This window comes from Pseudooceanicola antarcticus (assembly GCF_900215355.1).
GTDB classification, from domain to species: Bacteria; Pseudomonadota; Alphaproteobacteria; order Rhodobacterales; family Rhodobacteraceae; genus Pseudooceanicola; species Pseudooceanicola antarcticus.
Genome location: NZ_OBEA01000003.1, coordinates 505188 through 562858, shown reverse-complemented (window position 1 = coordinate 562858; position 57671 = coordinate 505188). Strand labels below are relative to the sequence as shown.

General features: G+C 66.2%; 49 protein-coding genes, 1 pseudogene and 1 riboswitch (1 of these 51 only partly in view). Of the genes and pseudogenes, 15 read left to right on the top strand and 35 right to left on the bottom strand.

Annotation, left to right across the window (positions count from 1 at the left end; translation table 11 throughout):
* The 5 genes from CRO50_RS10565 to CRO50_RS10545 form a co-directional block, all read right to left on the bottom strand.
* Positions 1-1281, bottom strand: the 5' end (the start) of a protein-coding gene (locus tag CRO50_RS10565) for a putative PEP-binding protein (protein ID WP_416061076.1). Its footprint begins 1323 nt before the window's first position; the window shows 1281 of its 2604 coding nt (coding positions 1-1281); the start codon lies at positions 1279-1281; its stop codon lies beyond the left edge, outside the window.
* Positions 1282-1544: 263 nt separating this feature from the next.
* Complete coding sequence (glyS, locus tag CRO50_RS10560) at positions 1545-3611, bottom strand: glycine--tRNA ligase subunit beta (protein ID WP_416061079.1); 2067 nt, start codon at positions 3609-3611, stop codon at positions 1545-1547.
* A 169-nt stretch (positions 3612-3780) separates the two neighbouring features.
* A complete protein-coding gene (locus CRO50_RS10555; RefSeq protein WP_097145848.1) occupies positions 3781-4644 on the bottom strand; it encodes a DUF1206 domain-containing protein in 864 nt (287 codons plus the stop codon).
* Between the two features lie 186 nt (positions 4645-4830).
* Positions 4831-5352 (bottom strand): DUF6446 family protein, encoded by a 522-nt coding sequence (locus tag CRO50_RS10550; protein WP_097145847.1) that lies wholly within the window; start codon positions 5350-5352, stop codon positions 4831-4833.
* Positions 5352-6296, bottom strand: a complete 945-nt coding sequence (locus CRO50_RS10545; protein ID WP_097145846.1) for a glycine--tRNA ligase subunit alpha — start codon at positions 6294-6296, stop codon at positions 5352-5354. The genes CRO50_RS10550 and CRO50_RS10545 overlap by 1 nt, the downstream gene beginning before the upstream one ends.
* Before the next feature lie 258 nt (positions 6297-6554).
* Between CRO50_RS10545 and CRO50_RS10540 the strand changes: the two genes are divergently transcribed.
* The gene (locus CRO50_RS10540) at positions 6555-8327 is read left to right on the top strand and encodes a trypsin-like peptidase domain-containing protein (RefSeq protein WP_097145845.1); all 1773 of its coding nucleotides are present in this window, start codon (positions 6555-6557) and stop codon (positions 8325-8327) included.
* Positions 8328-8476: 149 nt separating this feature from the next.
* On the opposite strand, the gene cysG is transcribed toward CRO50_RS10540, so the two are convergent.
* From cysG to metZ, 14 genes and pseudogenes are all read right to left on the bottom strand, one after another.
* Positions 8477-9859 (bottom strand): siroheme synthase CysG, encoded by a 1383-nt coding sequence (gene cysG, locus CRO50_RS10535; protein ID WP_218844982.1) that lies wholly within the window; start codon positions 9857-9859, stop codon positions 8477-8479.
* A gap of 166 nt (positions 9860-10025) precedes the next feature.
* Complete coding sequence (locus tag CRO50_RS10530) at positions 10026-11474, bottom strand: TrkH family potassium uptake protein (protein ID WP_097145925.1); 1449 nt, start codon at positions 11472-11474, stop codon at positions 10026-10028.
* A gap of 38 nt (positions 11475-11512) precedes the next feature.
* On the bottom strand, positions 11513-12139 hold the full coding sequence (gene ureG, locus CRO50_RS10525) for an urease accessory protein UreG (RefSeq protein ID WP_097145843.1): 627 nt from the start codon (positions 12137-12139) through the stop codon (positions 11513-11515).
* Positions 12140-12170: 31 nt separating this feature from the next.
* Positions 12171-12812, bottom strand: coding sequence for an urease accessory protein UreF (locus tag CRO50_RS10520; RefSeq protein ID WP_097145842.1), 642 nt, complete (start codon positions 12810-12812; stop codon positions 12171-12173).
* Between the two features lie 221 nt (positions 12813-13033).
* Positions 13034-13558, bottom strand: a pseudogene (locus CRO50_RS10515) (urease accessory protein UreE); the annotation flags it as partial.
* Between the two features lie 87 nt (positions 13559-13645).
* Positions 13646-13867: a DUF1127 domain-containing protein gene (locus CRO50_RS10510; protein ID WP_097145840.1), complete on the bottom strand. Its 222-nt coding sequence runs from the start codon at positions 13865-13867 to the stop codon at positions 13646-13648.
* 287 nt (positions 13868-14154) lie between these two features.
* Positions 14155-14772, bottom strand: coding sequence for a hypothetical protein (locus CRO50_RS10505; RefSeq protein WP_097145839.1), 618 nt, complete (start codon positions 14770-14772; stop codon positions 14155-14157).
* Positions 14772-16520, bottom strand: coding sequence for an urease subunit alpha (gene ureC / locus CRO50_RS10500; protein WP_097145838.1), 1749 nt, complete (start codon positions 16518-16520; stop codon positions 14772-14774). The genes CRO50_RS10505 and ureC overlap by 1 nt, the downstream gene beginning before the upstream one ends.
* A gap of 36 nt (positions 16521-16556) precedes the next feature.
* Positions 16557-17297, bottom strand: coding sequence for a transcriptional regulator (locus tag CRO50_RS20110; protein ID WP_157791686.1), 741 nt, complete (start codon positions 17295-17297; stop codon positions 16557-16559).
* Between the two features lie 91 nt (positions 17298-17388).
* Positions 17389-17694, bottom strand: coding sequence for an urease subunit beta (locus CRO50_RS10490; RefSeq protein WP_097145837.1), 306 nt, complete (start codon positions 17692-17694; stop codon positions 17389-17391).
* 137 nt (positions 17695-17831) lie between these two features.
* Entirely contained in the window at positions 17832-18134 is a 303-nt protein-coding gene (locus CRO50_RS10485; RefSeq protein ID WP_097145836.1) for an urease subunit gamma, read from the bottom strand.
* A gap of 3 nt (positions 18135-18137) precedes the next feature.
* Complete coding sequence (locus tag CRO50_RS10480) at positions 18138-18935, bottom strand: urease accessory protein UreD (RefSeq protein ID WP_232617667.1); 798 nt, start codon at positions 18933-18935, stop codon at positions 18138-18140.
* Between the two features lie 174 nt (positions 18936-19109).
* A complete protein-coding gene (folE2, locus tag CRO50_RS10475) occupies positions 19110-20204 on the bottom strand; it encodes a GTP cyclohydrolase FolE2 (RefSeq protein WP_097145835.1) in 1095 nt (364 codons plus the stop codon).
* 169 nt (positions 20205-20373) lie between these two features.
* A complete protein-coding gene (gene metZ, locus CRO50_RS10470; RefSeq protein WP_097145834.1) occupies positions 20374-21555 on the bottom strand; it encodes an O-succinylhomoserine sulfhydrylase in 1182 nt (393 codons plus the stop codon).
* 67 nt (positions 21556-21622) lie between these two features.
* A riboswitch (SAM riboswitch) is annotated at positions 21623-21700 on the bottom strand.
* 286 nt (positions 21701-21986) lie between these two features.
* Here metZ and CRO50_RS10465 point away from each other — a divergent pair.
* The 3 genes from CRO50_RS10465 to CRO50_RS10455 all read left to right on the top strand — a co-directional run bounded on the left by CRO50_RS10465 (position 21987) and on the right by CRO50_RS10455 (position 24692).
* A complete protein-coding gene (locus CRO50_RS10465) occupies positions 21987-22778 on the top strand; it encodes a DUF726 domain-containing protein (protein WP_157791685.1) in 792 nt (263 codons plus the stop codon).
* A gap of 21 nt (positions 22779-22799) precedes the next feature.
* Complete coding sequence (locus CRO50_RS10460) at positions 22800-23501, top strand: glutathione S-transferase N-terminal domain-containing protein (protein ID WP_097145832.1); 702 nt, start codon at positions 22800-22802, stop codon at positions 23499-23501.
* A 171-nt stretch (positions 23502-23672) separates the two neighbouring features.
* Positions 23673-24692, top strand: a complete 1020-nt coding sequence (locus tag CRO50_RS10455; RefSeq protein WP_097145831.1) for an LLM class flavin-dependent oxidoreductase — start codon at positions 23673-23675, stop codon at positions 24690-24692.
* A gap of 51 nt (positions 24693-24743) precedes the next feature.
* On the opposite strand, the gene CRO50_RS10450 is transcribed toward CRO50_RS10455, so the two are convergent.
* Complete coding sequence (locus CRO50_RS10450) at positions 24744-25472, bottom strand: metallophosphoesterase family protein (protein ID WP_232617666.1); 729 nt, start codon at positions 25470-25472, stop codon at positions 24744-24746.
* 192 nt (positions 25473-25664) lie between these two features.
* Here CRO50_RS10450 and CRO50_RS20105 point away from each other — a divergent pair, with 192 nt between their 5' ends.
* A complete protein-coding gene (locus CRO50_RS20105; protein ID WP_157791684.1) occupies positions 25665-26435 on the top strand; it encodes a hypothetical protein in 771 nt (256 codons plus the stop codon).
* A gap of 95 nt (positions 26436-26530) precedes the next feature.
* On the opposite strand, the gene CRO50_RS10440 is transcribed toward CRO50_RS20105, so the two are convergent.
* The 3 genes from CRO50_RS10440 to ftsY all read right to left on the bottom strand — a co-directional run bounded on the left by CRO50_RS10440 (position 26531) and on the right by ftsY (position 29500).
* Positions 26531-27160: an inner membrane-spanning protein YciB gene (locus CRO50_RS10440; RefSeq protein ID WP_097145829.1), complete on the bottom strand. Its 630-nt coding sequence runs from the start codon at positions 27158-27160 to the stop codon at positions 26531-26533.
* Positions 27157-28071: an EamA family transporter gene (locus tag CRO50_RS10435; protein WP_097145828.1), complete on the bottom strand. Its 915-nt coding sequence runs from the start codon at positions 28069-28071 to the stop codon at positions 27157-27159. The genes CRO50_RS10440 and CRO50_RS10435 overlap by 4 nt, the downstream gene beginning before the upstream one ends.
* Positions 28072-28348: 277 nt before the next feature.
* Complete coding sequence (ftsY, locus tag CRO50_RS10430; RefSeq protein ID WP_097145827.1) at positions 28349-29500, bottom strand: signal recognition particle-docking protein FtsY; 1152 nt, start codon at positions 29498-29500, stop codon at positions 28349-28351.
* A gap of 185 nt (positions 29501-29685) precedes the next feature.
* On the opposite strand from ftsY, the gene CRO50_RS10425 reads away from it, so the two are divergent.
* Positions 29686-30732, top strand: a complete 1047-nt coding sequence (locus tag CRO50_RS10425) for an alkane 1-monooxygenase (RefSeq protein WP_097145826.1) — start codon at positions 29686-29688, stop codon at positions 30730-30732.
* 88 nt (positions 30733-30820) lie between these two features.
* A complete protein-coding gene (locus tag CRO50_RS10420) occupies positions 30821-31249 on the top strand; it encodes a hypothetical protein (protein ID WP_416061075.1) in 429 nt (142 codons plus the stop codon).
* A gap of 19 nt (positions 31250-31268) precedes the next feature.
* On the opposite strand, the gene xseA is transcribed toward CRO50_RS10420, so the two are convergent.
* Entirely contained in the window at positions 31269-32870 is a 1602-nt protein-coding gene (gene xseA, locus CRO50_RS10415; RefSeq protein ID WP_097145825.1) for an exodeoxyribonuclease VII large subunit, read from the bottom strand.
* 298 nt (positions 32871-33168) lie between these two features.
* Between xseA and purD the strand changes: the two genes are divergently transcribed.
* Both purD and CRO50_RS10405 read left to right on the top strand, forming a co-directional pair.
* Positions 33169-34434, top strand: coding sequence for a phosphoribosylamine--glycine ligase (purD, locus tag CRO50_RS10410; RefSeq protein ID WP_097145824.1), 1266 nt, complete (start codon positions 33169-33171; stop codon positions 34432-34434).
* Between the two features lie 333 nt (positions 34435-34767).
* A complete protein-coding gene (locus CRO50_RS10405; RefSeq protein WP_097145823.1) occupies positions 34768-35325 on the top strand; it encodes a hypothetical protein in 558 nt (185 codons plus the stop codon).
* Here CRO50_RS10405 and CRO50_RS10400 read toward each other — a convergent pair.
* Both CRO50_RS10400 and CRO50_RS10395 read right to left on the bottom strand, forming a co-directional pair.
* Positions 35322-36050 (bottom strand): FG-GAP repeat domain-containing protein, encoded by a 729-nt coding sequence (locus tag CRO50_RS10400; protein WP_143516895.1) that lies wholly within the window; start codon positions 36048-36050, stop codon positions 35322-35324. The two genes, CRO50_RS10405 and CRO50_RS10400, sit on opposite strands and share 4 nt — an antisense overlap.
* Positions 36050-36373 (bottom strand): 2Fe-2S iron-sulfur cluster-binding protein, encoded by a 324-nt coding sequence (locus tag CRO50_RS10395; protein ID WP_097145822.1) that lies wholly within the window; start codon positions 36371-36373, stop codon positions 36050-36052. The genes CRO50_RS10400 and CRO50_RS10395 overlap by 1 nt, the downstream gene beginning before the upstream one ends.
* Positions 36374-36567: 194 nt before the next feature.
* Between CRO50_RS10395 and CRO50_RS10390 the strand changes: the two genes are divergently transcribed.
* A complete protein-coding gene (locus tag CRO50_RS10390) occupies positions 36568-37179 on the top strand; it encodes a peptidoglycan-binding domain-containing protein (RefSeq protein WP_332835671.1) in 612 nt (203 codons plus the stop codon).
* 92 nt (positions 37180-37271) lie between these two features.
* Here the strand turns inward: CRO50_RS10390 and CRO50_RS10385 are convergent, their stop codons facing one another.
* From CRO50_RS10385 to rpiA, 6 genes are all read right to left on the bottom strand, one after another.
* Complete coding sequence (locus tag CRO50_RS10385; RefSeq protein WP_198431761.1) at positions 37272-37910, bottom strand: HD domain-containing protein; 639 nt, start codon at positions 37908-37910, stop codon at positions 37272-37274.
* Between the two features lie 233 nt (positions 37911-38143).
* Entirely contained in the window at positions 38144-39589 is a 1446-nt protein-coding gene (locus CRO50_RS10380) for a Do family serine endopeptidase (RefSeq protein ID WP_232617665.1), read from the bottom strand.
* Positions 39590-40083: 494 nt separating this feature from the next.
* The gene (hflC, locus tag CRO50_RS10375) at positions 40084-41085 is read right to left on the bottom strand and encodes a protease modulator HflC (RefSeq protein ID WP_097145819.1); all 1002 of its coding nucleotides are present in this window, start codon (positions 41083-41085) and stop codon (positions 40084-40086) included.
* Positions 41086-41097: 12 nt separating this feature from the next.
* Positions 41098-42261: an FtsH protease activity modulator HflK gene (hflK, locus tag CRO50_RS10370; protein WP_097145818.1), complete on the bottom strand. Its 1164-nt coding sequence runs from the start codon at positions 42259-42261 to the stop codon at positions 41098-41100.
* 113 nt (positions 42262-42374) lie between these two features.
* Positions 42375-43760, bottom strand: coding sequence for a glutathione-disulfide reductase (gene gor / locus CRO50_RS10365; RefSeq protein ID WP_097145817.1), 1386 nt, complete (start codon positions 43758-43760; stop codon positions 42375-42377).
* A 42-nt stretch (positions 43761-43802) separates the two neighbouring features.
* A complete protein-coding gene (rpiA, locus tag CRO50_RS10360; RefSeq protein WP_097145816.1) occupies positions 43803-44591 on the bottom strand; it encodes a ribose-5-phosphate isomerase RpiA in 789 nt (262 codons plus the stop codon).
* Between the two features lie 261 nt (positions 44592-44852).
* Here rpiA and CRO50_RS10355 point away from each other — a divergent pair, with 261 nt between their 5' ends.
* The 3 genes from CRO50_RS10355 (at position 44853) to CRO50_RS10345 (ending at position 51746) form a co-directional block, all read left to right on the top strand.
* A complete protein-coding gene (locus CRO50_RS10355) occupies positions 44853-46223 on the top strand; it encodes an L-serine ammonia-lyase (protein ID WP_097145815.1) in 1371 nt (456 codons plus the stop codon).
* Positions 46224-46538: 315 nt separating this feature from the next.
* Positions 46539-50384 carry a hypothetical protein gene (locus tag CRO50_RS19930; RefSeq protein ID WP_143516894.1) on the top strand — a complete coding sequence of 1282 codons (3846 nt, stop codon included), beginning with the start codon at positions 46539-46541 and terminating at the stop codon, positions 50382-50384.
* 537 nt (positions 50385-50921) lie between these two features.
* Positions 50922-51746: a hypothetical protein gene (locus CRO50_RS10345; protein WP_143516893.1), complete on the top strand. Its 825-nt coding sequence runs from the start codon at positions 50922-50924 to the stop codon at positions 51744-51746.
* A 336-nt stretch (positions 51747-52082) separates the two neighbouring features.
* On the opposite strand, the gene CRO50_RS19925 is transcribed toward CRO50_RS10345, so the two are convergent.
* Complete coding sequence (locus CRO50_RS19925) at positions 52083-52439, bottom strand: hypothetical protein (protein ID WP_143516892.1); 357 nt, start codon at positions 52437-52439, stop codon at positions 52083-52085.
* A 383-nt stretch (positions 52440-52822) separates the two neighbouring features.
* Between CRO50_RS19925 and CRO50_RS10335 the strand changes: the two genes are divergently transcribed.
* Positions 52823-53770, top strand: a complete 948-nt coding sequence (locus tag CRO50_RS10335; protein ID WP_097145811.1) for a DMT family transporter — start codon at positions 52823-52825, stop codon at positions 53768-53770.
* Here the strand turns inward: CRO50_RS10335 and CRO50_RS10330 are convergent.
* On the bottom strand, positions 53688-54380 hold the full coding sequence (locus tag CRO50_RS10330) for a thiamine diphosphokinase (RefSeq protein WP_097145810.1): 693 nt from the start codon (positions 54378-54380) through the stop codon (positions 53688-53690). The genes CRO50_RS10335 and CRO50_RS10330 overlap by 83 nt on opposite strands.
* A gap of 158 nt (positions 54381-54538) precedes the next feature.
* On the opposite strand from CRO50_RS10330, the gene CRO50_RS10325 reads away from it, so the two are divergent.
* Positions 54539-56746: a hypothetical protein gene (locus CRO50_RS10325; protein WP_097145809.1), complete on the top strand. Its 2208-nt coding sequence runs from the start codon at positions 54539-54541 to the stop codon at positions 56744-56746.
* 98 nt (positions 56747-56844) lie between these two features.
* Here the strand turns inward: CRO50_RS10325 and CRO50_RS10320 are convergent, their stop codons facing one another.
* Positions 56845-57657, bottom strand: coding sequence for a crotonase/enoyl-CoA hydratase family protein (locus tag CRO50_RS10320; protein ID WP_097145808.1), 813 nt, complete (start codon positions 57655-57657; stop codon positions 56845-56847).
* Between the last annotated feature and the right edge of the window lie 14 nt (positions 57658-57671).

Genomic DNA, 57671 nt, shown 5'->3' with positions numbered 1-57671 from the left:
GGCGGCGGCATGCATGCCGCGGATATCCTCGGGGCCGGTTTCGCGGCGCACCAGGATCGAGGCCTCGCCCCGCGCCTTGGCCGCCTGGGCCGCGGCAGCCGAGAAGACCAGCCGCCCGGTGGCAGCCCCCGGAGAGGCCGCGATGCCCGAGCCCAGCAGGTCGCGCTCGGCGGAGGGGTCGACCTGGCGGTGCAGCATCTCGTTGAGCGCGCGCGGATCGACCCGGCAAAGCGCCTCGTCGCGCGGGATCACGCCGTCCTCGGCAAGCGCCACGGCGATACGCACCGCCGCGCGCGAGCTGCGGCTGACCCGCAGCGCGTCCAGCACGTGGACATTGCCGTTCTCAATGGTGAACTCGGTCTGCATCTCTTCGCGCAGGCGGAAGCGCATCAGCTCGCAATATTCGACCAGCCGTGCGTAGGCCTCGGGCTCGAGCTCTTCCAGCGAGGGCCCGCGCTCATCGCGCGCAAGGTAGAGAGAGCGGCTGTCCTCGCGCAGCGCCTCGCGGTGCTGCGACTGGCTGAGGTAGCGCCCGGTGATCCGGGGCAGGCCGGTCGAGGACGAGACCAGCTGCATCACGCCGGAGCCGCATTCGCCCTCGTTACCCAGCCCGAGCGCCATCTCCTGCACCACGAGACCCAGCCCCGCATCCGCAGGCGCGCCCTTGGCCTGGCGCAGGAGCCGCGCGGTGGTGCCACGCCAGGCCCGCGCCATGCTCTTCAGCACGGCGGAAAGCTGGACGCCGGCGTCTTGGGGGAATTCCTCTTCGGTTTCTTCGCGGTAGGCGCGCAGGGCCTCGGACAGCGCCTCGGGACCGGAGGCCGGCAGGTCCTCGAACATGTCCGGGTCGAGGCGTTCGACATGGACCGAGTAGGTCCTGATGAAGCTCTTGTAGAGCGCCAGCGCCGCGGTTTCGCCGATCTGGGCCGAGAGGCGGGCGTGGGTGGCGTCGTTCATGCCGATGTTGAGCACCGCCGAAGGGCCGCCCCAATCGGGGTCCTCCGAGGAGGGCCGGACGCAGAGAAGAGGGTTTTCACCGAAGGGTTCCAGCAGCTCGGCCATGGGCGGCAGGCGGCCCTCGGCGATATCATTCACCGCCTTGAACGACAGCGCCACGGTCTGCGGCACTGGCAGCGACAGGCGCACCAGACGCTGCAGGCACTTGGCCCTTCCGCCATGGGTGCTGGTCGCCACGGGGGCGGTTTCGCTGATGAGCGTGATATACGGGTCCTGATGCTGCAATTGCCCCCCAATCCGGGCCCTTGTTGCGGCCCGTGACATGGTTGGAGCAGCATAGCGGCGGCGGGATTCGGAGCAAGCGGTTTCCCCCGCGCGCAGCACCTCGGTGGCCAGCCATTGCACCCGGCCCACAGGGCGGAGGGGGGCGCTGCCCCCACCTCCTGCGGAGGTTCCCCCGGAGTATTTTCAGCCTGGTGATGCACGGGGCGTGGCGCGAAGATGGAAAGGGCGCGCCGCATGGCACGCCCTTCATCATCGTCAGGCCCTAAATCCAGCCAGCGAAGGTCGCCGCCGGTGTCGGGCGATCAGGCCTCGATCCGGGTCAGGTCGGCGACCTGCAGCACGGTCGAGCGGATGGTCGACAGCAGGTTCAGGCGGTTGCGGCGCACGACCTCGTTGTCGGTATTGACCTGCACGGCCTCGAAGAAGGCGTCGATGGGCGCGCGCAGGGTGGCCAGCGTCGCCATGGCAGCGGCGAAATCCTCGGCCTTGTTGGCGGCGTCGAGCTTCGGCTTGGCGGCCTCCAGCGCGTTGAACAGGGCCACCTCTTCCTGGGCTTCGGCGAATTTCGGATCGGCGCCGAACTCGTAGGAGACGCCGTCCTTCTCTTCTTCCTTGGTCAGGATGTTGTTGGCCCGCTTGAAGCCCTGCACCAGGTTGGCGCCGTCCTCGGTGCCCAGCACCTCGGAAAGCGCACGGGCGCGGGCTACCATCGAGACCAGGTCGTCATTGCCCGGCATCGCCAGACAGGCGTCGATCACGTCATGGCGGACGCCTTCATCGCGCAGGTGGACCTTGAGGCGGTCGTGGAAGAAGGAGAGGAGGTCGGCGGCGGCGCTCGCTTGCACTTGTTCAAAGGACAGCGGCTCAGTCGAAGTTACCGAAACGGTGCGCCCAACGAAAGCACTTGTGAACACCCGCAGAAGAGGCAGATCAACGGCATGCTCCAGCAGGATACGGATCACGCCCAGAGCCGCACGGCGCAGCGCAAACGGATCTTTTGAGCCCGTCGGCTTCTCGTCAATCGCCCAGAAGCCGGTCAGCATGTCCAGTTTGTCGGCCAGCGCCACGGTGGCCGAGACCTTGGCCGCGGGCACGTCGTCGGTCGGGCCGAGGGGCGAGTAATGCTCTTCGCAGGCGGCGGCCACTTCGGGGGCGAAGCCGGCGGCCTCGGCGTAGTAGCGGCCCATCAGGCCCTGCAGCTCGGGGAATTCGTAGACCATTTCCGAGGAAAGGTCGGCCTTGGCGATGCGGGCGGCCTCGGCGGCCAGTTCGGCGTCGGCGCCAAGGGCCGGGGCGATCTCGGCGGCCAAGGCCGCGATCCGTTCGATCCGCTCGGCCTGGCTGCCCAGCCAGGCATGGAAGGTGACATTGGCCAGCTGGTCGCGCCAGGGCTGCATCTTCTCTTGCTTGGCGATGCGCAGGTCGTTTTCCCAGAAGAACTTGGCGTCCGACAGGCGCGCCGAAAGCACCTTCTGGTTGCCGGCGAGGATCGTGGCGCCGTTGTCCTTGGTCTCGCGGTTGGCGACGGTGACGAAGCGCTCGATGCGGCCGGTCTTCGGGTTCTTCACAGAGAAGAACTTCTGGTGTTCTTTCATCGAGGTCTGAAGAACCTCGGGCGGCAGCTCGAGGAACTCGGCGCCGATCTCGCCCATCAGGACCACGGGCCATTCGACGAGGCCCGCGACCTCGGCCAGCAGGCCCTTGTCCTCGACCAGTTCAAGGCCAGAGGCGAAGGCCTGGTTGGAGGCATCCTGCCAGATCGCATCGGCGCGCTCGGTGGCGCCCAGCACCACGAAGCGGCGCTTCAGCTCGGTCTGGTACTGGTCGAAGTCGCGCACCTGGAAGCGGCCCGGCGCCATGAAGCGGTGGCCCTCGGTGCTGTCGCCGGCCTTGATGCCGTCGATATCCAGCGGGACGATAGCCGCGCCCTCTTCATCGGAGAGGATGCAGAGGATCGAATGCAGCGGACGCACCCAGCGCAGGCTGCCCGCGCCCCAGCGCATAGACTTGGGCCAGGGGAAGTTGCGGATGATCTTTTCCAGCTCTTCGGCGACGATCTCGGCAGCCGGTCGGCCCGGCTTCTCGATCACGGCGAAGAAGACGCGGCCCTTCTTCTCGTCGCGCTCTTCCAGCTGGTCGCGGGTCAGGCCGGCCCCACGCAGGAAGCCCTCGATGGCCTTCTCGGGCGCATCGACACGGGGGCCCTTGCGCTCTTCCCGCACCATGGGGCTTTCGGCCAGCAGGCCATGCACGGTCAGGCACAGCCGGCGGGGCGTGTGGAAGGCAGAGGCACCGGCATAGGTCAGACCGGCCTCGACCAGCGCGTCGGTCATGCGTTTCTTCAGGTCTTCCGCGGCCCGCGCCTGCATGCGCGCGGGAATTTCCTCGGAAAAGAGTTCGATCAGCAGATCGGGCATGTCGGTTCCATCCAGGCAGCGTGGGGCGCCGCGAAGGGCGCGTTGCCGCAGGGAATAGCGAAGGGGGCCGGGAGCGTCCAGAGAGGGCGGGGAAATTCCCCGTTCCGCAGCCTGCCTGCCCCTAGCCCAGACGGGCCGCCGCGCGCCGACCTTCGCGCTTGGCCCGCTGGGCCAGGGTGGTGCCGTCATCACCCGCCCGCGCCGGCACGATGCGATAGCGCGCCTCGACGAAGCAGTAGACGGCGAAGCCCAGCAGGCCGATCGCCAGCACCCCAAGCAGGACCTGCCCGAAGGGCTGGGCGCGGACCGCCTCGAAGGCCTGGGTCATGCCCTGCGCCTCCGAGGCGTCAGAGGTCCAGCCGGCATAGGCCAGGAAGCCACCGATCAGCGCGATCACCACGCCATGGGCGATCAGACCGGCCTTCACCACCGGGTCCAGCTTCTCGCTGGTGGCGGTGGCGCGCATGTGATCCTTGTACTTCTCCTTCAGCGCCTTCACGGCGTAGTAGCCACCGGCACCGATGGTCACGACGCCCACGACGATAACCAGCCACTTGCCCATCGGCTGTTGCAGCAGCCAGGAGGCCAGCGTCGTGGTCCCCTCTCCGCCGCTGCCGCTGGCGGAGCCAAGGGCGAGGCGCGCCGCAGTGATCGCAAGACCGGCGGCGACGGCGCCCGAAATGGTCTGGCCGAGCCGGGCCACGATCCCTTCGGCATCCGTGCCGCGCCGTTCCAGGTCCATCCCCGCGCAGATCAGGCGCCACAGCGCATAGGCCAGCAAGCCCAAGGCCATTGCGCCCAGCATCAGGTCACCGAAGGGCTGCCCCTTCAGCTGGGCCAGGGCGGTGGAGGTGCTGCCGGCCTGCCCGCCGGTCAGGGCGGCAGAAAGGACGAGGCCTCCGAGCAGGATGTAGGTGACACCGCGAGCACCGTAGCCAAAGCGCATCAGGGGGACGACCCAGGCGGGCGCACGGGATTGGGACATGGGTCGGCTCCTCACGGTGTTGTGTTACAGAGCCAATGCAAAGCGAGCTGCCCAGGTTCCTTCCGCGCCCCGGATAAGGGCACCGGATGCCGCCAGAGGCGCGAGGGGCCGGAACGCAAAAGGCCGCGCGGGGCGCGGCCTGTCGTCATGTGTTCGGAGCCGTCAAGCCGCGTGACGGGCGCGGCCTTATTGCCGGGCGACGCCCTCGGGCACCGGGGGGCAGCCCTCGGGGGCCGGGTGGCCGTCGAAGACCTCTTCGCCGCAGCGATTGATCTGGTGCCAGACCCAGCCGCGCCCGTCGCTGTCGATGGCGAGGACACGGTCGATGCCATAGGTCACATCTCGCTGCGAGAGATAGGCCGTGGCCCGGCCCTCCTCCAGCGCGGCGCCGATCTCGCCCGCGTCGTAGCAGTCGAACCAGCGCGGCCCCTGCAGGGGCTCGGCCTCGGGATAGGGCTCGAAGGCCGCGAGCGCGTCCGTGTCGAGGTCAGTCGTGAAACAGGCCCGGTAGCGGATCGGCGAGGAATTGGCGTCGATGGCCGCGATGCCCTCGGCGGGCAGCTCCTGCAGCGCGCCCTCCAGGTCCGTCACGATGATCCGCTCTTCCGAGAGGGTCTCGTAATAGGCGTATTCCTGCAGGTAGTAGATCGAGCCCCCCGCCACGACGGCTGTGAGCAGCAGGGCGACGATCAGGATGCGACCCAGCATCAGGCCGCGCTCTCGGGCGTCCAGCCCCCGGCCTCGGTCTGCACGAAGGCATCGGCGCATTGCTTGGCCAGGGCCCGCACGCGGCCGATATAGGCCTGACGCTCGGTGACCGAGATCACCCCGCGCGCATCCAGCAGGTTGAACAGATGGCTGGCCTTGATGCATTGATCATAGGCCGGGTGCGCCATGACGATGCGCTTGCCGGTCTTCGGGTCGACATGCTCCTGCGCCAGGATCGCCTGGCATTCGGCCTCGGCCTCCTCGAAATGCTTGAGCAGCACCTCGGTGTTGGCCACGTCGAAGTTCCAGCGGGAATATTCCTGCTCGGTCTGGCGGAAGACGTCACCGTACTTCAGCGCGATCGGAGCCTGGGGATCGTTGTAGGGCATGTCCATCACGTGGTCGATGCCAAGGACATACATGGCCAGGCGCTCCAGCCCGTAGGTCAGCTCGCCCGAGACCGGGTGGCAATCATGGCCGCCGACCTGCTGGAAGTAGGTGAACTGGCTGACTTCCATGCCGTCGCACCAAACTTCCCAGCCAAGGCCCCAGGCGCCCAGGGTCGGGCTTTCCCAGTCGTCCTCGACGAAGCGGATGTCGTGCAGCTCCATGTCGATCCCGATGGCTTCGAGCGAGCCCAGGTAAAGCGCCTGCAGATCCGGCGGGCTGGGTTTGATCAGCACCTGGTACTGGTAGTAGTGCTGCAGCCGGTTCGGGTTCTCGCCGTAGCGGCCATCGGTGGGGCGGCGCGAGGGTTGCACGTAGGCTGCGGCCCAGGGCTTGGAGCCCAGAGAGCGCAGCGTGGTGGCCGGGTGGAAGGTGCCAGCACCGACCTCCATGTCATAGGGTTGCATCACCGCGCAGCCCTTGGCGGCCCAATAGGCCTGCAGCCGCAGGATGATCTCCTGGAAGGAGCGGGGTTTCTCGATGCGGGTCTCGGACATGGATATCCCTTTCGCAGCCGGCGGGGCAGAGCGCCTGCCCCACGTCAGGGGCCTGATTACGGGCGGCGGCGGGAAGGGTCAATGGGCTAGCCCGGAGCTCTCCGCCGCGCCGCGATTTCCGTCCCCGCTCCCCCCTGCCCTGTTGCAAGGGAAGCCCGCCCCGCGGCGGCTCTGGTGTCCCGGTGTTCAAAGCTCTTGCCCGCCCCCCTGCGAAACCGGCTAGAACGGGGTGTGAAAGAGTTGACGGAAAGGCATTTCATGACCCGGTACCTACTTGCGCCATTGCTGGCGCTCAGCCTGATCCTGGGGCTCACCCTGACCACGCTGCCGCAGCGCGCCGCCGCCCAGCAGGCAGGCGAGGTCTATGTCCAGATCCAGGCACTGCCCAACCTGGCCGATGCCCGGCAGGCGATCTCCTACTACGAAGGCTACCTCTCGGATGTGAAGGGCTTCTCGCTTGGCAACGGCTTCTACGCCATCGCGCTTGGCCCCTACACCCGTGGCGACGCCGGCCAGGTGCTGCGCGTGCTGCGCGCCGAGGGCCGCATTCCCCCGGACAGCTACATTGCCTATCCCTCGTGGTTCGCAGAACAGATCTATCCGCCGGGCGCCGCGCCTGCGGCACCGCCCGCGCCCGCCGGCACTGCCGAGGCCACGCCCAAGGCCGCGCCGGAGGTGGCAGAGCTGCCCGCCCTGCCCGATGAAAGCCCCGCCGAAGCCCGGCGCAGCGAAGCCCAGCTCAGCCGCGCCGAGCGCGACCAGCTGCAGATCGCCCTCGACTGGGCCGGTGTCTACAATGGCGCCATCGACGGCGCCTTCGGACGCGGCACCCGCTCCGCCATGGCCGCCTGGCAGCGCAACAACGGCCATGAGCCCAGTGGCGTGCTGACGACCGCCCAACGGGCCGAGCTCCTGGGGCAGTACAATGCCATCCTCGACGGGCTGGGCCTGGCCTCGCGCAGCGACGCCCGCGCCGGCATCCGCATGGACATGCCCCTCGGCGTGGTGGACTTCGACCGCTACCAGGCCCCCTTCGCCTTCTACACCCCCAGCGGAGAGCTTGACGCCCAGCTGATCCTGATCAGCCAGGAAGGCGACCAGGAGACGCTCTTCGGCCTCTACGACATCCTGCAGACCCTGCAGATCGTACCCGAGGACGGCCCCCGCCAGCGCAACTCCGACAGCTTCCGCATCGAGGGGCGCTCGTCGCGCGTGGTGACCCATGCCGAGGCCAGCCTGGAAGGCGGAGAGATCAAGGGCTTCGTCCTGGTCTGGCCTGCGGGCGACAGCCAGCGCCGTACGCGCCTGCTTGAGCAGATGCAGGCCAGCTTCACCCGCACGCCGGGCGTGCTGCCCCACGACGCGGGCGCCGGTGCCGAGCAGAGCGTCGACCTGGTCTCGGGCCTGGAGATCCGCAAGCCGCTGAAGGGCCGCTCCGGGGTCTATGTGGCAGAGGATGGTGCCGTGCTGACGCTGGCCTCTGCCGTGTCGGGCTGCGGCCGGGTCACCGTGGGCTCGGGCCTCGACGATGGCGCGCCGATGAAGATCGCCGCCACCGACCCCGCCACCGGCCTGGCCCTGCTGCGCCCGGTCGAAGCCTCGGCCCCCATGGCCGTGGCCCGGATCGCCACGATGAGCCCGCGCATCTCGAGCGAGATCGTGCTGGCGGGCTATTCCTATGAAGGCCTTCTGGGCGCGCCCAGCGTCAGCTGGGGCACCCTGGCCGATGTGCGCGGCCTTTCGGGCGAAGAGGGGATCTCGCGGCTCGACATCGCCACCCTGCCCGGCGATGCGGGCGGTCCGGTCTTCGACAGCACCGGCGCGCTGGTCGGGCTGCTGACGGCCCCCGAGGACAGCAACCGGCAACTGCCCGAAGGCGTGGCCTTCGCCGTGGCCCCGCTGAGCCTTGCCGAGATGCTGACCGGCTCCGGTGTCTCCCCGGTCGCGGCCTCCGGCAGCGCCCCGCTGACCCCGAACGCCCTGACCCGCCACGCCCAGGAAGTCACGGTGCTGGTGCAGTGCTGGGAGTGAAATCCGGTTCGGCCACTTAGGGGCCGACAAACGCTCCGGGGGAGCGTTTGAGGATTTCACGGGCGGAGCCCCACTCGTGGGAGATCACAGTCGGAGCCCCTCCCCCACGATAGAACAAAGCGCCCCCTCGGGGGCGCTTTTCCTTTGGGTCAGGCGACAGTGGTCAGGGTCGTGGCCCTGGCGGCTTCGGGCTTGCCGTGCCGCACCAGTAGCACCGCCGGGTTGCCAATGCCCTCGCGCTCCAGGGCCTCTGGCAGCTCCTTCAACGAGGTGACAAGCCGGCGCTCGGCGGTGCTGGAGGCCTCGGCGACCACCTCGACGCAGGTATCCTCGGGCACGCCCGCCGCCATCAGCTCTGCCGCGATGACCGGGGCCCGTGCCACCCCCATGTAGATGCAGAGCGTCGTGCCTGCGCGCGCCAGCGGTGCCCAATCGGGCACCGGGTCGCCCGGACGGCAGGTGCCGGTGACCAGCACGCAGGCATCGCTCTGGCCGCGCTCGGTCAGCGGATGGCCCAGCGAGGCCGCCGCCGCCGAAGCCGCGGTGATGCCCGGCACGATCTCGACCGGCACGCCCGCCGCGCGGGCTGCCGTCAGTTCCTCGGTGGCGCGTCCGAAGATCGAGGGGTCGCCGGACTTCAGCCGCACCACCCGCAGCCCCTTGCTGGCCTCGGCGACGATCAGGGCGTCGATCTTTTCCTGCGGCCAGGACGACGCGCCGACCTCCTTGCCGACGAAGACCCTGTCCGCATCGCGGCGCGCCAGTTCCAGCACCTCGGGATCGACCAGCCGGTCGTAGAAGATCACATCGGCCTCCTGAAGGTGGCGCACCGCGCGCAGGGTCAGCAGATCGCGCGCACCGGGGCCGGCACCGACCAGGGCGATGCGGCCGCGTCCCTCGGGGGCCGCACCGGCCGCGATGGCCTCTTTCAGCATCTCGGCCGCCGCGCGCTCGCGCCCGGCGCGATGCGCATCAAAGGCCGGGCCGTTGAAGGCCCATTCCCAGAACTTGCGCCGCATCCCGTCCGGGAAGGCCTCGGCCACCGCGCCGCGCAGCCGCCCGGCCAGGGCGGCAAAGGCCCCGAGGCGCGGGTCGAGCATGGTTTCGACCTCGGTCTTGATGGCGCGGCCCAGCACCGGGGCCGCGCCCTCGGTGCCGATGGCCACCACCACCGGGTCACGGTCGACGATGGAGGGGGTGAAGGCGTCGCATTTCTCGGGCCGGTCGACGATGTTGACCACCGCCCCCGCCGCGCGCGCCTGTGCCGCCAGGGCCTCTTCCTCGGCCTCGTCGCCGGTGGCGATGAAGGTCAGGATGCAGTTGCGGAAGGTCCCGGGCGTGGCCTCAAGCTGATGCGCGGCCCGTCCCGAGGCCACGAGGCCCTCCAGCTCGGGGTCGAGCTCGGGCGCCACCAACAGGATCTCGGCCTCGGTCTTCAGCACCAGCCGAGCCTTGCGCGCCGCCTCTGCGCCGCCGCCGCAGATCACGACACGCCGCCCGGCCATCTTCAGGAACATGGGGAAATTCTTCATCTCTCGAACTCCAGCAAAACGGAAAAGGGCGACCATTCCGTGACACGCGTCACGGATGGGCATCCCTGCCAATTTTCCCGACCTGTGGGAGAGAGCCGCAGCGCCATTGCCGCGTATCAGGGTCAGAATGCCCCGACCAGCGGCCAAAATCAAGAAAATCTGCCGTTCAGGCGCGCCAGAACCGCAATGTGAGCATGGCGTAGACAACCATCAGCTCAAGCCGGCCACAGAGCATGCCGACGATCAGAATCCACTTGGCGGTATCGTTGAGCGGCCCGAAGTAGCCCGCCGGCCCGATGATATCGCCCAGGCCCGGACCGATGTTGGCCAGCGCCGTGGCCGCGCCCGAGAGCGAGGTGACAAAGTCGAGCCCGGTCAGCGCCAGCGCCACCGAGAAGACCCCCACCGAGACCGTGAAGAAGACGAAGAAGGACATCACCGAGGCCAGCACGTCCTCGTCCAGCTTCTTGCCGTCGTAACGCGGCCAGAAGACCCCGTGTGGCGAGTGGATGCGCTTGATCTGCGCCTTGATCGAGGCAATCAGGATCTGGTAGCGGAAGATCTTCACCGAGCAGGCGGTCGAGCCCGCACAGCCGCCGATCAGGCCGATGAAGAAGAACATCGTGATCAGCAGCGGGCCCCAGGCCATGTAGTCCACCGAGGCATAGCCGGTGCCGGACATGATCGAGACGATGTTGAAGAGGCTCTCGCGCACAGCCTGCTCCCAGTGGTGCGGGAAGATCGACAGCAGCACGAAGGCCGAGACCGCCACCAGCACCGCGATGGTGCCGATGAAGCCCTTCACCTGCACGTCGCGGAACAGGGCCACGCGATTACCGTTCAGCATCTGCACGTAGCGCACGAAGGGCAGCGCGGCGGCGATCATGTAGAAGCTGGCGGCATATTCCATTGGCCCCTGGAAGGCGCCGAAGGAGGCATCCGAGGTCGAGAAACCCCCCGTGGACAGCGTGGTCAGCGCATGCACCGTGGCGTTGAACGGGTCCATTCCCAGCAACAGGTAGGTCAGCATGCAGGCCACGGTCAGCCCGACGTAGATCACCGAGATCTGCCCGGCGATGGCCGAGGCGCGGGGCAGGATCTTGCCCATGGTCTCGAAGGCTTCCGAGCGAAAGACCTGCATGCCGCCGACGCGCAGCTCGGGCAGGAAGACCATGGCCACGACAATGATGCCGATGCCGCCCAGCCATTGCAGGATGCCCCGCCACAGCAACAGGCCGCGTGGCAGCGCCTCGAGCCCGCTGAACACGGTGGAGCCGGTGGTGGTCATCCCCGACATGGCCTCGAAATAGGCGTCGGTGAAGCTGGCATCGGTGGCGCCCATGATGAAGGGAATGCAGCCGAAGAGCGGCAGCATGGCCCAGAGCCCGGTGGTCAGGATGAAGGTCTGTTGCAGCGTCAGCCCCTCGCGGGCGCCGCTCTGGCAGGCCAGCGAGGTCAGGGCCCCCACGGTGAAGGTGACCAGGAAGCTCTCGAAGAACACCGGCCAGTGGCCGTTGCCGTCGGCGACATCGACCGCCAGCGGCACCAGCATTGTCAGGCCCAGCACCGCAACCAGCATGCCCACGACATAGCCGATCGGGCGAAAGTCGATCAGGGCAAGGCTTTGCCCCCGCGGCATGTCGGAAAACAGGCTCATGCAGGCACGGCGAGGCCACCGATCTCTTCCAGCAGGGTCAGGATCTGGTCCAGCCCCTCGCCGGTCTTGAGATTGGTGAAGACGAAGGGCCGGCCGCTGCGCTGCGCGGTGGCGTCGCGCTCCATGACCTTCAGGTCGGCGCCCACGTAGGGCGCCAGGTCGGTCTTGTTGATCACCAGGATATCCGAGCGGGTCACGGCGGGGCCGCCCTTGCGGGGGATCTCTTCACCGGCCGCCACGTCGATCACGTAGATGGTCACATCCGCCAGCTCGGGCGAGAAGGTGGCAGACAGGTTGTCGCCGCCCGATTCGACGAAGACCACGTCGAGATCCGGGAAGGCCCGGTTCAGCTCGTCGATGGCCGCCAGGTTGATCGAGGCATCCTCGCGGATCGCGGTATGGGGACAGCCGCCGGTCTCGACGCCACGGATGCGGTCCGAGGAAAGCGCCTGCATGCGCACCAGCGCCTCGGCATCCTCCTGCGTGTAGATATCATTGGTCACCACGGCGACCGAGAGCTTGTCACGCAGCGCCCGGCACAGGGCGGCGGTCAGAGAGGTCTTGCCGGCGCCGACCGGGCCACCGAGGCCGATCCGCAGGGGGCCATGGGGAGAGCTGCTCATCTTGCTACCTTTTCAGTCATTTCGTCCCCGCTCAGGAGCGGAACAATCGGGTTGGCAGGATCTCCTGCCGCATCGCCGCAATGTCGGACATTACAGCACAAGAGCCTAGCGCGTCGAGATCACCCGGCAGCGCCTCGGCGGCCAGCCTCTCGGCCAGCGGTTCCAGTGCGGTCAGCAGGCGTTGCCCGTCGGTCTGGCCAAGTGGCACCAGCCGGATCGCCGCCGAGGTCAGCGCCGAGGCGAAGGCCATGAGATAGAGGCGCAGGGTCAGCTCGAGCGGCAGCTCCATCAGCCGCGCCGCGCGCCCGAGCGCCACCGGATAGGGCATGGCGGGCAGCTCCAACCCATGGACCTCGGCGGTGGTGCGGGCGAAGGCCGCGCCCTGGGCCTCGGTCTCGAGCCGCCGGTTGGCCGAGGGCGCCAGGGCCGAGGCCAGGGTGGCGATCTCTTCCAGCGCCGGGGGGTCGGCGTGGTAGGCGGCGGCCAGCAGGATCGCATCGTTGCGACCGGCCCCTTCTTCCAGGATGTCGGTGATCCAGTCCTGCGTCTCGGCCCGTCCGGTCAGCCGGCCTTCGGCCACCGCCGCCTCGATGCCATGCGAATAGGCGAAGCTGCCCACCGGATAGGCCGGGGACAGCCAGCGATGCAGGATCAGGGCCGGGTCGGTGCTCACGGGTCGCGCCGCTCATCGGTCGGGGCCTTCGGCGCACCATCGTCAGTATCCTCGGCGCGCGCGCTGGCATCGTCGTGGGAGGAATGGTGATGCAGATGGCCGTGGGAATGCCCATGGGAATGATCGTGGGAATGCCCATGACCGTGCGAATGCCCGTGGTCATGGGTGTGATCGTGCGAATGCGCGTGACCGTGATCGTGCGAATGCGCGTGGCCATGATCGTGCGAATGATCATGGGAATGGCTGTGCGCATGGCCCGAGCCATCGTGCAGCGTCGCGCCGTGTTCATGGGAATGGGTGCGCCCGTGGCCATAGGCTCCGCCTTCGGGCAGGAAGGGCGCGGTCACCTCTTCCACACCCGCGCCGAGGTGACGCAGCATCTCGGCGATGACCTTGTCGGTGCGGATGAAGAGCGCCGCGGCCTCGATCTGGCAGGGGGTATGGCGGTTGCCGATATGCCAGGCCAGGCGCGGCAGGTCGGGCCCCGTCACCTTCAGAAGTGGTTCGGGGGCCGCGCGGATGCCGATCAGGCGTCCGTCCTCAAGCTGCAGGGCATCGCCCTCGTCCAGCGAGATGGTCTGTGCAAGATCGGCCAGAATGCGCGCGCCGCCGTCGGTCTGAAGACCCTTCCGGCGGAAGAAACGCGCATCGTAGTCGAGCGTCACGGTGTCGGCGATCTCGCCGTCACCCAGCTCGTGGGATCTGAGGGCTGAAAGGGCTCTCGTCACTTGGGTGCGCTCAGACATGGCACACCTCGGCTACCGTGGAACATTCCCGTTCAGCCGCCCTGCCCCGCGCCGGAGCCGCTTGCGCGTCTCCGGATCGCGTGGGGGTCAGACGTAGAACAGGTCGCGGAAAACGTAGGCCGGGATCTCTTCGCGGGAGATGCCCAGCTTGGCCAGCTCGGCGTCCGACTTGGACTGCAGGGCTGCGATCTGCTCGGAGCGGGTGCGGCGCTCCATGTAGGCCACCAGGCCGGCCGAGATGGAGGCCATCAGGGCAGAGAACTTTGCCGAGAAGCCGGCGGCGGGAATGTTGCTGGTAACGGAAGCCATGAGAAACCTCATACTCGTGTGTTGTTGTTTGCGTTGCTTGACATTGACAATAGGTCAGCATGTGCACCCTTACCATTTTCAATCCTTCATTACCGCCATGCGCCTGCTGCAACGCAGAAAGCGTTGTTTTCAAGGTCCATGCAGAGCCCCCTTGCGCAGAGCGCATAGCTTTTTGCCGAAACTTGCTGCGCTGCGGCAGGACCCGAGAGCCCCATTCCCCTGCGCTGCAAGGCTTAAATCGCCGTGCGGACGACTTTGTGATCACAAGACTTGTCAAAGACATCGCCTCAGTTCCCCCATTCCGCCAGCAGGTCCGGGTAGGTGGTCATGCGCTCCGAGAACGCCACCCCCTCGCCCACGCCCGACTCGCGAGAGGAATCGGGGAAGCTGACGCCGAGCACCGGGATGTAGAACATCGGCAGCACCTGGGTGCCATAGACCTCGGAGGAGGTTTCGATGTCGTAGGGCACCACCAGGTAGCTGCAATCGCCGATCCGGCGCTCGCGCTCTGTGCCGAAGGTATAGCTGTGGGTCTCGACCAGAGAGACATCCCCCTGCGCCACCACCGCCTCGATCTGCCAGTTCACGCCCGGCGCGGGCTCGGGAAAGCCCGTCTGAGGCACCGGGTAGTGATAGGAGATCGTCAGCGCCTCCTCGGTCATCACCGAGGTCAGCGACAGCGGATAGGCCCCCTTGATCAGCAGGTACTGCTTGGTCAGCCCGTATTCGCCCAGCTCGAAATAGCTCGACAGGAAAGAAGAGGTGCCCATGGCGACCTGGATCGCCTCTTCCTCTCCGAGGGTCGAGATATAGACGATGCCCCTGGAGATATCGTCGGAGACGGGGCAGCGGGCCGCCACCCCGGTGGGCAGCAGCAGCACCGCAAGGATCAGGAGGGGTCGCATCAGAACAGGAAGTAGCGCTGTGCCATGGGCAGGACTTCCGCCGGTTCGCAGGTCAGAAGCTCGCCATCGGCGCGGACCTCGTAGGTCTCGGGGTGCACCTCGACATGGGGCGTGGCCGAGTTCAGGCGCAGGTCCTTCTTGCCGATCTGGCGGGTGTTGAGCACCGCGATGGTTTCCTTCTCGAGGCCCAGCTTGTCGGCGATCCCCTCGGCCTGCGCGGCGGCAGAGACGAAGGTGACGGCGGAATTGGTCACCGCCTTGCCGAACGCACCGAACATCGGACGGGTGTAGACCGGCTGCGGCGTCGGGATCGAGGCATTGGGGTCGCCCATCTGGGCCGCCACGATAGAGCCGCCGATCAGCACCATCTCGGGCTTCACGCCGAAGAAGGCGGTGTTCCAGAGCACCAGGTCGGCGCGCTTGCCCTCTTCGATGCTGCCCACCTGGTGGCTCAGACCATGGGCGATGGCGGGGTTGATCGTGTACTTGGCGATATAACGGCGTACGCGGAAGTTGTCGTTCTCGCCGGTCTCTTCGGCCAGCCGTCCGCGCTGCTTCTTCATCTTGTCGGCGGTCTGCCAGGTGCGGATCAGCACCTCGCCCACCCGGCCCATGGCCTGGCTGTCCGACGCGATGATCGAGAAGGCCCCCATGTCGTGCAGGATATCCTCGGCCGCGATGGTCTCGCGGCGGATACGGCTTTCGGCGAAGGCCACGTCCTCGGGGATCGCCTTGTCGAGGTGGTGGCAGACCATGAGCATGTCGAGATGCTCATCAATGGTGTTCTTGGTGAAGGGCCGCGTGGGGTTGGTCGAACTGGGCAGCACATGCTCTTCGCCGCAGATCTTGATGATGTCGGGGGCGTGACCACCGCCCGCGCCTTCGGTGTGGAAGGCGTGGATCGTGCGGCCTTTCATCGCCTTCACCGTGTTCTCGACGAAGCCCGATTCATTCAGCGTGTCGGTGTGGATCATCACCTGCACGTCCATCGCATCGGCCACCGACAGGCAGCAGTCGATGGCGCCGGGGGTGGTCCCCCAGTCCTCGTGCAGCTTCAGGCAGGAGGCCCCGGCCTTCACCTGCTCTTCCAGCGCGGCCGGCAGCGAGGCATTGCCCTTGCCGGCGAAGGCCAGGTTCATCGGAAAGGCCTCGGCGGCCTGCAGCATGCGGCCCAGGTGCCAGGGGCCGGGGGTAACCGTGGTGGCCAGCGTGCCATGGGCGGGGCCGGTGCCGCCGCCGATCATCGTGGTCAGGCCCGAATGCAGCGCATCCTCGATCTGCTGCGGGCAGATGAAGTGGATATGGCTGTCGATACCACCGGCGGTGAGGATCTTGCCCTCGCCCGCGATGACCTCGGTGCCGGGGCCGACGATGATGTCGACGCCGGGCTGGGTGTCGGGGTTGCCCGCCTTGCCGATCTTGGCGATGCGCCCGTCCTTCAGGCCCACGTCCGCCTTGTAGATCCCCGTCCAGTCGACGATCAGCGCATTGGTGATCACCGTATCCACGGCACCTGCCGCGCGGGTCGCCTGGGACTGGCCCATGCCGTCGCGGATCACCTTGCCGCCACCGAACTTCACCTCTTCACCGTAGCGCGGGCCATTGCCCCCGCTCTCGAGCGCCGCACGTTCGGCGGTCAGGTCACGCTCGACCTCGATGATCAGATCGGTATCGGCAAGGCGCACGCGGTCGCCGGTGGTGGGGCCGAACATCGCGGCATAGTCGGCGCGGGAGATCTGGGTGGGCATTCTGGGCTCCTGACTTGGGCGGAGAGGGGACGAGCGTCAGCTCTTGTCCTCGGGCTTTTCGGGCATCGCGGGCGGCGGCGAGGGCTTGCGCGGCCGCTTGGCCGGGCTTGCCGCTGTCGCAGCCGGGGGTTCACTGGGCTTTGCCGCAACCTTGCGCGCGCGCTTGGGCTTCGAGGCGCTGCGTCTGGCCGGAGCCTTGGCGGGCGCCTTGGCGGGCGTCTCGGGTGCCGTTTTGGCAGCGGGCGCGGCCTTCCTGGCAGCGGGCTTCGTCCTGGCCCGCTTGGCAGGCGCTGGCTTGTTGGCCGCGGGCGCGGGCTCTGCCGCCTTCGCAACCGGCGCGGGCTTCGGGGCAGGCTCTGCGGTCTTGGCCGTGGGCTCGGGCTTCGCGGCGGGCTCCGCGGCCTTGGCAGCGGGTTCGGGCTTCGGGGCGGGCTCCGCTGCCTTTGCGACTGGCGCAGGCTTCGGGGCGGGCTCTGCCGTCTTGGCGACAGGCTCGGGCTTTGCGACAGGCGCGGGCTTTGCAACAGGCTCTGCGGTCTTGGCGGCAGGCGCAGGCTTCGCGGCAGGTTCCGCCACCTTCCTGGCGGTCTTCGCAGGCGCTTTCGGCGCCGCCGGGGTGGGCTTGGGTGCCGGCGCGAGCTCTCCGGCCTCCTGCCAGAGCGAATGCACCAGCGCATGGCTGAAACGCATCTGCCACTCCGTCAGCCGCGCGGCGCCGAAGGCCAGGCTTTGAATGAAGCTGGCCTGGCGGATCATGATCTGGGTCGTGTCCATCATCGGGTCTTCCCTTTCTCGTTCATGTCACCTGCGCCCGAAGGCCGCCTTTGCCTGCCTCGCGGGGGGCGGCTCTGCGCCCCTCCGCCTCTGGTCACAGCGTCCCCATGACCTTCTGATTGAAACCATAGATCTCGCGGGCGCCGCCGATCGGGATCAGCTGCACGTCGCGGCGCTGGCCCGGCTCGAAACGCACGGCGGTGCCGGCGGCGATGTCCAGGCGCATGCCCATGGCCGTTGCGCGGTCGAAGTCCAGCGCCTCGTTGGCCTCGGCGAAATGGTAGTGGCTGCCGACCTGCACCGGGCGGTCGCCGGTATTGGCCACCATCAGCGAGATCGACTCGCTGCCCGAGTTCAGCTCAAGGCTGCCCTCGGCGGGGAAGACTTCTCCGGGGATCATCGGCGGGCCTCCCAGGGGGCGCGACGGGGCGGGGCCGCGCGCACGGGGATCGGCGCAGGCTGCGCCTTGGGTCCGAAGAGGGCCAGCAGTTTGTCGAGAAAGCTCATTTGCTTGCGTCCCTTTCTTGAAGCGTTGGTTTAACGGATCGGGTTGTGGACAGTGACCAGCTTGGTGCCATCCGGGAAGGTGGCTTCGACCTGGACCTCGTGGATCATCTCGGGCACGCCCTCCATGCATTGTTCGGCCGTGATGACCTGGGCTCCGGCCTCCATCATGTCAGCCACCGAGCGACCGTCGCGGGCGCCCTCGACCACCGCGTCGGTGATCAGCGCGATCGCCTCGGGGTAGTTCAGCTTGACGCCGCGGGCCAAGCGCTTGCGCGCCACTTCAGCGGCCATGGCGATCAGGAGTTTGTCTTTTTCACGAGGGGTTAGCTGCATGTCTTAAAGCGTCCACGTCCTTGGAATGTCCTGCCCCGAAAGCAGGGTCAGCGCCGGGATGAGTCGCCGGCGCAGCCCGTAGCCATCCTCGGCGAGGATGCGGGCAAAGAGAAGGTCTTCCGACACCAGGCTGGCGCCGCCCAGCGGGCCAAGCGCCTCGCGCAGCGGTCCGAGCATCGCCTCGGCACCGGGAGCGGCAAAGATCACCGAGGCCAGGGCGCGACAGCCCCCGGCCACACCGGATTTCGCCAGCTGCGCGTCGATATCGCCGGAAAGGCGGAAATTGTCAGCGAAAGTCAATTTACCTGCGCGCGAAACGCGCCAGCTATCGCTCAGCGTACCGGAATTCACAAATTCGCCCATGGCCAGCCGCCCCGCCACGAGGGGCTCCACGGCCAGGAAACGGGCGTCTGCGGCCAGGTCGACGCGGAACTCCCGCGCCACCCTTGCGCCATCGAAGAGTATGGTTTCCTGCGGCAGCCAGTCCAGCCTCGCGCCCTCGCGGACACTCAGGTCGATGGACATGCGCCCGGTCTCGTCCGGCTGGGCGCGGTACAGCCGCTCGGCCGCCTGCGAGGTGACCATGAGCGCCGCGCCCGCCTCGGCCTCGGCCTCGATGCGGAAGCGGTCACCGCCGGTTACGCCGCCGGAGGTATTGAGGAAAACAGCGTTGAGGATGCCATGTCGGGACGCCGGGAAAAGCGCCTTGAGCGACCCCGCCTGGTGCAGCCGGCCGATCCTGGCACCGGGGCGGGCGGAAACACGCAAGACCCCGCGCGAACGCGGCTGGCGCTGTGCCACAGGGCCCTCCTCCGGGCGCAGGTCCTTAACCTCGGCGTTGATAGCATGTCCCTCCAGTCGACAGGCAGATTAACAAGCGGTGACCCGAGTGTAAGCCTATTCAAATGGCCAAGCCAAAGCCTGCCGCATAACACGCCAAAGCGCCCAAGGATTGGGCAACCTTTGGTGCAGCGATCAGCCGACCTTGTGCAGGGTGGTGAAGAAACGCGGGTCCAGGCTGTGGCTGGCGAAGGTCTCGCCCTTGGTCAGCACCGAAACGGCATCATGGGAATGCAGGCTTTCCTGGTGGCTGGCCGCGACGCGGAAGTCACCGATCCGGGGATCGTTTTCCAGCTCTTCACAGAAGAGCCGCGCCGCATCTTCGACGAAGATCGGATTGGCGGCGTTAAGCTCTGCAAACGCCTGTTCATCTTCGCGCTTGACCATGACCTGGGTCTCGGTCGGCACCGCGCGGCGGGCCATGTCGATCAGGTCTTCAAACCACAGGCACTGCCCCGGCACCGGCGCTTCCTGCACCGAGATCCGCGCCACCGAGCGCTGCGAATGCGGGGTGGCCAGTTGGCCACGCTCGCGGCGGGCATGCTCGGACAGTTCCAGCGAACAGGGGCAGGTCGAGGAATAGACATAGTCGAGGTGGATGAAGCGCTTGCGCTCTCCGCCCTCTTCGACAACTTCCAGCGCCAGGTCGTAATACTGGTACCCCACCAGGCCGGAGCGCAGGCTCTCGCGCTTCACCGGGTAGGAGAAGCGCATCATGATCCGCGCATCCAGGCTGCCGAGATCCGACTTGTAGTCTTCAAGCGCAGCCTCGATCGCCTCAAAGGAGAAGCGCTTTTCGGAATGGCCGTAGAAGCTCCGCATGATGCGGGACATGTTGATGCCCTTCTTCTCGGCTTCGAGGCTGACCGTGCCGGTCACCGAAGCTTCGAGAGTGCGGTCCCCGCCATCACGGCTGTGGAAGCTGATCGGCAGGCGGAAATTCGAGATACCGACGTGCTGAATGCGGGCATGGGCACCGCGAATCAGGCTGGACGGGCCGTTCTGCAGATCCGGCATCGTGCTGCGATAGTTGGAACCTGCTTTGAAATCAGCAGGATACTCATCCGACAGCTGCGGGTAGTCCGTCTGGCCAGGCAGAAGACGCGCGATGGCGGGGTCCAGTGCCGCGATCTCGGAATCAGAGGCTTTGGCAGCCCAATCCCGCAACAAGGCAAGCGCGTCACGCGCCTCGTCAGTCTTCGGCTTCAGCTCATTCGGGTGGACATTCATCGCCACAGTCTCCACGTCGCCCCGTTCATGGGTACGCCCACAGCTTAGTCGGCTTTGACACGGATTTCCATCTGAACGTGCACCTCGCTCAACTAAAGATAATCAGTGATTAAGAAATCCGGCGGCTGGATACGGCGTCGAATGGTGCGAAACGCCGTATCCGTTGGGCTCATGCGCCGGCCAGCGCGGCGGTCCAATCGGCGACCAGATCCTCGGGATCTTCCAGCCCGACAGAGATCCGCACCAGCCCGCGGGTGATACCCAGCGACTGGCGCTGCTCTTCGGTGAGGCTGGAGTGAGTTGTCGTCGCCGGGTGGGTGAGAATCGACTTCGCATCGCCGAGGTTGTTCGAGATCACGCCGATATTGACCGCGTTGAGGAAGTTGAACGCCGCCTCCTGGCCGCCGGCCAGGTCGATCGAGATCACGGTGCCGCCCTTGCCGGTCTGCCGCTTCACCAGGTCGTGCTGCGCATGAGAGCTATGGCCGGGGTAGATCATCCGCGCCAGTTTCTCGTGGCCGTGAAGGGCCTCGGCGATCTTCTCGGCCGCCTCGGTCTGGGCGCGCACGCGCAGGTCGATGGTTTCCAGCCCCTTCAGCATCAGCCAGGCGTTGAACGGCGACAGCGCCGCGCCGGTGTGCTTGGAGTAGTTGAAGAAATCCCCCGAGATGAACTCCTTGCTGCCCAGCACGACGCCGCCGAGCGCCCGGCCCTGGCCGTCGATATGCTTGGTGGCGGAATAGACCACCACGTCGGCGCCCAGCTCGATGGAGCGGGAATAGACCGGCGTCGCAAAGACATTGTCGACCACCACCAGCGCGCCGACCGCATGGGCCATCTCCGAGACCGCGGCGATGTCGATGACCTCGAGCGTCGGGTTCGAGGTGCTCTCGAAGAAGACCAGCGCGGTGTCGGGGCGGATGGCCGCCTTCCACTGCTCAAGGTCGGTGCCGTCGACCAGGGTCAGCTCGACCCCGTAGCGCACCAGCACCTTTTCCAGGATGTAGAGGCAGGAGCCGAAGAGCGCCCGCGCCGCGACCACGTGGTCACCCGCCTTGAGCGAGGCCATCAGAGCGTTGTTCACCGCCGCCATGCCGGAGGCCGTGGCAAAAGCCGCCTCGGCGCCTTCCAGCTGCGCGATCCGGTCCTCGAACATGGCCACCGTGGGGTTGCCGTAGCGGGCGTAGATAAACTCGTCCGGGCCGGTCTCCTCGAAGCGGGCCTGGGCCTGTTCGGCGCTGTCGTAGACGAAGCCCTGCGTCATGAAGATCGCTTCCGAGACCTCGTTGTACTGCGAGCGGCGAGTGCCGCCATGAACCAGCTTGGTGCGGGGTTTGAATTCTTCGGTCATCTTCCATCTCCCGGCCACGGGGGCTGCGCGGCCAACAAAAAAGCCCCAGACGCGGTCAAGCGAAAGGGGCTTCCCTAACTCGACCTCTTTAGCGGGATGTTTAACGTGGCCCGCAATCCGGTAACAAAGCGCCACGGTTCCGCCTTACGCCCGGTCGCCCTGCAGGTCAAGATTCAGATCGCGTCACGGCCTTGTTACCCTGTATTCACGGCTCTTTTGCACCGTCATGTCACGATCCCCGCAGAGGTGAGCAAAGGGCTGTCACCATGGCCTTGATCAGGATCGACGCAATCGGCGACCAGCCTTTTGCGCAGGGGAAAACGATGCCCGTCGCGGCAGAACTGGAGCGGGGTCTCGCCCGGTCCGGCGCCTTCCCCTCCCCCCGCGGCAGCGGCCCCTCCCCTTCCCCGAGGCCCGCCCCGGTCATCATCATGGTGCATGGTTACCGCTTCCAGCCCGGAGACCCCGTGCATTGCCCCCATAGCCACATCCTGTCGGATCATGATGCCCATCCCTGCCGCAAGGCCGTCAGCTGGCCGCGTGGCCTCGGGATCGGGGCAGACCGGCTGGGGCTGGCCTTCGGGTGGCCGGCGCGCGGCTCGATCTGGCAGGCCCATCGGCAGGCCGATGCGGCCGGACGGGCGCTAGCGCAGGTGATCACCCTGATCCGCCAGATCGACCCGCAGCGCGAGATCCACGCGATCGGCCATTCCCTGGGTGCGCGGGTGCTGCTCTCGGCGCTGTCCGCGCTCGGTGCCCCGGCACTTGGCCAGGTGCTGCTGCTGGCGGGGGCCGATCACGTCAGCCACCTGGAGGCCGCGCGGGCCAGCCCCGCCGGGCGCAGCGCCCGGTTGCTGCATGTGACGAGCCGTGAGAACCTGCTCTATGACCTGTTGCTGGCCGGGCTCGTCGGCGGCAAGGGTGCGGGCGACCGGGTGCTGGGCCGCGCGGTCCATCCCGCGCTGCCGCAACTGAGGCTGGACGATCCGCAGCACCTGGCAGGGCTTGCCGCCATGGGGTTTGCTCTGGGCCGACCCGAGCGGCGCATCTGCCACTGGTCCAGCTACCTGCGCCCCGGGGCCTTCCCGCTTTACCATGCGCTGACCGGCCCGCGCGGTGCCGCGCTTCACGCCGAAGTGACCCGCATCGCCGCCAAACGCCCCGCCCCTGTCCGCGGCGGTTTGAGCCTGCCCTTGCCATGGGGGGCGAATGCGTCATCATGACCGCCGAACACGGAGGACACCATGACCGCACCCATCGAGCTTTACTACTGGCCCACCCCCAACGGATGGAAGGTCTCCATCGCGCTGGAAGAAATGGGCCTGCCCTACAACCTGAACCTCGTGAACATCGGCAAGGGCGAGCAGTTCGAGCCTGACTTCCTGAAGATCTCGCCCAACAACCGCATGCCCGCGATCATCGACCCCGAAGGCCCGGACGGCGCGCCGATCTCGATCTTCGAGTCGGGGGCCATCCTGCAGTACCTGGCGCGCAAGACCGGCCAGTTCTGCGGCCCCACCCAGCGCGACCGCATCGCGGTGGACCAGTGGCTGATGTGGCAGATGGGCGGCCTGGGCCCGATGGCCGGCCAGGCGCATCACTTCCTGAAATACGCCCCGCAGATGGATCCGCCGCAAGAGCTGCCCTACGCCCAGGACCGCTACCGCAACGAGGTCGGCCGCCTGCACCGGGTGCTGGACACCCAGCTGGGGCAGACCGAATACGTGGCGGGCGACTTCTTCTCGATCGCCGACATGGCGATCTGGCCCTGGGCGATCCTCTGGGAAGGCCAGCAGCAGGACATCTCGGACAAGCCGAACCTGAAGCGCTGGCTGGACCTGGTGGGCGAACGCCCCGCCGTGCAGGCCGGCAAGGCCGTCGCCGCCGAGAACCGCGGTGGCATCCAGACCAAGGAAGAGCAGAAGATCCTCTTCGGCCAGAAGTAAGGCGGCAAACGGGGCACCGGCGCACAACGCGCCGGTTTCCCACACAGGCCTTGCGCGCTGATGAACAGAGCCGCGCATTGTCTTGTGCATCTTCCGGGCCTAGCTAGGCGTCAAATCGGCGAAGGCCGGGCCCGGCCTCCGCCGGGTCGCCTGTCGCAAAGGAGAGATGTCATGAAGTCCATTGGATTCCTGTCCTTCGGCCATTGGTCCCCGCAGCGGGGCTCGGCCACCCGCACCGCCTCGGACGCCCTGTTGCAGGCCATCGACCTGTCGGTCGCGGCCGAAGAGCTGGGCCTTGATGGTGCCTATTTCCGCGTCCACCACTTCGCACGGCAACATGCCTCGCCCTTCCCGCTGCTGGCCGCCGTCGGCGCCAAGACCAGCAAGATCGAGATCGGCACCGGCGTGATCGACATGCGCTACGAGAACCCGCTCTACATGGTCGAGGATGCAGGGGCTGCCGACCTGATCTCGGAGGGGCGTCTGCAACTGGGCCTGTCGCGCGGCTCGCCCGAGCAGGTCATCGACGGCTGGCGCTACTTCGGCTACCAGCCCGGAGAGGACGAGACCGACGCCGACATGGGCCGCCGACATGCCCAGGTCTTCCTGCAGATGCTCGACGGTCATGGCTTTGCCGAGCCGAACCCCCGTCCGATGTTCCCCAACCCGCCGGGCAAGCTGCGGCTGGAGCCCCACTCCGAGGGGCTGAAGGATCGCATCTGGTGGGGGTCTGGCAGCGTCAAGACCGCCGAGTGGGCCGCGATGCTGGGCATGAACCTGCAAAGCTCGACCCTGAAGGACGACGAGACGGGCGAGCCCTTCCACGTCCAGCAGGCCGACCAGATCCGAAAGTACCGCGAAGCCTGGAAGGCCGCCGGCCATTCGCGCAAGCCGCGCGTCTCGGTCAGCCGCTCGATCTTCGCGCTGACCAATGACCAGGACCGGATGTACTTCGGCCGCGGCGGCAAGGAGGACGACTCGGTCGGCTATATCGAAAGCCAGCGGTCGATCTTCGGACGGTCCTACGCGGACGAGCCCGACCGCCTGATCGAGCAGCTGAAGAAGGACGAGGCGATCGCCGAGGCCGACACGCTGCTGCTGACGGTGCCGAACTCTCTGGGTGTCGATTACAACACCCATGTGATCGAGAGCATCCTGACCCATGTGGCCCCGGCCCTCGGCTGGCGCTAGAATTCCGCTCACGGATCAGGGGCCCTCGTCGGAAAAGACGGGGGCCCCTTGCTATGTCAGCCAGCCCGTGCCCACGGCCCGCGCCCAGTCGGGCCGCCCCGCCTCTTCCGCCATCCGCACCATGCGGCCTGCGTCATAGGGCACCGAGCGGAAGCTGACCTGCCAGCCCGCCGCCGCCCTGTCCACCAGCGCGTAAGAGGCATTGGGCGTGCCCGTCTGCATCACGTGAAAGACCGGGTGATCATCGTCATAGGCCGGACAGCCGACGCTGCCGGGGTTCAGCACCACCCGCCCGTCGCCCAGCCGGACGATCCGGGGGATATGGGTATGGGCACAGAGGATGAGCCCCTCCGTGACCAACCCGGCCTCTTGCTCGACCTCGGCCAGTGTCGCCGCACGGGGCTGACCCTGTGCGTCGAGCCGCTCCAGCCAATAGGCCAGATCGCTGGTTGGGGTGCCGTGGCACATGAAGACCCCCTCGAAAGGGCGCCGCGTGGCGGGCAGTGCGCGCAGCCAGTCCAGGGCCTCGGGCGGGAGTTGGCGGAAAGCCGCAAGGTCCGAGGGGCCCATGTCGGCGGGGTCCTGCTCGAGCAGCCAGCGGTCGTGATTGCCCCGGATCGAGACGAAATCCCGCGCCATCAGCAGCTCTGCCGTGCCCGCCGCATCCAGCGGCCCGCTGAAGTGATCGCCAAGGTTCACCGCCTGCGTGACGCCAAACCCCTGCATATCCTCGAGAACCGCCGCGAGGGCGTCGGCATTGCCATGAATGTCTGCGATCACTGCGAATGTCATGACCGCAGTCTGACCGCCGGGCCGGGGCGGCACAAGCGGTGAAAGCAGCCCAACCTTCCCCAGGGGCAGCTTGGTCAACCCGGCATTTCTCCGCCGTTCCCCGTGGGTTGGCGCCATATTCCCGCCACGTTTCCCACCCAGACACCCAAGGTGGAATTTAAACAGTAGGAGCGTTTACCGATGCGTAAAATCACCCAACTTGCCCTGACCACCGCAATGCTCGGTCTGGCCGCGCCGGTCCTGATGTCCGATATATCGGACTCCGCCGCCGCCTACGCCAAGAGCGACAACGCCAATGGCGGCAACTCCGGCGACAAGGGTAATTCCGGGGGCAACTCGGGCGGCAACGGCGGCAACTCGGGCAACAACGGCAGCGCCAACAAGGGCGGCTCGGGCGCAGACAAGCCCCTCGCCGCTTCGCTGAAGGGTCTGAACTCGCTCAAGCGCAACGCCAACGGCATCATGAACTCCTCGGACCCCAAGATGGCCTCCGTGCGCGAATATCTCGGCGCCGTGGACAGCCTTGAAGAGGCAGAAGACGCCCTGGCCGCCGCCCGTGGCGCCTATGCCGACAGCTTCGCCGAGCTGCAGAGCTCGGCCGAGACGCTCGGCCTCTCCGACACGCCCGAAACCTGGGTCGACGAGATCGCGGCCCGCAGCGCCGAGCTCGAGGCCAATCCGGTCGCCGAGGGCGAAGAGGGCTACGAAGCGTATCAGCAGGCGCTTCAGGACGTCGCCGATGCCGAGGCCGCCCTGGCCGATGCCCTGGCCGACAAATCCGTGCTGGACAGCGCCGAGGCAGGCTACACCGAGGCCAGCGCAGCGGCTTCCGACGAGGCGCTCAAGCAGGCCATCGTCGACGCGCAGAACGCCACCGGCGGTGACACGATCACCCTTGATGATGTCACCGACGAGATGATGGAATTCGCCCGCCGCGAGCTGGGTCTCTGATCCGGCAGAACCTGCGATCCAACCGATAGCAGAAAGGCCCCGGCGCTAGCGCACCGGGGCCTTTTCCTGTCCGGGCTGCCGGGCCGTCGCCGCGATCAGGCCTCGGGGGTGTCGTCGTCCTGGATGGCGTAGGTCTCGAAGAGCTTGGCCTGGGTGATGAAGAAGCCGAAGACGGCGATGGTCAGGCCGAAGGTCTTGAAAGACACCCAGGTCTCGGTGCTGAAGCCGCGCCAGATGATCTCGTTCAGCACCGCCAGGGCCAGGAAGAAGAAGCACAGACGGCGGGTCAGGATCATCCAGCCTTCCTGTTTCAGGGGCATGGCCTCTTCCATGACCAGCTGCAGCCAGCTCTGGCCGCGCAGCAGGCCAAGACCCAGGGCACCGCCGAAGAGCAGGTAGATCATCGTGGGCTTCATCTTGAAGAAGCGCTCATCGTTGAAATAGACCGAGAGGCCGCCGAAGACGACCACCAGCACCGCCGTCACCACCTGCATCTTGGAAAGCTTGCCGGTGAGCCGCCAGAGCGCGATGGTCGACGCAAGGATCACCGGGATGAAGCCCGCGGTGACCAGGATGAAGGCCTCGTATTCGCGCCCGCCGATGGTGAAGACCCGATCCTTCAGGAGCAGGTAGGCCACGAAGAACAGCAGCACGGGGCCCAGTTCCAGCGACATCTTCAGGGCAGGGGAAATCTTCTTGGGTTCGGCCACGGGGCTCTCCTTCATCGTCCACCTACCTCTACTACCACGGCGCCCACGGCAATCAACGTCATCAGCAGGATACGGCGCGGCCCGACGGTCTCTTTCAGCACGAGCCAGCCGATGAGCGCGGCGAAGACCGTCGACGTCTCGCGCAGCACCGCCGCCTCGCCCACCTTGTCGAGCCGCGTGGCCAGCATGACCGAGCCGAAAGAGCCATAGGCGACGATTGCTCCCAGCAGGCCGCCGCGCAGCCAGTTGACGGTTGTGGGCCTCTGCTCCGGCGCGAGCCCGCGCCAGCGCCAGGCCAGGATCAGCGGGAAGTCGAGGTTGGTCACCAGGAAGAACCAGGCCAGGAAGGTGAAGGGATCCGGCAGGGCGCGGATCGCATAGGCGTCATAGGTGGTATAGGCGGCGACCAGGGAGCCCGTGGCCAGCGCCAGCCCGAGCGCCGCCACCAGCGTATCCCGCGCCACGGTGATGGTGCGCAGGTTGTAGAGCGCCAGCCCGAAGATCCCCGACAACAGGATCGCCACGCCAAGCCATTGCAGCGGGGCGAAGGTCTCTCCGAAGATCACCCAGGCGCCGAGCACGGTGAACACAGGCCCGGTGCCGCGCACCACCGGGTAGACCACCGTATAGGCGCCACGGGAATAGGCCATGGCCATGCCGATCTTGTAGGCCATGTGGATCGGGATCGCGCCGGCCACCAGCGCCCATTGCAACGCCCCCTCGGGCGCAGGCACCAGGAACAGCACCACGGGCACCGCCAGCAGCACCATGAACACGTCCATGATCCCGCGCGAAGTCCAGGGATCCAGCCGCCCCTTCTGCAGGGAACCGAAAAGCGCGTGCAGGAAGGCCGCGGCCAGCGCCAGGATCAGCGCCGCCTCGTGACCGACCTGGGTCCCCTCGATGGAGGTGATCCAGTCGCTCATGCCTCCGCCTCCGTTCTCTGGAAGCGTCGTGGAATGTCGTCAGGCATGGGCGTCTCGGGTTCGGAATACGCCTCTCATTGGCGCAAGGGCTGGGCAGTTGCAAGCCGGGCGCCTTGTCGACCTGCTGCGCAGGCCGAGCCTCCGGCGGCAGTATTTAAGGCCGTCGGATAGCAACAAGAGGCTCTTACACCTATCCGACGGCTGAAAATACTGCGGGGGAGTCTGCGCAGCAGACGGGGGCAGAGCCCCCACCCCCGGCTTCCGGCCACGCGATCGCCTAGTCCGAAAGCCCGGTCAGCGCGCGGGCGAAATCCTCGGGATCGAAGGGGGCAAGGTCGTCGATCTGCTCGCCCACGCCGATGGCATGGATCGGCAGGCCGAACTTGTCGGCCAGCGCCACCAGCACCCCGCCCTTGGCGGTGCCGTCGAGCTTGGTCATCACCAGGCCCGAGACATCGGCCAGCTTGCGGAAGGTCTCGACCTGGCTCAGGGCGTTCTGGCCCGTGGTGGCATCCAGCACCAGCAGGGTGTTGTGCGGTGCCGTGGGGTCCTTCTTGCGGATCACCCGCACGATCTTCGAGAGCTCCTCCATCAGGTCCTGGCGGTTCTGCAACCGGCCTGCGGTGTCGATCATCAGAAGGTCCGCGCCCTCTTCCTCGGCCTTGACCATGGCGTCGAAGGCCAGGCTGGCGGGATCGCTGCCCTGGGCGGCCTTCAGCACCGGCACCCCGGCACGCTGGCCCCAGACCTCGAGCTGTTCGACCGCCGCCGCGCGGAAGGTGTCGCCCGCCGCGATCACCACCGACTTGCCGGCGGCGCGGAACTGCGAGGCCAGCTTGCCGATGGTCGTGGTCTTGCCAGAGCCATTGACGCCCACCACCAGCACCACCTGCGGGGTCTTCTGGAAGATCGGCAGCGGACGCGCCACGGGCTCCATCACGCGGGTGACCTCTTCGGCCAGCAGGCGCTTGATCTCTTCCACCGACAGCTTCTGCCCCATGCGCCCTGCCGCCATGTTGGCGGTGACGCGCAGCGCCGTGTCCACCCCCATGTCAGAGGCGATCAGGAGCTCTTCGAGGCTCTCCAGCATCTCGTCGTCGAGCACCCGGCGCGGCGCGCTGTCTCCCCGCCCGAAGAGGCGCGAAACAAGTCCGCCCGAACGTGCGCCCTCCTGTGTCCCCAGTTGCGCCAGGTCCGGCGCGGCGGCGGGCACCTCTTCCGAGCCGGGCGCGGGCAGATCGGCGACGGGGGCCTCGGGCGCAGCCGGGCGCTCTGGCGCGGCGGGAGTTTCCGGCGCGGCGAGACCGGCATTCTCGGAGCTCGCCCCGGCCTCGGCCCCGGCGCCCTCCTCGACGATGGCATCAAGCCCCGCTTCCAGGCGGGAAGACGACTTGAACAGACGATCCTTCAGTTTTGAAAACAGCGCCATGGGGCCTTCCTTCCTTGCTTCCACCCGAGGTAATGCCAAAGCCGCCCCGATGGAAGGCCCCGGAAGGCGCGCGGTGGCCCCTATCGCCCAGAAAGGGCTGACATTCCGCCCGAATACCGGCGCAAACTCCGCTACTCTGGCCCCGGATGACGCCGCCCTCCCCGGACCCCACAGAGGTAGACCCGATGCCCGCCTTCCTGATCGCCACCCTCGTGCCGGTCCCGCTGCTATTGCTCGCCGCGCTGGCGGGCGGAGGCTGGGGCTGGGTCGCGCTGGTCTACCTGACCGGCTTCACCGCCCTTCTGGATGCGCTTCTGCCGAAGAACTGGCAGAACCAGCCGCTGGATCAACCCTTCATCGCCGGTGCCGGGCTTCAGGTCAGCCTGGGGCTGGCGCATCTGTGGCTGGTGCTCGTCGCCATGCGTTTCCTCGGCGGCCCCGGCGGCGCCGAAACCTGGTCCGAGGTGCTGCCCGCCGCGCTGGCCTTCGGGGTCTACTTCGGCCAGGTCTCGCACCCCGACGCGCACGAGCTGATCCACCGCCCAAGCCGCGACCTGCGCCGCCTGGGCCGGATGATCTATGCCACCATGCTCTTCGGCCACCACGCCAGCGCCCATCCGAAGATCCACCACGTCTGGGTCGCCTCGCCTCAGGACCCGAACACCGCCCGGCTGGGCGAAGGGTTCTGGCGCTACCTGCCGCGCGCCTGGCGCGGCTCCTTCCTTCAGGGCTTCCGGGTGGAAAGCCAGGACCTGAAGCGCGCCGGCCGCACCTGGCTGCGCCATCCCTACCTGGGCTACCTGCTGACGGCGGCGCTCTGCCTGGGCCTTGCGGCGGCGTTCGGCGGGCTTTCCGGGTTGGCGATCTACGTGGGCATCTGCGCCTTCGCCCAGGTGCAGATCCTGCTGTCGGACTATGTACAGCACTACGGGCTGCAACGCGAGGAACTGGCCCATGGCAAGCTGGCACCCGTCGGCCCGCAGCATTCGTGGAATGCCCCCCATGCGGCCAGCCAGGCCATGATGCTCAACGCACCGCGCCACTCGGACCACCACCTGCATCCGGGCCGGATCTACCCCGGCCTGCAACTTGATGCGGGCCGCATGCCCATGCTGCCGCGCTCGCTGCCGGTAATGGCGACGGTGGCGCTCTTTCCCGGCTGGTGGCGGCGGGTCATGGACCCCCGCGTCCGCGCGCAGCAGGCCTCGCCGCCCGGCACGGCCCGCCAATGAGGCAGCCCGAAGGCACGCCCCCGCGCAATCCCGTGATCCCTCGCAAACGGGGTTTCACCGCAGCCCCCCTCTCTGACAAGATGAGCCCATGAAATCTCTCGCCGCCCATCCCCTCGCCCCCCTGTCGCTTGCCGCCCTGATGCTGGCCCTGCCCCTCTCCGCCTCGGCCCAACAGGTGCCGGACGCCATGACGGCGCAGGAGTTCGATGCCTATTCCCAAGGCAAGACCTTCTACTACGGCGCCCAGGGCGAGCCCTATGGGGCCGAGGAATACCTGCCCGACCGCCGCGTGCGCTGGTCCTTCCTGGACGGCAACTGCCAGGAGGGGCACTGGTACGAAGAGGCGGGCCACATCTGCTTTGTCTACGAGGACATGCCGGATCCGCAGTGCTGGAGCTTCGTCGAGGGCAGCTCCGGCCTCACCGCCTACTTCCAGGGCGGCAGCCAGACGGTGCTCTACGAGATGCAGACCAGCCCCGAGCCGATGATCTGTCACGGCCCCGAGGTGGGCGTCTGATCTTCCGAAAGCCGGTTGCCTAGAAGAGCGAACCCTGCTCGGGCGGGGTTTCTCCCGTTTTCGCGGGCTTGCGCGGCTTGCTCTCGGGCTTCTGGGCGGTCTTGGGTTCGGCCCCGGTCGCAGGCTGCGGGCCCGCGCCCTCGCCCAGGTCCAGCACCCCGTCGGCAAATTCGATCCTGAGCGCCCCGGCCCCGGCAGCCGCCTCGCGCGAGCGCAGGATCTGGCCTTCGCCATCCTGCACCAGCGCATAGCCGCGCCGCAGGGTGGCCTTGTAGCCCAGGGTTTCGCGCATCCGTTCCGAGGCCTCCAGCCGGTCGCGCCTGCGGCGGATGTCGGCCTCTCCGGCGCGCGCGAACCGCGCCAGTAGCTCGGCCAGGTCGGCCTTCTGGCGGGCCAGGTCGCGGGTGATGGGACGCGGGCTCAGCCGTTCGGCGCGGTAGCCGAGCGCCTCGCGCTTGGCCGACACCGCGCGGTCCAGCGCCGGGCGCAGCCGCGTCGAGAGCGCCTCCATCCGGCGGCGTTCCTCGGCCAGCCGCCCGCGCAGCAGCGCGGGACGCAGCGCGCCCTTCTCCGACAGGGTGACACGGCGGCGTTGCGCCAGGCTGCGCAGGGCACCGGGCAGCCGTTCAGAGAGATAATCCAGCCGCTGCCGCGGTCCCTCGGTCAGCGCCTCGGCCCGCGGCAGGGCACGCGAGAGATCGCGCAGCCAGCGGTTGCGCGCCTCCAGCGACTGGGTCTGGGCACGGGTCAGGCGGGCCCCCTGTTCGGCCACCCAGGCCAGGAGCTCGCCGCGCACCGGCACGGCCAGCTCGGCCGCGGCAGTCGGGGTCGGCGCGCGCCGGTCCGAGACGAAGTCGATCAGCGTGGTGTCAGTCTCGTGCCCCACCGCAGAGATCAGGGGGATCTCGCTGGCGGCGGCGGCACGGGCCACGATCTCTTCGTTAAAGCCCCAGAGGTCCTCGAGGCTGCCCCCGCCCCGGGCGACGATGATCAGATCCGGGCGCGGCATGGCCCCGCCGGGGCTGAGCGCGTTGAAGCCCGCGATCCCCCGCGCCACCTCGGGGGCGCAGTTCTTGCCCTGCACCGCCACCGGCCAGAGCAGCACCTTGCGCGGGAAACGGTCCCTCAGCCTGTGCAGGATATCGCGGATCACCGCGCCGGAGGGCGAGGTCACCACACCGATCACCTCGGGCAGGAAGGGCAGCGGCTTCTTGCGCGAGGCCTCGAAGAGCCCCTCGGCGGCCAGCATCTGCTTGCGCTTCTCCAGCATCGCCATGAGCGCACCCATGCCGGCAGGCGCCAGGTCCTCGATCACCAGCTGATATTTCGACTGGCCGGGGAAGGTAGTCAGCCGTCCGGTGGCCACGACCTCAAGCCCCTCCTCGGGGCGGGTCTCCAGCCGGCTGGCCACGCCCTTCCAGATGACACCCGAGATGACGGAGCGGTCATCCTTCAGGTCCATGTAGACATGGCCCGAGCGCGGGAAGCTCACCCGCCCGATCTCGCCACGGATGCGGACATGGGCAAACTCGCCCTCGATCACGCGCTTCACCGCGCCCGAAATCTCGGAAACCGTGAACTCCGGCGCATTGCCGGCTGCGTCGTCCTCGAACATGTCCATGAAACTGCCCCTTGTTTCGGATCAGTTTAACGCTGCCGCCTGAGGGTTGAAAGACCCGGCCTCTGCGCGAGGGGCAGATGTCGGACGCCTCCGGCGGGAGTATTTTCAGCCTGGTGATGAAACAAGGCGCTCTTCTACCCATCACCAGGCTGAAAGTACTCCGGGGGAGTCTCCGCAGGAGACGGGGGCAGAGCCCCCCCCTGCTTCCAGTCGCCATCCGGCGACGGGCCCCTCCCCTCGCCGCTTGCCCCAGGGCCGGGCGAAGGCTAAACCCCGCCCAAAGCTTCGGAGGCGATCCATGAACATTCTCATCCTCGGCGGCGGTGGCCGTGAACATGCGCTGGCCTGGGCCGTTCTGCAGAACCCCAAGTGCGACAAGCTCATTGTCGCGCCGGGCAATGCCGGGATCGCCATGATCGCCGAATGCGCCGACATCGACATTCTCGACGGCGGCGTGGTGGCCGAGTTCGCCGAGGCACATGCCATCGACTTCGTGATCATAGGCCCCGAGGCGCCCCTGGCCGCCGGGGTCGCCGACCGCCTGCGCGAGGCGGGCCTGCTGGTCTTCGGCCCCAGCCAGGAAGCCGCCCGGCTCGAAGCCTCGAAAAGCTTCACCAAGGAAATCTGCGACGCCGCAGGTGCGCCGACCGCCGCCTATGCCCGCTTCACCGAGGCCGCCCCGGCCAAGGACTATATCCGCGCCCAGGGCGCGCCCATCGTGGTCAAGGCCGACGGCCTGGCGGCCGGCAAGGGCGTCATCGTGGCGATGACGGAGGCCGAGGCGCTCGAGGCCATCGACGACATGTTCGGCGGCGAGTTCGGGGCCGCCGGGGCCGAGGTGGTGATCGAGGAATTCATGGAGGGCGAAGAGGCCTCCTTCTTCGTGCTCTGCGATGGCGAGACCGCCCTGCCGATCGGCACCGCCCAGGACCACAAGCGCGTCGGCGAGGGCGACGAGGGCCCCAACACCGGCGGCATGGGCGCTTATTCCCCCGCCCCGGTGCTGACCGACGCCATCGCCGAACGCGCCATGGAAGAGATCATCCGCCCGACGCTCTCTGAGATGGCCAAGCGCGGCACCCCCTACGAGGGCGTGCTCTACGCGGGCTTCATGATCAAGGACGGCCAGGCGCGGCTGGTCGAATACAACTGCCGCTTCGGCGACCCCGAATGCCAGGTTCTGATGATGCGCCTCGGGGGCCAGGCGCTGGACCTGATGCAGGCCGCCGCCGAGCACCGCCTGGCCGAGGCACGCGTCAACTGGGCCGAGGATCACGCCATGACCGTGGTCATGGCCGCCGAGGGCTACCCCGGCAGCTACCAGAAGGGCACCGAGATCAAGGGCCTCGACGCCCTGCCCGAAAGCGCCTCGCAGATGTGCTTCCACGCCGGCACCAAGGCCGACCAGGGCCGAATCCTTGCCAATGGCGGGCGGGTGCTGAACCTGACCGCGCGTGGCGAGAGCCTTGGTCAGGCCCGCGACCTGGCCTATGCCATGGCCGATGCGGTCGATTGGCCCGAGGGCTTCCTGCGGCGCGATATCGGCTGGCGCATCCTGGGCTGAGGCGGCGCTCGCCTCATGGGTGTTTCCATGAGGCGCCCCGCCAAGCCCTTACCTTGGGTCACTTTTTACCGGGGCGCCTCCCCCTCGGACCAGCCAACCCCTGTCTTTTAAGGGTGGACGGCGGGTTTCGCCCCGCCGAACCAGGTGACGCTATTTGGTGTCACTCTTTGTCGCAGCTCACTTGGGTGCAGCCATGAGCGCTTGCGCGGTTCAACCATTCGCGTACTCTCCGGCGCCATGAATTCCCATGCTGCGCCCCGCCAGGATCAAAGCTTCACCTTCCGCCCGGCAAAGCTGAGGCGGCCCCAGACGTGGACCTTCAAGGCGGACCGGTTGACCGGCCCCGGTGGCACCGTGGCCCTGCCCAGTGTGCAGCGTGCGACGCTGATGCAGATGCGCTCCGGCTCGACCCGGATGATGCGCTTCGACCTGGAGACCGCGAACCAGATCGCCCGCATCCAGATTTCCTCGACGGCGCGCCGCCTGGACACCGACCCGGACCTTGCGGAATACCTCAGGCTGCTGTCGATGGTCTCGAACCGGCTGGGCCATGTGCGCCCCGGCATGACCTACCACATGGAAGACACCCGCCGCGCCCGGCTGGCCCTCTTCCTGATCGGCGCCGCCCTCGTGCTGGTCGGGGTGCTGCTCCTGCCGCTGGTGGCCTATGCCTCCATCGACGAACAGGTCAGCCACTACGCGATGCTGCCGGCACTCATCGTGATGATCGTTGCCGGCGCCCTCGTCTCGTGCCGGTTCTGGCCCTTCCGCAAGCCCGAGGTATTCCCCATCGCCACCCTGCCCTTCGTGCTCTGGACCATGGGCGGTCCCCGCCCCGAGGGCCTGCCGGACGGTCAGATCGCCACCGAGCAGCTTGTCGGCCTCCGCTAGGAGCCGCAGACCAGCGCCGCATCCAGGCTCTCGGGCCCGGTGTAAGGCCCCAGCACGCGGCGCGACACCCGGCCCCCGGTGGTGAGCCGCAGCGCCAGCACCTCTGTCCATTCCGCATCGGCCAGGATCATCTCCGGCCCGTCACAGTCGCGCAGCCCGCCGGGGATGCGGCTCCAGCCGATCCGGTGGTTGGTGACGCCCTCGGCACGGGCGATCTCGGTGAGCTGCCCGTCCTCGTAGCGCCAGATGCGCAGGATCCTGGCCAGGTGGGGCCTGTCGACAAAGGCCAGTTCGGTCCGCCCGTCACCATCGAGGTCCGCAGCCCCGAGAGGGGCCAGCCAGCGGAAGGCGCGGCCGATGGCGGGGGTTGCGGTGATACGGCCCTCGGGCCCCCAGATGGCCAGGCGGGCGCCCCGGGCGGTGTGACTCTCGACCACGATCACCTCGGGCGCGCCGTCGCCGTCGAGATCGGCCAGACGGGGGGCCGCGTCTTCGAAAACCAGCTCCTTCGGCAGGCGGAAGAGACGGCGGCCACCGCTTGCCAGGGAGATCTCGAGCGCGCCGTATTCGATCTTGTCGCCCAACACACCATGGGCATAGCGGGTGGTGGGCTCGGCGTAGCTGGCGGCGCGGATCTGATCGGCACGGGCGGTGCCCGGACCGACCCCGGCCAACAGAAGCCCCGCCAGCGCCAGGCAAAGGACCATGGCGCGGCGGCGGCTCATCAGATCTGGCGCTCGGGCATCTTGACGACCAGGCCGTCCAGCTCTTCGGTGACCTTGATCTGGCAGGTCAGGCGCGAGCGGGCGGGGTCGGGTTCATAGGCGAAGTCCAGCATGTCCTCTTCCATGTCGTCCTTGGGGGGCAGCTTCTCGGCCCACTCGGGGGCGACATAGACATGGCAGGTGGAGCAGGCGCAGGCACCGCCGCAATCGGCCTCGATGCCGGGGATGCCGTTGTCGCGGGCCCCTTCCATGACGGTCAGACCGGGTTTCACATCGACGACATGCTCGGTGCCATCATGTTCAATATAGGTGATCTTGGCCATCTGCCGGGTCCTTCTTGCTTGGGGTCGTGCGGTACTGCTGCCTTGGGCTTCATGCCTACCTAGCGGCGCCGGGGGCGCCATTCCAGCCCCTTTCCGTCACGCTCCTGTCAGCGGCCCGGCAATGGTGTCGCCAAAGGCGCTTCCGGGGCGGGCGCAAAAGCTTTAGGCTCTGCCCGAGGCAGAAGGTGCAAGTGATGAACGAGGCAGGCCCCGGCAAGAGCAGCTGGCGCGCAGGCGGGGGCTTTCCCGGCGCGCAGGCGCGGGCCGTGCGCTGTCTTTCCGGGTGGCCCCTGCTGTCGCTCTCGCTGCTCTGCCTGGCAGGCTGCACCCCCGGCCTGCCCGAGTTCCCCGCCCTCGGCACGCCAGAGATCACCCGTATCTACCAGACCCCGCCGCCCGGCTCGGACCCCTCGCAATGCTGGGGCAAGGAGGTGGAGCCCGCGGTGATCGAAACCGTGACTGCACAGATCCTGATGCAGCCCGCCGAGGTGCATAGCGACGGTCGGGTCACCCAGCCCGCGATCTACAAGACCGAGACCCGGCAGGAGATCATCCGCGAGCGTCGCGAGCTCTGGTTCCGGGTGCCCTGCGCGGAAGAGATGACCCCGGCCTTCATTGCCTCGCTGCAACGGGCGCTGGCCGCCCGAGGGCTTTATGCCGGAACCGTCAATGGCGAGATGACGCCCCGCACCCTGCGCGCGATCCGCGCCTACCAGGCGCCGCAGGGCCTGGACAGCGGCATCCTGTCCCTGGCGGCGGCGCGGCAGCTGGGACTGGCAGAGCTGGATCTGCCCGAGGCCGGGTAGCCGCCAGAGGCGGCACATAGAGGGGGCGGGGGGCAAGCCCCCCGCCGGGCCCTGCGGGCGCCAGCCAGGCGCTTTGGGCTGCCCGGCCGCGCTCAGCCCAGCTCTTCGAGAAGCCCGTCGTAGAAGGCGCGCAGCCGGGCGGCGCGCGTTTCGGCCAGGCGGCGCCCGGTGGCAGTGGTCAGGCCGTCGCCAAGGCCCAGAAGCTTGGTCTGGAAGTGATCCAGCGCATGGGCCGCATCATCGAGGGGCCGCCCTGCCGCGGCGGGATCGGTGGCATGGCAGATGACGGCCCCGCGGGCCCCAGCCAGCCAGAGGCAACGCGCCACGCCGATGAAGCCCATGGCATCCAGCCGGTCGGCGTCCTGGAGGATCCGCGCCTCTAGGGTCTCGGGCGGGATCGCGGCGGAATAGCTATGTGCCTCGATCGCATGGGCCACACGGTCGATCTCTGCCCCGTCCCAGTCCAGCGCCGCCAGCACCTCTCTCGCCTTCTCGGCGGCCATGCGCGAGGCGCGCGGCCGCTCGGGCGAGGCCTTGTCGACCCAGATGCAATCATGCAGCAGCGTTGCCGCCAGAAGGATGCGCAGATCGCCGCCCTCGCCCGCCTGGATCTTCAGGGCATTGCGCCAGACCCGCAGCAGATGGGCCTCGTCATGGGCGCCGTCGCGCTTGTCGAAGGCATGGGGCAGCAGGGCGCGGGCGAGCGCGGGATCGGAAAACTGGTCGTGCATGGGCGGCTCCGGGCTTGGGGGTAGCCGAGACATAGCGCCTTCGGGCCATGCTGTCCGCAGGCAGGTGGCTGGCGCGGATCGGTAGTAGGTCGGCCATCGCTGGGCGACGCGCGGCGCAAGCGCCGCTTCAGCGCCAGTGAACACCCCATCCCGGGAAGCATCGGGCCAGGAAACACCGGCTGCGCAAGAAAAAGGGCGCCCGGAGGCGCCCTTTCAACAACAGTGTTTCGGGGTCAGCTGTCTTCCAGCGGCAGCGCCACGAAGCGGGGATCGCCCTCGCGGCGGATCAGCAGCAGGATCGACTTGCGACCGGCCTCCTTCGCCACCGAGATCTGTGCCTCAAGCTCGGCGATCGAGGCCACCTTCTGCTGGCCCGCATCGGTGATCAGGTCACCGGCGCGCACGCCCTTCTCGTAGGCTTCGGCCATCTGGTCGACATCGGTGACCACGAGGCCCTCGATCCCGTCTTCCAGCGACAGTTGCTCGCGCAGGTCCGGGGTCAGCTCGGACAGGGACATGCCCATCATGTCCAGCACCTGCGGGGCCGCGGGCTCATCCTGGATCTGGGCGGCGGGCACGGCGGCTTCCGAGGTCTCGCGGCGACCAAGTGTGACCTTCAGCGTCTCGGTTTCGCCATTGCGCCAGACCGTCACGCGAACCGTCTTGCCGACCTCGGTATTGCCGACCTGGCGCACCAGGCCACGGGTGTCGGCCACGTCCACGCCGTCGAAGCTGACGATCACGTCGCCGGCCTCGACACCGGCCTCCATGGCCGGGCCTTCCGGCACATCGGTGACCATGGCGCCCATGGCCTCTTCGAGGCCCATGGCCTCGGCCATGTCGGGGGTGACATCCTGGATGCGCACACCCAGCCAGCCGCGGCGGGTCTCGCCGTATTCTTCCAGCTGCGCCACGACGCGCTTCACCACGTTCGAGGCCATCGAGAAACCGATACCGATGGAGCCGCCATTGGGCGACAGGATCGCGGTGTTCACGCCGATCACCTCGCCCGTCATGTTGAACAGCGGACCGCCCGAGTTGCCGCGGTTGATGGCAGCGTCGGTCTGGATGTAATCGTCATAGGTGCCCGAAAGCGCCCGGTTGCGCGCCGAGACGATGCCCGCGGAGACCGAGAAGCCCTGGCCCAGCGGGTTGCCCATGGCGACGACCCATTCGCCCACGCGGGCAGTGTCGCTGTCGCCGAAGGAGACATAGGGCAGCGGTGCCTCGGCCGAGACCTTGAGCAGCGCGATATCGGTGTTGGGGTCGGTGCCCACAACCTCGGCGTCCAGCAGGTCACCGTTGAAGAATTCCACCTGGATCTCGTCAGCGTTCTCGATCACGTGGTTGTTGGTCACGATGTAGCCGTCTTCCGAGATCACGAAACCCGAGCCGAGGGCCTGGCTGCGACGCGGACGGGCTTCGCCGCCACCGCCGTTGCGGTCCTGGAACTCGCGGAAGAAATCCTCGAAGGGCGACCCTTCGGGCACGATCGGCGAGGGGCCACCCTCGCGTGCGGTCACCGTGGTCGAAGTGGTGATATTGACCACCGAGGGGCTGATCTTCTCGGCCAGGTCGGCGAAGCTGTCGGGCAACGCACGGGCGGAAATCGCCTGGGCCAGAAGCAGCACCACCGCCAGCAGACCGAGCCAGAGCCCCCGCAGCGGTTGTGCCGTCATGCGGCCTGCCACAGCAGCGGTTCGCGGCCCGGAAACTGCGCGCTCCACGGGGGATCGCAGGGCCATTGCCTGTCTCGTCATTCCCAAATCTCCTTCTTCCTGAAGAAACCCTGGCCGAAGCTTGGTTCGGCCTGATTTGTTTCTAACCTAGGTCCTTCGACGCGCAACACAAAGGCCCGTCGCAGGGCGTCAACAGGATGTGAGACCCCGGTGAGAGGCTTCTTGCCGAAATCGGGGCACAGGCGACCCCCCTCACCCTCCGCGAATTCCCCTTATTTTTCGTAAACTTCCATCGCCATTCCCGCCCCCGAAGGCCAGCTCTGCAAGGGGGTGTGACAAATCACGTCATCCGGAAAAGACGCCTTCCGCGTCGGCATGGCGGCTGTAACAACCGAAGCCCGTGCGCGACGCACGGCCCGGAAAAGCGGCAGGGGCGCGCATGAAAAAAGGGCCGGCCCGAAGGCCAGCCCCTGGTTTTTCGGCCGTGGCGAGCGTTACTCGCTGACCGGCGCCTCTTCGGTCTCTGCCGCGTCGTCGGTCGCGGTATCGCCTTCGGCGGGCACGATGACCTCCTCGGGCGCTTCAGCGGCGGGCTCTGCCTCTACCGGAGCGGCGATCAGGTCGACGCCGGTGGGGTTGAAGGCCTTGAGGTAGGTGAAGAACTCGCTGTCGGGCGAGATCACCATGGTCGAGGTCTCGCCGCGCAGGGCTTTGCGATAGGCCGTGAGCGAACGGTAGAAGTCGAAGAACTCCGGGTCCTCGCCATAGGCATCTGCAAAGACCGCGTTCCGGCGTGCATCGGCTTCACCGCGGATGATATCCGCTTCCCGCTGCGCTTCCGAGACGGTCTCGACCCGCTTACGGTCGGCCTCGGCGCGGATCTCCTGGGCGCGTTCGTTACCGCGGGCGATCTGGTCGGCCGCCTCGCGCTCACGCTCGGCCCGCATCCGGGCAAAGGTCGCTTCCAGGTTTTCCGAGGGCAGGTCGGTGCGCTTCAGACGCACGTCGATGATCTCGAGACCCAGGGATTGCGCCTCGTCGAAGGCACCATCCCGGATACGCACCATCAGCGCCGCACGGTCGGACGAGAGGATCTCGTCGGAGCGGACAGAACCAAGGATCTCTCGGGTCTGCGAGCGCAGGATCGAGTCGAGCCGGGATTCCGCCGCCGCGATGCCGCCCACGCCATTGGCCTGGCGGAACTGGCGCACGTCGGTGATGCGGTAGCGGGCGAAGGCGTCGACCACCAGGCGGCGGTCATCCAGCGGGGTGACTTCCAGCGGGTCGATGTCGCGCGACAGGATACGGTCGTCGTAGGTCACGACTTCCTGGATCAGAGGGATCTTGAAGGCCAGGCCAGGCTCTTCCTTCACGTCGATCACGCGACCGAACTGAAGCACCAGCGCCTTTTCACGCTCGTCCACGATGAAGAAGGACGAGAAACCCACCAGGCCGAGGACCACCACCAGGGGCAGAAGGATCGTTGTCTTGTTCATGATCTCTCTCCCTTACTGATTGGCCGCGCCGGAGGGCGCGAGCTGGTTGAGCGGCAGGTAGGGCAGCACGCCGGAGCCTGCTTCGCCGTCCACGACCACCTTGTTGACGCCACCCAGCACCTCTTCCATCGCTTCGATGTAGAGACGCTTGCGGGTCACGCCGGGGGCCTTGCGGTATTCTTCCAGCACGGCGGAGAAGCGGCTGGCTTCACCCTCGGCCTGGTTGATCACCTGGGCGCGATAGCCCTCGGCTTCCTGGCGCAGCTGCGCCGCCTGGCCTCGGGCCTCGGCGGTGACGCGGTTGGCATAGGCATCGGCTTCGTTGGTCAGTCGTTCACGCTGCTGCTCGGCAGCCTGCACTTCGCGGAAGGCCCCGATCACCTCGGTGGGCGGATCGGCCTTGTCGAAGTTGACACGGATCACCGACATGCCGGCGCCGTAGCTGTCCAGCGTCGTCTGGATCAGGTCGCGCAGACGCTGCGAAATGGCGCCACGATCCCGGTTGAGGATCGGTGCCAGTTCGCTCTGAGCGATGATCTCGCGCATGGCGGATTCCGAGACGGCCGAGATGGTCATCTGCGGATCGCGCAGGTTGAACAGGAACTGGGCCGGATCGGTGATGTTCCAGACGACCTGGAAGTCGATATCCACGATGTTCTCGTCGCCGGTCAGCATCAGGCCCGCATCCGAGCCACGGCCTCCGACACCGACTTCAACGGTCCGTTCGCGGGTCACCGCGATGACCTCGTGGGTGACCAGCGGCCAGGGCGCGAAGTTCAGACCCGGCTGCCCGGTCGAGGAATACTGGCCAAGGAACAGCTCGACCGATTGCTCGTCGGGACGCACGGTATAGACACTGGCAAAGAGCCAGCCGATCACCGCCACGATCACGCCGAGCCCCACCATGGAGCGCGAGACCAGCGGGCCACCGCCACCGGGGGCACCGCCGCCGGAGTTCTGGCCACCACCACCGCCGCCGCCCATCAGGACGCGCAGCTGGTCCTGGCCCTTGCGCACCAGTTCGTCGATATCGGGAATGGAAGGCTTGTCGTCGCGACCACCGTTATTGTTGCCTCCTCCGGTGCCGCGGCCTCCGCCATTGCCGCCCGAGGGCGGTGTCGGGCGCCCGCCCGAGCCGCCGCCTCCTCCCCAGGGGCCACCATTCTGTCCAGCCATTGTCTGCCTTTCTGTCGAACATACTTACCCTCTAGCTGTGCAGCCGGAGGACCAGTTTCAAGTTTTCGCGTGCCGACCAGGCCCCAGGGGGCCCGGCGCCGGCGTCCTCCCGGCTATTCGCCGACGGTCCGCGTCGGATTGCGCATGGTGACGATCTCTTCGGCGGCCGTCGGATGCACTGCTACCGTATTGTCGAAATCCTCTTTCGTCGCCCCCATCTTTACGGCGATGCCGGCAAGCTGGATCATCTCGCCCGCCGCCGGGCCGACGATGTGACAGCCCAGAACCTTGCGGCTCTGCTTGCCGACCACCAGCTTCATCAGGATCTTCTGCGCCGCGGTGCCGGCAAAGCTCTGCTGCATCGGCTTGAAGGAGGTGGAGTAGATTTCCAGCGGTTCGCCGGCCTTCAGGATGGCTTCCTCCTCGGACATGCCAACCGTGCCCATCTCGGGCTGGGTGAAGATCGCCGTGGGGATCAGCGCGTGGTCGGGCTTCTGCGGCACGCCGCGGAACACGGTCGAGACGAAGGCCATGCCTTCGCGGATCGCCACGGGGGTCAGCTGCACGCGGTCGGTGACATCGCCGATCGCCCAGATCGAGGGCACGGCGGTCTGGCTGAAGTCATCGACGACGACCTCGCCACCACGGCCCAGCTCGACACCGGCCTCGACCAGACCCATGCCGTCGGTGTTGGGCGCGCGGCCGGTGGCAAAGAGCACCTCGTCGAAGACCGTCTCGCGGCCCCTGGTGTCGAAGACGCGGATGCCGTCGGCGTCCTTCTCAAGCTTCACCACGTCGGTCTCGACCTGCAGGTCGATGCCCGCGCCGCGCATCTCGTCGGCAATCAGCCCCCGCGCCTCGTCATCGAAGCCGCGCAGCACCTGGGTGCCGCGATAGAATTGCGTCACCTGGCTGCCCAGGCCGTTGAGAATGCCCGCGAACTCGCAGCCGATATAGCCGCCGCCGATGATCAGGATGCGCTTCGGCAGCTCCGCCACGTGGAAGATCTCGTTCGAGGTGATGCCCAGCTCGGCACCCGGCAGATCCGGCTTCACCGGACGCCCGCCCGTGGCCACCAGGATATGCTTGGCGGTCCTGGTGGTGCCATCGGCCAGGCGCACCGTATGGGCATCGGCCACCGTGGCGCGCTGGTCGATCTTGTCGACACCCGAGCCGTCGAGCAGGCGCTGGTAGATGGCTTCCAGCCGGTCAAGCTCGGCCTCCAGCTTGGTCTTGAAGGTATCCCAGGAGAAGCCCTTCTCCTCGATGTCCCAGCCATAGGCGCGGCCCTCTTCGGCCATGCGCCCGTAGCCCGAGGCAAAGACCATCAGCTTCTTGGGCACGCAGCCGCGAATGACGCAGGTGCCGCCGTAGCGGCTTTCCTCGGCGATGGCGACCTTCGCGCCGGTCTCGCCCGCGGCCACCCGCGCGGCGCGCACGCCGCCAGAGCCGGCACCGATAACGAAGAGGTCATAGTCGAAGGGGCTGTCGGCGCTCATGGCAGGGTCCTTTTGGGGTAGTGGTCGCGCGGCGGGGCCGGCTCAGTCCGAGATGTCACGGAACAGGTTGTCGTCCTCGACGAAATCGAGGCGCATGTCCTCGATCGTGCCGTCATTGATATCACGGGTCTCGACCCGGCCCGAGCCGTGACCGATGACCAGCGTGTCGCAGATATCAATGAAAAGCCCGTTTTCAACCACCCCCGGAATCTGGTTCATCACCAGCGCCAGCTCGCGCGCGTTTCCGATACGGTTCAGGTGCAGGTCCAGGATGTGGTTGCCCTCATCCGTGACATAGGGCGCGTCGCCGTTCATCCGCAGCGTGGTGTCGCGGCCCAGCACATCCATCGAGATCAGCATTTCCTCGACCAGCGCCTGCGAGGTCTGCCAGCCGAAGGGGATCACCTCGATCGGCAGGGGGAAGGCCCCCAGGGCCTCGACCTCCTTGGCCGCATCGGCGATGACGATCATCCGGTCGCTGGCGGTGGCGACGATCTTTTCCTGCAGCAGCGCTCCGCCGCCACCCTTGATCAGGTTCAGGTCGCCATCCACCTCGTCGGCGCCGTCGATGGTCAGGTCCAGCCACTTCGCCTCGTCGAGGGTGATGACCTTGATCCCCACCTCCTGCGCCAGCTGCGCCGTGCGGGCGGAGGTCGGCACGCCCGAGATCTTCAGACCCTCGTCGCGCACCCGCTCTCCAAGGAGACGAACCATCCAGGCGGCGGTGCTTCCCGTGCCGAGGCCGACGCGCATGCCATCCTCGACGAAATCCGTGGCCCGTTTCGCGGCAAGGAACTTGGCCTTGTCGATCGGGGAAAGCTCTGAGCTCATCCTGGGTCTCCTTTGTTTGTCGGTTTTATAGGGATTTGGGGGGTCGGATGCGAGAGGGGAATCGCCTGCCTATCCGATCGGAGTGCGACGATCTGCCCGCGCGAGGCTGGCTGCCCTGCCTGGGTCGGTCCAAGGCCCCCTGCAAGCGCCTGCGCGGCAGGCCCCGGCCCGGCCGGATGCCGCGCCCGCGCCGCTGCGGGTCGCTTTCGGTGGCGCCCGGTGGCGGGTCTCCGTTAGGCTGGCGCCAAACAGGGGTATTTCATGTTTCTTTCCGTCTTCGAGATCTTCAAGATCGGCGTCGGCCCGTCGTCCTCGCACACCATGGGCCCCATGGTCGCCGGTGGCCGTTTCCTGGACCGCCTGCGCGCCGCGCCCTTCGAGGCCAAGGGTTTGCGCGCCTCGCTGCATGGTTCCCTGGCCTTTACCGGCAAGGGCCACGCCACCGACCGCGCCACCATCCTCGGGCTGGCGGGCTTCCTGCCCGACACCTACGACAGCGAAAAGGCCGAGGCGGCGCTCGCCGCGATATCGGAAACGGGTCAGGTCTCGCCCCCCGGCCTCGGGGCGCTCTCCTTCGATCCCGGCCGCGACCTCGTGTTCAACTACGACGAGGCCCTGCCCGGCCACCCCAACGGCATGAAGCTGATGGCGCTCGACGCCCAGGGCGACGTGATCCTTTCCGAGGTCTACTACTCCGTCGGCGGTGGCTTCGTGCTGACCGAGGCCGAGCTCGCCTCGGGAGAGGACAAGGCCGAGGGCACCCCCGTCCCCTACCCCTTCAAATCCGCCGCCGAGATGCTGGACATGGCCCGCGCCTCCGGCCTGACCATCGCCCAGATGAAGGCCGCCAACGAGACCGCCCGTGGCCGCCCCGACCTGTCGCAGGGGGTGGGGCGCATCTGGCAGGTGATGTCCGACTGCATCGACCGCGGGCTGAGCAACGAAGGCCTGCTGCCCGGCGGCCTCGCCGTGCGCCGCCGGGCCCGCGCCATCCACGAGGCGCTGAAACAGGAAGCCGGCCGCAACCTCGCCCCGCCCCACGTGGTGAACGACTGGATCTCCTGCTACGCCATGGCGGTGAACGAGGAGAACGCCGCCGGAGGCCAGGTCGTGACCGCGCCCACCAATGGCGCGGCGGGCGTGATGCCGGCGGTGGTGAAATACTGGCTGACCCATGTGCCCACGGCCACCCCGCAGCGCGTCACCGAGTTCTTCCTGACCGCCTCGGCCATCGGCGGGCTGGTCAAGTACAACGCCTCGATCTCGGGCGCCGAAGCCGGGTGCCAGGCCGAGGTGGGCTCCGCCGCCGCCATGGCCGCCGCCGGCCTCTGCGCGGTGATGGGCGGCACGCCCGAGCAGATCGAGAACGCCGCCGAGATCGCGCTGGAGCATCACCTGGGCATGACCTGCGACCCCGTCGCGGGCCTGGTCCAGGTGCCCTGCATCGAGCGCAACGGCCTCGGCGCCATCAAGGCGGTCTCTGCCGCGTCCCTGGCCCTGCGCGGAGACGGCCGCCACTTCGTCCCCCTCGACGCCTGCATCGAGACCATGCGCCAGACCGGCCGCGACATGCACGAGCATTACAAGGAGACCTCGTTGGGGGGCTTGGCAGTGAACGTGCCGAATTGCTGAGGGGGAGTTGGGCGCGAGCGTCGGCTTGCACCCACGGGTGCAAGGAGCAGCATGGCCGCAGGAGCCGTCACTATGAGCGGAAACCAGAAGTTCGCCGCAGGCCCGAGTCGAGACTGGGTACTCGCTGAAAGCAGACCTTATCCAACTGAGAGAACTGCAGGCCCATTCCAGGAAACTCTACGAAGTACTAAAGTGTCATGGTGTGCAGGTGTGACTCACCTAAATGCTAAGCTGGGTAGCTTTTTTTCACTAACTGTTCTAACGCTAGGCTTCTGAACGGCGTCTAAGTGACGCTCGACCAGAGTTGGATTTGCATTGCCAATTTTCGAACCAAAAAAGGATGAGCTGGCGCAGCTAGACGACAGTCAGCTAGAGGAACTCGTTGCCAGACTGTGCGAAGCGGAGCTTACCGCCCGCGGTGGCTACTTGCGTGATGTGAGATGGTCAGGATCTTTGACAGCGCCCGATGGAGGCGTGGATGTCAGGGTTACGGTAACTCGAGAGGGCTTCGACGGAGATTTCATCCCAAGAGCCGACAACGTGTTTCAGGCCAAGGCCAAAAGCATGGCACGCGCCGGAATTCTGGACGAAATGCTTTCGGAAGGAACCCTGAAACGCATCATTTATGAACTCGTTGAAAACAGTGGCTCTTACATCATTGCTTCAACCGAGGACTGTTCTCCGCTGACATACCAGCGCCGTATCGAAGCCATGGCCGAGGCGTTAGTAGGTCTTGATAATTCCAATGCGATCCACGTGGATTACTACGACTGTTCTCGCTTGCACCTATGGCTGCGCCAGCATCCTGCAGTCCAGATGTGGGTTCGTGAGGTGGTTGGAAGACCACTTGCTGGGTGGCGTCCGTTTGGGAGGTGGAGCGCCACTCCTGCAGACGAGAACGACGACCTAATATTGGACGACGGCGTTAGAGTAGTCGTTCCCTCAACCTCTCAACAGCCTTTACCGCTTGGTGAGGCCATAGACGCTGTCCGAAGACTATTTGATACTTCAGGAAAATCAATCAGGATCACCGGCCTTTCAGGTGTTGGCAAATCTCGCTTCGTGCAGGCGCTTTTTGAGGACGGGGTTGGCCACGCTCCTTTGGACCGCACCTCAGTGATCTATGCAGATATCAGCGACGAACCGGAACCCTCCGCTCGCGCCCTAGTCGACGCAATGATTGCGCAGGACGTTTCTGCCACTATTGTTTTGGACAATTGCGCCTCTGACCTACACAATTCTCTGGCTTCGAGGCTCTCCAAGCAAGAGAATTCCCTCCGACTGATTACCGTCGAGTATGATATCCGTGAGGACAAGCCGCAGACCACAGAAGTGGTGCAGTTGGAGGCTTTCGGGCCGCAAATTGCGAAGAAGCTACTCCTCAGAAGGCACCCCGAACTGGGAAATGTGAACGCGGCAAAGATTGCAGATTTTTCAGAGGGAAACGCTCGGCTCGCAATCGCGATTGCTGACGCCGCACCAATCGATGAGACGCTTGGCCGGTTGACGGATGAGGAACTCTTCAATCGTCTATTTTACCAAAGACACGACCTTGACACCGGCCTCAAAGAGCAAGCCGAAGCTCTGTCTTTGGTTTACTCCTTCTCAATCGAAAGTGACGAAGAAGGAGTAGATGAGCTCGCACTTCTGGGCGCGCTGTGTGAACAGACGAGGCTCCGAATGCATCGCGCAGCGCAAACCCTCGTTGATCGGCAAGTTGCGCAGAAGAGGTCGCGCTGGCGAGCCGTTCTGCCACACGCGGTTGCCAACAGGTTGGCTTCCGAGGCCCTTAACAATATTCCAATTGATCAACTCACGGATACCTTTGAGGGAAAGGCAGGCGCGCGACTCTTAAAGTCATTTGGACGCCGCCTCGGTTTCCTACACGAGCACCCCATTGCAGTAGAAATTGTAGATCGATGGATTTCCGACGGGGGCCTCCTATCTGACTTGTCGGCCTTGAACGAACATGGTCGAGAACTTCTGATGCACATTGCGCCTGTTTCTCCGGCTCGAGCACTCGAGTTGGTGGAGACTTCATTTTCAAATCCTGAAACCTTGGCGGCTCTTGAACCACGAGACTCATTTAGGTCGGTAGCGCTCGGCATATTGGTGGGGCTTGCGTATTACCCTGAGTTCTTTGAACGCGCTGTTACTGCGATGCTGGTGGTAGCGGACCACGAAGACCCAGGCAACAATTATGATAGTGTACGAAGTAAGCTAAAGGGTTTGTTTCAAGCATACCTATCTGGAACTCATGCAACTACTGCCCAAAGGGCTGAAATCGTTCGAGCTGCCTTGAACTCTGGCAACGAGACGCGCGTCCAGATTGGCGCCGAACTCTTAGACTCCGCACTTGAGGCTAGCCGTTGGTCAGGCAACAATTCGTTCGAGTTTGGGGCGCGACCTCGAGACTACGGCTACAATCCGAACTTCAAAGAAAGGCTTCAATGGTTTAGGACTTTCATAGACATCGCCTTCGATGGATCCCAATCCAACTCCCAGTCAGTTTCCAAATCGTGCAGAAGGCTCCTTGCCGCGAACTTTCGTGGACTTTGGCGCTACCCCGATCTTCGTGCTGAAATCATCGGCGCTTCCAAAGCCATAAATGACAAGCTGCCTTGGGTAGAAGGTTGGCACGCGGTGCGATCGGCTTTGTACTTTGATTATCGGCGGATCGCAGAAGAGAAGCGAGATGAAGGCGGAGCGGCGCTCCTTGCGTCTCTGGAAGAGAAGCTTGCGCCACAAGACTTACTTTCAGAAATCGAAGCTCTCGTTATTAATCCCGGCAACGATATGTGGTCTTTGGACGAGGACTTCGATCCTGACGAGCCTTCGAAGTATGAAGCTTCGCGCAAGCGTTTAAGTGAGAAAGCGCGGATCTTGGGTTGCCGCTGTCGGCAGTCTGACAGGATGCTTGAGGAGCAAGCCTATCGCTTTTTCAACCCGGGTTGGGCTCCATACCTATTACCCTTCGGTGAAGGCCTGATACGATGCTCTTCAGATTGTCGATCCACATGGGACGCACTCGTCAAGGGCCTCAAGTCCCTAGGTACTAAGCATTTTAACTATGGTGTGCTGTGCGGTGCCTTGAATGAAATTGCGACCACCGATCAGGCCTTGACCGCTATGTTGCTAGATGAAGCCGCCTCTGACGATTTACTCCGTCCAATCATCGTGATGCTCCATCCGCAAGGTAGCTTCTCTGATCAAGACTTCGAGCGCTGCTTGGCGGCACTCCGCGACGCGGACAATCCACATGAGTTCGAAGTACTGTTGTGGCGGGACGAGTATCAAAATGGAGGTTCTGTGAGAGCGGAACAGCTCGCAAGTGTGATGGTGACGAAAGAAGGCGGCGAGAGCGCCCTTTTGGAGGGGCTTTCAATGAGACTTCAAGACAAGGAAGATACAGAAGAACTGTTTGGAAAGCGCTTGCGCAGCCTCGCGCTACGAGCCGCCGCAAAGCAATTACTCGGACACGACAACGACCCCGGTGGAAATGGCGATTACCGAATGAACCGGGTCCTTGGGCACTGCCTCAAGTACGATTGTGATGATGCGGCGATTGGAGAGTTGCTCGACAGCCTATTTGACCCGGCAGACGGCGCCGCAAAGTACTACTATCGATTCGACTCTGCTGTCGCTACTATAGTCAAGTTCTTGTACGACTCCATCCTGACACGTGCTCTTCTTCAAGGCGACATCAAGGATTACAAGCGCTTTCGCGCCTTCGAAGGCAGTTCACACTTTGAGAACCCACTTTCTGAAATCGAACCCACCGATCTTACTGACTGGTGCGAAAACGCGGGCGAAGCCACGGCTTGGAGTTTGGTTGCCCGAGCCATCTCACCATTCGGAAGCGGTCGCGATGGCGGAAACGATAACTTAACGGAACAAGGCTTGGCGCTAGTCGAGGCCTCGCCGAACCCGGTCGAGGTGCTTTCGGTGTTTGTTGCACACATAGTTCCAATGAGTTGGTCTGGCAGTCGCGCAAACATCGTTGGCCAGCGGATAACGGCGCTTGAAGCAATCTCCGAAGCAGCAATTCCAGGAGTGGCGGAATACCTTGCAGAGGTGGTGCCAAAGCAAAGAAAGGTGGAACAGAGAGAGCGCGACCGCGAGGCAAAAATAGACAGAGATGACGAGCAAAGGTTCGAGTGATGATTAGAGGATCGGGTTTCTCGACGCCTCCGATAGCGACTGGGCGGAGACCTGTGTGTTTGGAGCTGCTCAACCTGCCGTATTCAGCGCTTGTTCGGCCCGTTTATCCGGCTTCAAAGTGCTAGCGGGTGTTGGCCTTGCATCGAATGGCGGCTCTGACGGACCGCGCCGCAGCATCTTGACCCATTGGCCAACGGCGACAAAGGGCACGGAAACGCCTAAATGCGCGGCTGGAGACAGCACGCCTGGCATGTCCGCTTCCTGCGCATAGCGGCCACTCGTGGCGGTCGCAGCGAATGACTGGACCCAGCCTTTCCAAGACATTTGTACCAGATGCAGCATGTCGCCAGGCACGGACACGAAGGGCGGGAAGCTGCCATTCGCTGCGTATCGCACCAAGGCCTCCATAGCGGGATGGAGTTGTCATTCGACATCGGCGCTTCAACGGATAATCTAATCCATCCGCGATCATCAGGCTATCACGTCTTACATAAATGATTTAGGTGTTGATTGCAGCACGTTCAGGAACGGATGACTATGGCAACACCAACTCTGGAACTGACGAAGCAAGCGGGAGTCAAGCCGTTAACCAGCGAGGTCTACCGTTCCCTTAATTTTGATGCGCGTGGAGAGTTGCTTTTTGCGTGGCCTGACAATAACGGGTCAGTATTCGTTGATTGCGTCGGAGTCTGCCATGAGCCTTTGGAATTCAAGCGCCAGGACCTCCAATTTCCCGCCGCTCAGAGGTTTTCAGATGGCCGATGGCTCATAACAAATAGTCGTTGCAGAGAATCCGAAAGCAACGCCCGAGTTTTCTCGCAAGATTTGAAACTTCTCCGCGAGTTCCGATTGGGCGACGCGATCGAGAATGTCATCGTCGATCGCAAGGATGGTATTTGGACCGGATACTTTGACGAGAACCCCTTGGGACTACGTGAGTTCTCGGATACTGGCGACCTGCTATATGATTTCAAAAATTCCTCTGGCCATGACATTTTCGATCTCTACGCGATGCATCTGGACCTGAGAGGCGACATATGGATCTATCCGCATACAGACTTTTATCTTGCGCGAATTTCGAATAGGGTCGCAGAGATCATCATTGAAAGGTGCCCCGTCGAAGGCGCCAATGCAATCTTGGTTGGTGGCAATCATATCGCCTTTTTCGGTAGCTATGACGGCGATGGCGTATTCCTCTTTGATTTCAGGTCGAGGGAAGGGCTGCTGGTCGAACTGACAGTCGGCGGCAAGCCAGTCGAACGACCCTTAATCGCAACCAGAGGAGAAACAGCCGCGCTGCTCTGTCAAAATTCAATTTACAGTGTCACGCTTACGAACCTGATCCACGCGATCAAGGGTTAGGCAGCAATACATTTGCTCGCTCTTCATACGACCTACGATCTGACATCCACGCAGGCTAGACAATAAAGTCGGACGTTCGCGGCGTTGCAGAAATGCGGTAATTGGCTCGAAGCCGACCTTCGCCGCACCCGGGTCAAATGCCCGATCTGGGCCGGAAGCGCTCCGCGGACCCGGTTCATTTGGGCGAGGAGCCTGCCAGACTACCGCACGACCGCTTCGAGCCCAAACTGTTCGATTCTGCGCTGTGTGCGAATGTCGGTGTTTCCAGCATAGTCCAAAAAGACGAAATCAAGTTGTCTCGTCTGGATCACACCATTAAACCGTGGGATCAAACACCTATGCCCTGAACTGGCTTTCGTAGGCTTCAACATGCTGCGGGAACAACGTTGCATAGGATGGTTCGCTAACACCAAGAGCATCCACAAGTATTTCAATGTCATTTTCGTCAAATTCAAAGAGATGCAGGACAACATCAATACACTGAACTCTGCGCCCATCTTCCATCTTCAAAATCAAACCATTCCAGATTTTGTAGTCCGGTTCGTTTTGTATTTGCGGCGGCACAGACGTTCGAAACTTAACAAAATCTTTAGTTGGTTGGAATTCACCTTCCGCACACCCCATCGGAGCATCACCGCCCTTCGCGAGATCCGTGTCTCCAATATACAGGTCTCCATGAAATATTTTGTACATCGCCGATCACCGCCTTGGGTCAAAATTCTGGTACGTATAGCTTCGGTTTCGAGTAACTACTATGTCCTTGCACTTTACCCATTTACCGGGTGTGCGATATCAGCCGTTTCCAGTAGGACTTTCCTAAAGCCGCCATTGCAACAAGTGAACTGAACGGCAGAAAAGTCCGCGGAGCTGACCTTGGCATGCCATGTTGCACGATGCCACCGATGGCCAGTTTGAAGAAGCTGCACCGCAGCGAGGCCAGACTTGGCGAAGGTCGGCTTAGGGCCGAAAGCGACAGCCGCTCCGGGCGCGCGCCCTTTCGAGTGCAACGTTCGCTCCCTGCGCCCAGCCCCCCATCCCCCATGGACTTCCCCCCGCCCCGCCCCTAGCGTCTCGGCATGAGCAATACCGACGACAAGCCCCTCCTGGGCATTTCCCTCATGATGGGCTTCTGCCTGCTGGCCCCCTTGGGCGACAGCCTCGCCAAGCTGCTGGGAGAGGTCATGCCCGTCTTCGCCCTGCTCACCGCGCGTTTCGCCATGCAGGCGCTCTTCCTGGGGCCTCTCGTCATTCTCGGGCGCCGCCGCTGGCGCATGTCGGCGCGGGCGACGCGGTTCACGCTCTACCGCACGATCTTCCATATCGGCGGCATCGGCTTCATGTTCACCGCCCTGCGCTACCTGCCCCTGGCAGATGCCATTGCCATTGCCTTCATCATGCCCTTCCTGATGCTGCTGCTCGGCTGGCTGGTGCTGGGCGAAGAGGTCGGGCCCCGCCGGCTTGCGGCCTGCGCGGTTGGCTTTGTCGGCACGCTGATGGTGATCCAGCCCAGCTTCGCCGAGGTCGGCTGGCCGGCGCTGCTGCCCCTGGGCGTGGCGGTCTTCTTCTCGCTGTTCATGCTGGTCACCCGCCAGATCGCCAAGCAGGTGGACCCGATCGCCATGCAGGCGACCTCGGGGGTGATGGCCATGGGGCTGCTGTTGCCGGTGGCCCTGGTCGCCCATCTGGCCGGCTGGACGCAGCTGTCCCTCGTCGTGCCGCCAGAGGGCAGCCTGCTGTTGCTGGCCGGGATCGGCCTCATCGGCTCTTTCGGGCACCTGCTGATGACATGGTCGCTGCGCTATGCGCCCTCGGCCACCCTGGCGCCGATGCAATACCTCGAGATCCCCTTCGCCACCCTCATCGGCTGGCTGATCTTCCGTGATTTCCCCGACGGGCTGGCGCTGATCGGCATCCTGGTGACCATCGGCGCGGGCCTCTACATCATCCTGCGCGAGCGCTCCATGGCGCGGAGCCTGCGCAAATCGACGTTGCCACATCCTCCAGCGCCGCCACCGGCAGTATGACCACCATGCCCGGCTGATCCATGCGCAGCCGCAGCGGGCCCGAGATCCGGTTCGACGTGCCGATGCGGCCATCGGGCGCGAAGTCCAGCCCGTCGATGGGCCATTCCAGCCCCTCTGACCGGCCAGAGGTCAAGCCCATGGGAAACAACGAAAAACGCTCTCCGACAGGGCGATCCAGCACGAGCTCGGGCGGGCAGAGGAAGGCCAGGTCGCTCTCGCTGGCCAGCAGGCAGCGGCGCGCCGGAAAGCGCGCCAGCACCGAAAGCGCGGCCAGCATGTGATCGGAACGCGGCCCGAGAAAGCCCGTGCCGATGACCAGCGGCGCCTCGATCCGGGTCAGGCATTTCTCGAAATCCGTGCTTTCCTGTTCGGCCACGGGATGCAGCGCCGCCTCCGGGACGAGCCGTGCCCAGGTCCCCGAAAGGCTGTCCATGTCCCCGATCACCGCGTCTGGCATACGGCCCGCCCTGAGCAGGTACTCGGCCCCGCCATCGGCGGCCACGACCGGGCCGCAGAGCCGCAGAATCCGTTCCGCGACCGAGCCCGGCACCGCCCCTCCGCCAATCAGCGCGACGGGGCCCGCGCTCTCTACAACCGTCTCAAGACCCATGTTTTTCGGCTCCGATTGGACAGATACCACAATATCGTCACAAAATGAGACCTTCTGCACCTTAGATTCGGTCCGGTTGTGTCTCATCCCGTTAAGCAAGGCAGGTGAGAAAGCCCCCCGTGCAGCGGTCCGTACCGCCAGAACGAGCGAGAAGTAAAGTGGTAGAGTCGAACAAGATCCTGACCGTTTCCTATGGGACCTTCTCCTGTACCCTGGAGGGATTCGACGACGCTTTCGATACGATGAAGGCCATCGCGGAATACTTCCGCGATCTCGCCGCCGATGACCGTTACTTCGGTGCCGAGCCCCCCACCCCCGATGCCGACATGCTAGCTCGCCTGGCCGAGCGCAACACCTCGCGCCGGGTGAATGCGCGCACGGAAGAGGGCAATATCGTGCTCTCTCCGGATCAGGCCGCCGCCACGCAACCCGCCCCCGAGACCGCCAGCCCCCAGGCCGCAGCGCCTGCGCCCGAGGGAACAGCGCCCGCCGCGCCTGTCGCCGAGGCCCCGGCGGTCGCGCCCGAGCCGCAGCCCGAAGCGGTCGACGCCGAGGACGTCTCGGACGACGAGATGCCGCTGCGCCCCCTGCGCGCGCCGCGTATCGCCGCCGCCCTGGCCGCTGCGGGCGATGCTGCCCTGCTGGCCTCCGAGCCCGAGCTGGAGACGGCCGCCTCCGGGAACACCGCCCAGCTTTCGCAAGACACGGCCGCGGTCGAGGCCAGCGGCCCGACCGAAGCGCCCCAGCCCCCCGCCGAGGACAACTTCGATCTGGCGGATGCGGCCCCCGAGCTCACCCTGCCCGAGGTCGACGCCCCCGAGCTCGACCTGAGCGACCCCGAGGGTCCCGAGGCCGAAACCCTGATCGAAGACAGCATCGAGGCGCTTCTGCGCGACGAGGTCACGGCCAAGGAAGACTTCGCGGCCGCCATCGCGCTGGACGACGTGACCCCCGAGGCAGAGACCTCCCCCGAGATCGTCGAGGCCCAGGAACTGGCGGAAGAGATGCCTGTCTCGGAAGCCCCAACGCAGATCGAGGACGAGAGCGTAGAAGACGTGGCGACCCCCGACCTGACGCCTTCGGGCGAGGGCTGGGATTCCATCGCCGAGGCCGAAGAGGCCATCGCCATTGCCCGCGCCGAACCCGACGACGGAGAAGAGCTGCCACCGGCCAGCCTTGGCCCCACGGATGTGGCGCTGAAACTGCAACGTATCCGCGACGTGGTCGCGCGCCGCCGTCAGGCGGCTCTGCTGCCCGAAGCGCAGTCTCCCCAGGCGCCCGAAGCTGAAGCCCCCGCCGCTGAAGAAACCGTCGCCGAAAATACCGCAGTCGAAGCACCGGAGGCCGACACCTCCGAAGCCGTGGCCCCCGAAACCTCAGCCGCAGAAGCACCCGCTCAGGAAAGCCCTGAACCGCTTGCCTCCGATGATCTGCCCGAGGTGGCGGAAGAGGCCCCGCTGCGGCTTGAGCCCGAGGCCCAGGCAGAGGCAGAGGCCCCCGCCCCGCCCCGCCCCATGGCGCGGGTGATCAAGGTCAAGCGCCGCGAGCCCGCCGAAAGCTCGCTCTCGCCCGAGCAGGAAGACGAGCTGCTGCGCGAGCTGGCACAGATCGAGGCCGGGGTGGACCCGGCACCGCAATCGCGCGAACCCGGCCGCAGCCTGCGCGACACCGATCACGGCGCGCAGATGGACCGCATCCTGCGCGAGACCGATCATCACTTTGAACAGGAAGACTCGACGCGCCGCCGTTCGGCCCTGGCGCATCTGCGCGCTGCCGTGGCGGCCAAGAAGGCCGAACGCGAGGCGGGCTCCGACTTCGCGCCGCGCGAGGACACCACCGACGCCTACCGCGAGGACCTGGCCCAGGTGGTCCGCCCGCGCCGCCCGGCCATCGCCCATCAAAGCACCACCCCGGCCCGACGCAGCCTCGCCCGCCCGGCGCCGCTGAAGCTGGTGGCCGAGCAACGGATCGACGCCGGCAGCGCAAGCCCCGGCCCCGTCCGCCCGCGCCGCGTCTCCATCGCCGACCTGGCCCGTGCCGAGGACCCCACGCCCGAGGGCACCGCCAGCGACGCGCCGGATCAGAGCTTTGTCGATTACGCCGCCTCGGTTGGCGCGCGCAGCCTTGGGGAAATGCTGGAGGCCGCGGCCTCCTACATGTCGTTCATGGAGCACCAGCCGCTCTTCTCGCGCCCGCAGCTGATGAGCCGCGTGAAGTCGCTGCAACCCGAGGGGTTCACCCGTGAAGACGGGCTGCGCGCCTTCGGCCAGCTGCTGCGTGACGGCAAGATCCGCAAGGCCGAGGCGGGCCGTTTCTCTGTCTCCGACCTGATCGGCTTCCGCCCCGAGGAACGCGCCGCAGGCTGAGCCCGCCGCCGGCTTGCCCGGACGGTGGCGCAAGGGCGCGCCCGTCCTCTTCCCATTGCGAAGGGATCGCGCAGGACGCGCCGGACCCGCCTTTCCCGTTACTCGAAGACCGGCGCCCGCCCGGCCATGTTGGCGGCGATGACCTCGCGCTGGTGCGTGCCGCCGATGAGCGCGGTCTGCTCCCGGCTTTCCGCCATCAGCACCTCTTCGCGCCCCGCCCCGCTTTCCGCCAGGCCGATCAGCCGCTTCGCCGCGCGCATCGCCGAGGGAGACTTGCCGGCGATCTCGGCAGCCAGCGCCTGGGCGGCCTGCAGCGGCGCCTCGTCGATCTCGGTGACAAGCCCGCAATCCCGCGCCGCTTCGGCCCCGATGGGCTGCGCGCTGTAGGTCAGCCGCCGCAGCACGTCAGAGCGGATCAGCCGGGGCAGCAGCACCATGCCGCCCATGTCGGGCACCAGCCCCCACTTGGCCTCCATGATCGCCAGCCGGGTCTCGGGGTGGGCGATGCGGATATCCGCGCCGACGGCCAGTTGCAGACCGGCCCCGAAGGCCACCCCGTGCAGCGCGGCGATCACCGGCACCGGCAGGTCGTGCCAGACCATGGCCACGCGCTGGTAGAGATTGGCATCGCCATGGGTGCGCGGCATGACCCGCGCCTCGGGATCACCCCCCGCGAATTCAGCGAAGGAGGCCACGTCGAGCCCGGCGCAGAAGGCGCGCCCCTCACCCGCCAGCACAACCGCGCGCAGGTCGTCCCGCCCCATCAGGGCCTCGCCCGCGGCGATGATCGCCTCGGCCATGGGCGTATCGACGGCGTTCATCTTGTCAGAGCGCACCAGGGTGACATGGGCCACGTGATCGCGGATCTCGACCCGCACGCGCGGGTTCTCGCCGCCGAATAGCTGTTCCATGAGATCCTCCTCTT

Bases quoted from the DNA above. Each gene is read 5' to 3' on its own strand.
- CRO50_RS10355 (WP_097145815.1), top strand. From the start codon at position 44,853: ATGTTTCTTTCCGTCTTCGAGATCTTCAAGATCGGCGTCGGCCCGTCG.
- CRO50_RS10390 (WP_332835671.1), top strand. From the start codon at position 36,568: ATGAACGAGGCAGGCCCCGGCAAGAGCAGCTGGCGCGCAGGCGGGGGC.
- CRO50_RS10385 (WP_198431761.1), bottom strand. From the start codon at position 37,910: ATGCACGACCAGTTTTCCGATCCCGCGCTCGCCCGCGCCCTGCTGCCC.
- CRO50_RS10395 (WP_097145822.1), bottom strand. From the start codon at position 36,373: ATGGCCAAGATCACCTATATTGAACATGATGGCACCGAGCATGTCGTC.
- CRO50_RS10460 (WP_097145832.1), top strand. From the start codon at position 22,800: ATGACCGCACCCATCGAGCTTTACTACTGGCCCACCCCCAACGGATGG.
- ureG (WP_097145843.1), bottom strand. From the start codon at position 12,139: ATGAGCAGCTCTCCCCATGGCCCCCTGCGGATCGGCCTCGGTGGCCCG.
- purD (WP_097145824.1), top strand. From the start codon at position 33,169: ATGAACATTCTCATCCTCGGCGGCGGTGGCCGTGAACATGCGCTGGCC.
- CRO50_RS10400 (WP_143516895.1), bottom strand. From the start codon at position 36,050: ATGAGCCGCCGCCGCGCCATGGTCCTTTGCCTGGCGCTGGCGGGGCTT.
- gor (WP_097145817.1), bottom strand. From the start codon at position 43,760: ATGAGCGCCGACAGCCCCTTCGACTATGACCTCTTCGTTATCGGTGCC.
- CRO50_RS10555 (WP_097145848.1), bottom strand. From the start codon at position 4,644: ATGTCCCAATCCCGTGCGCCCGCCTGGGTCGTCCCCCTGATGCGCTTT.
- xseA (WP_097145825.1), bottom strand. From the start codon at position 32,870: ATGGACATGTTCGAGGACGACGCAGCCGGCAATGCGCCGGAGTTCACG.
- rpiA (WP_097145816.1), bottom strand. From the start codon at position 44,591: ATGAGCTCAGAGCTTTCCCCGATCGACAAGGCCAAGTTCCTTGCCGCG.
- CRO50_RS10320 (WP_097145808.1), bottom strand. From the start codon at position 57,657: ATGGAACAGCTATTCGGCGGCGAGAACCCGCGCGTGCGGGTCGAGATC.
- CRO50_RS10345 (WP_143516893.1), top strand. From the start codon at position 50,922: ATGGCAACACCAACTCTGGAACTGACGAAGCAAGCGGGAGTCAAGCCG.
- CRO50_RS10510 (WP_097145840.1), bottom strand. From the start codon at position 13,867: ATGGCTTCCGTTACCAGCAACATTCCCGCCGCCGGCTTCTCGGCAAAG.
- CRO50_RS10435 (WP_097145828.1), bottom strand. From the start codon at position 28,071: ATGAGCGACTGGATCACCTCCATCGAGGGGACCCAGGTCGGTCACGAG.
- CRO50_RS10380 (WP_232617665.1), bottom strand. From the start codon at position 39,589: ATGACGGCACAACCGCTGCGGGGGCTCTGGCTCGGTCTGCTGGCGGTG.
- CRO50_RS20110 (WP_157791686.1), bottom strand. From the start codon at position 17,297: ATGATGGACACGACCCAGATCATGATCCGCCAGGCCAGCTTCATTCAA.
- metZ (WP_097145834.1), bottom strand. From the start codon at position 21,555: ATGACCGAAGAATTCAAACCCCGCACCAAGCTGGTTCATGGCGGCACT.
- ftsY (WP_097145827.1), bottom strand. From the start codon at position 29,500: ATGGCGCTGTTTTCAAAACTGAAGGATCGTCTGTTCAAGTCGTCTTCC.
- CRO50_RS10465 (WP_157791685.1), top strand. From the start codon at position 21,987: ATGGTGCATGGTTACCGCTTCCAGCCCGGAGACCCCGTGCATTGCCCC.
- CRO50_RS10330 (WP_097145810.1), bottom strand. From the start codon at position 54,380: ATGGGTCTTGAGACGGTTGTAGAGAGCGCGGGCCCCGTCGCGCTGATT.
- CRO50_RS10455 (WP_097145831.1), top strand. From the start codon at position 23,673: ATGAAGTCCATTGGATTCCTGTCCTTCGGCCATTGGTCCCCGCAGCGG.
- CRO50_RS10425 (WP_097145826.1), top strand. From the start codon at position 29,686: ATGCCCGCCTTCCTGATCGCCACCCTCGTGCCGGTCCCGCTGCTATTG.
- CRO50_RS10545 (WP_097145846.1), bottom strand. From the start codon at position 6,296: ATGTCCGAGACCCGCATCGAGAAACCCCGCTCCTTCCAGGAGATCATC.
- CRO50_RS10440 (WP_097145829.1), bottom strand. From the start codon at position 27,160: ATGAAGGAGAGCCCCGTGGCCGAACCCAAGAAGATTTCCCCTGCCCTG.
- ureC (WP_097145838.1), bottom strand. From the start codon at position 16,520: ATGCCCACCCAGATCTCCCGCGCCGACTATGCCGCGATGTTCGGCCCC.
- CRO50_RS20105 (WP_157791684.1), top strand. From the start codon at position 25,665: ATGCGTAAAATCACCCAACTTGCCCTGACCACCGCAATGCTCGGTCTG.
- CRO50_RS10485 (WP_097145836.1), bottom strand. From the start codon at position 18,134: ATGCAGCTAACCCCTCGTGAAAAAGACAAACTCCTGATCGCCATGGCC.
- CRO50_RS10540 (WP_097145845.1), top strand. From the start codon at position 6,555: ATGACCCGGTACCTACTTGCGCCATTGCTGGCGCTCAGCCTGATCCTG.
- CRO50_RS10420 (WP_416061075.1), top strand. From the start codon at position 30,821: ATGAAATCTCTCGCCGCCCATCCCCTCGCCCCCCTGTCGCTTGCCGCC.
- glyS (WP_416061079.1), bottom strand. From the start codon at position 3,611: ATGCAGGCGCGGGCCGCGGAAGACCTGAAGAAACGCATGACCGACGCG.
- hflK (WP_097145818.1), bottom strand. From the start codon at position 42,261: ATGGCTGGACAGAATGGTGGCCCCTGGGGAGGAGGCGGCGGCTCGGGC.
- hflC (WP_097145819.1), bottom strand. From the start codon at position 41,085: ATGAACAAGACAACGATCCTTCTGCCCCTGGTGGTGGTCCTCGGCCTG.
- CRO50_RS19925 (WP_143516892.1), bottom strand. From the start codon at position 52,439: ATGTACAAAATATTTCATGGAGACCTGTATATTGGAGACACGGATCTC.
- CRO50_RS10505 (WP_097145839.1), bottom strand. From the start codon at position 14,772: ATGCGACCCCTCCTGATCCTTGCGGTGCTGCTGCTGCCCACCGGGGTG.
- cysG (WP_218844982.1), bottom strand. From the start codon at position 9,859: ATGAAGAATTTCCCCATGTTCCTGAAGATGGCCGGGCGGCGTGTCGTG.
- CRO50_RS10335 (WP_097145811.1), top strand. From the start codon at position 52,823: ATGAGCAATACCGACGACAAGCCCCTCCTGGGCATTTCCCTCATGATG.
- CRO50_RS10490 (WP_097145837.1), bottom strand. From the start codon at position 17,694: ATGATCCCCGGAGAAGTCTTCCCCGCCGAGGGCAGCCTTGAGCTGAAC.
- folE2 (WP_097145835.1), bottom strand. From the start codon at position 20,204: ATGAATGTCCACCCGAATGAGCTGAAGCCGAAGACTGACGAGGCGCGT.
- CRO50_RS10550 (WP_097145847.1), bottom strand. From the start codon at position 5,352: ATGCTGGGTCGCATCCTGATCGTCGCCCTGCTGCTCACAGCCGTCGTG.